The following is a 57,671-nucleotide window of genomic DNA, read 5'->3' on the forward strand; positions in this document are numbered from 1 at the left end:
CTTTGCACAAGCGATTATACAAAGGCGTATGACAAAAGCCTGCTACAGCGGAAGCGTCTACACCCTCCCGCTGCTCTGCTGAAAGAATCTTGCGCTCCACTAACCGCTCAAGCAGCAATGCTATATGTTCAGCCGTCGTTCCTTCTTCAATCGGCAGATGCTGCATAACCAAATGAAAAGCCGTTCCCCGTTCCGCAGCAGTCATCTTGCGAGCAGACATGAATCTTGGGCGACGTAATTGAAAGGTAGATGGCCCCCTAACATTCGGAAGCTGGCCATCCTCCTCCGACCACCCTTCTGCTTCATGCCGTTCTTGCGAATCATCAGGTGAAGACACCGATGAGTAAGGCATTGAGCTCGCAAGCTGAATTTGATTTTTCATGGCCGTAATGGAAGTCTTTGCCGCGACCTGTGAAGCCGCTATATCCTTGTACTGCCAAGATAATATACGGGCAACTTGGTCAGACGTCTCATTTTCGGTCAATTCAACCTTTTCACCGTCTAAAACAGTATTCCAAAGCTGTCCCTCGCTTGGGTTCGAATCATGCTTCTCTTCAACCTGACGGGTAAAAGTAACCGCAGGCACGATACGACACACCCATTGCCGCATAGGATCAGCAACTTCACTTGCTAGGACAGCCGCTGGTCCTAACCAATCTAAGTACTTGCTCGCCGCCGCCACAGCATAAGGAGGGAGTCCCTTATCAGCCATTGCCGCGGTTTCACACCATTGCTCCCATTGCTTGCTGGCATCCTTGCTTGTTCCTACTAGATACAGCTTCTCTTTAGGGCGTGTAAGCGCCACATAGAGCACCCGCATCTCCTCTGCCAGCATCTCTGCCGCAAGCTTTCGACGGATCGCTAGCTGAGGCAACGTCGGATAAGTGACACGAGTGTCAGCTTCCAGCATTCTTGGACCAAAGCCAAGCTTCTTGTGCTTTAGGAAAGCTCCATTTAAATCTCTTCGATTAAAATTCCTGCCAAGTCCTGCCGCAAAAACAATCGGAAACTCAAGCCCCTTGCTTCTATGAATGGATACGATACGTACGAGGTTCTCACTCTCTCCGAGTGCGCGCGCTGCACCTAAGTCAGCCCCGGTATCTCGCATCCTCCCCAGAAAGCGTAGAAACCGGAATAAGCCTCTGAATCGAGAGGACTGCTCATACTGGACTGCACGATTAACAAGAGCCCGCAAATTGGCTTGCCGCTGCCCTCCGCCCGGTAGCCCGCCTACATAGTCATAATAGCCCGTTTCACGGTACAGCATCCAAAGCAGATCACCTAATGGTTCTCTTCTTGCAAAGTCTCTCCATTCATCCAGCTTGCGAACGAATGCTGCGAGAGCCTGATGCAGTCCTTCTCCATACACATTGTGTCCATCTTCGTCTATAGCATCGTCTCCCGATCTGGAGGCAGCTTGAACAGCTTCCCAGAACGAGCCATTTCGTCTAGCCAGACGTATTTGGGCTAATTGCTCAGCCGTAAAGCCTGCTATTGGCGACCTTAGTACACCTGCTAGAGGAATATCCTGATGAGGATTATCAATTATTGAAAGCAAGCTTAAAAGAATATCCACCTCAGTAGCGGCAAAATAACCCGTCGCTAAATCAGCATAAGCAGGAATGCCTGCAGCCTTCAGCTCGTCTATGAAAGCAGGAGCTAGCGCTGTTACCGCACGCAACAAAATAACGATGTCTCTATATTGCACTGGTCGATACAGCTTCGATTTGCCATCATAGACTGCGAATCGCTGCTGGTCATCACCATCTGCTACCATCAGCTTACGTATTTCCTCGGCAATGCATCTCGCCTCTAGCTGTGCCGCTTCTACGTCCTCTGTTTCCTCCGTTATCCCCTCGGTCGTGGACGCCCCACTTTCACCAGCTTCAGTGCCTGCCCCCTCAGCAGCAGGCCCCTGGGAGCTATTTTCGGATTTCACTGCTGCTGAGTCCAACAAAATCAATTCTACACGGTATGGATTTGACTTATCCGCATCAGGGTAGCCTTCCCCATAGATGAGCTCAGCTCGTTCATCGTAATTCATTTCCCCTACAGGCTCATGCATAATAAGCTGGAACACATGATTAACCGCGTTGACGATTTCCCGGCGACTTCGGAAATTTTTGGCCAAATCAATGCGTAATCCATCGGGATCGCTTGCGAACGTTTCGGAGCCTGAATCAGTAGAAGCATTACCCTCCTCCGAAAATAGCGAAGTAAAGGCTTCATAGGTTTTGTATTTGTTTAGGAACAGACCTGGCTCCGCCAACCGAAACCGGTAAATGCTCTGTTTAACATCGCCAACCATAAATACATTGCCTGGCTCTTTTCTAGCAATAAGGGCAACAATAGCTTCCTGAACCTCGTTCGTATCCTGGTATTCATCCAAATAAATTTCTGAGAATCGATCGCGGAAATTGAGCGCTGCCAATGAGGGTACGCTTTGCTCCGGCGTCGAAGAAGCATCACGCAAAATACGCAACGCATAGTGCTCCAGATCCCCGAAATCTAATAAGCCCTTCGCCCGCTTTGCTTGCTCGTAGCGTTCACCAAATTGTACAGCCAGCTCAGCCAGCTGTTCCATTGCAGGAGCTAGTGAATGGAGCTCTGCAGCATATTGCTCCGGAGAGCGAACGAGCCACTCCTCAGATAGCCTTCCTGCGGCTTTCTTCGCGGCATCTCTCAAACCTTTAACTCGCTCAATTAAGCTAACGTCATACTCATCACCTTTACAGGCTTTTAACCGTCCGAAAGAGATGTCCGCAGCAGCGGCTTGCCAATCCTCCCACGTCCCTTGGTAAAATGCCTCAGCGACTCTTTCAAGACCGTCAATATCGGCAAATAAAGTATCGATATACGGCTCCGGGCCACCAGGCTCATGAGCTATTCGCAAGGCGCCTCTTAACATGTGCAGCGCTCCTTGCAGCAATAAAACAGCATCATCACGCAAGCTTTTGACCCATAATGAGTGAAGTAGCGTATCTGCTTGAGCTTCCTCAAACTGACTTGCCATCTGCTGTAGCCAATATTCAGGCCAAGGGTGACTTCCAGCAAATTCATGCAGCTCCAACACAAGGCGGTGGAGTGGCTCATCGCTTCTCTCCCCACCGAACCGGTCAGCAAGTGACGACAGCGGTCCTAACTCCCCTTCGCTCTCATAGCGTTGCTCAAACAGCTCATCAAGTGTATCCATGCGTAGAAGCTCCGCTTCCGTTACATTCGCCATTCGAAAGCCGGGGTCTAGCTCGATAAGTGGGGCATAACGTTCTACTATTTCTAAGCAAAAGGAATGTAACGTCGTCACAAATGCTCTTGGAAGCAAAGCAATCTGCCGGCGCAAATGTCGGGAATCCGGATTTTTCTCCAGCGCCTCCTCCAGAGCGTGCCGAATTCTTTCCTTCATCTCAGCTGCAGCTGCCTTTGTGAAGGTAGCTACGAGCATAGCATCTACATCCAATGGCCGATTCTCATCCGCTATTCTTGATATCATTCTCTCAACGAGCACCGCTGTTTTACCAGAACCAGCTGCTGCTGCTACAAGCAGGTTAGAACCATCTGCGTTAATGGCCGCCCATTGCTCATCCGTCCAACGACTATTTTCTGGCTTAATAGGCCATTCTCTCATCTGTTTCAATAAGGCTCCCTCCCTTGCGCTTCGTTCGCGAGCCGCTGCCATAATTCCTCCCGGCTTCCGGGCTTATGTAGTGACTGATAGGCGTTACCTTCAACCTGGCTATCAAAATGGCAAACAGGTCGGAAATCACAATACGTGCATGGACTACGTTTATCAAGCCGATACGGTGTAATAGCAACGTCCCCATCAATAATTCGTTTGCCAATTCTGCGAATTTGCGAGCGTACTGACCCTCTCAGCACCTCCCATTCACTCTGGTTCGCAACTTGCGATCGCGCCGAGAAGGTACCATCCTTCTTGAATTCCACAGGCACGACCGCTGATTTGTTAGCTTGATTCAGAGATTCGTCCATTAGCTTAACGGATTCTCCATCCGATAATAACAAGCCTTGCATTCTATATTCACGGAACAAAGCATTTTTGGCTTCGTCCTTAGGCATTCCGTTAGGTGTAAGCAGTAGCGGGTTTTGCACGTGAAAATATAGCACTCCCACAGGCTTGGCAGGCTGCCCAAGCCAATGCGGCGCATGAGAAACGACGACATCCAAATAGGTCAGCATTTGCAAGGATAAGCCGTGAGCAACCTCATCAAGTCTCAGTTTCATTGCGCTAGACTTGTAATCCATAATTCTCAAGAGCAGACCTGATGAGGACTGCGCCGCGTCAACTCGGTCGATCTTACCTGCAATGTCCATCCAGCGACCTCCGTCCAATTCGAACGACAATGCTGGTAGCAGGCCTTGCGGACCAAAGCTCATCTCGAGCCCGACTGGCTTAAAAGCAGACAATGCAGCATGCTCACCCAGAATGGTGGAAGCTTGCATCACAATGTCACGAAGCTTGCGCGCCATAACCTGATGCCGGTTTGAGGACAATAAGATCTGTGATTGAACGCGAGGTAACAGCTTGTCTACTGCTGCAGCGGCTTCTATTTGCCAGCGTAAGGCATCCATCCCCGCTTGTCCTTCTGCGAATAGCTTCTCCGTTGTCTGACGAAGAGCAGCATGAAACAGCTGACCGATATCTGGAGAATCAACCCGAAATAGACGACGCTCCTGCAGCTTTAAGCCATGCACGGCAAAATGCTGGAATGGACATGCGATAAAACGTTCCATCCGGGATACGCTGGCCAAGAGCCTGTCCCCATAAAGCAACCGACTTGTTTCCGGCGCAAGAGGCTTTTCTTCATTCGTATAATTCAAGGATGAAATAAGAGAGCTCAGCCGATGCTTCCAGCCCTCCTGCTCCCTGAGCCAGTTATAGACGGACCACCAACCAGCGGTAAGTGTTTCCCCTTGTCTCCAGCTTCTTAATCTAGTTAGCAGGTGAGTAATTGCTCTTCCCGGATGTACAGCAAAATCAAGCTGCTCAGCATCCGATTGCGTCTCTTGGGGCTCAGCTGCAATTTTCTGAACGGGGATGCCGGGAAACCTTTTCTTTAATTTCCCTATCCACTCCGACGGAAGCAAGCCTTGCCCCTCCTCATCGGCTAACGGATAGCTAACCCACAGGTGACGGGATGCAGTCGTCAAGGTTAAATAAGCCAAGAAGGATTCGTCTAACAACCGTCTTCTCGAGTCCGGAGCCATGGACAGTCCCGTCACCGCCAGTTGGTCCCTCTCTTCTTCCGCGAGCAATCCATTTTCTGAAATACGCATCGGGAGCACGCCATCATTAACGCCCAGCAAATAAACGACCTGAACGCGATCAGAGCGAGTTCTCTCAGGGCTTCCAATCAAGACACTATCTAATGACGGAGGAACGGCGCCTAGCTTGAGCTCCTCTAAGCCAGAGTCAACCATTCCAGCAAACAGAGGCAAATCTGGGGATTGTTCACCCATTAGCTCCACTAGCTGGTCTAATAAATGAATGACCCCATCCCATAAAGGACGATGAACCGCCATTTTACCTGGCTTACCGTCGGAGCTGTCCTCTCTACTCCAGCTTTCGAGCTTATCCGCAGCACCTGTATCCTCAAGAAAATAATATAAGCTTTCACAAAGCTCTCTTGTAGAGCCCGCTGAATTCATTCTTTCCTCCAAGGAAAGCAATGGCTTTAACAGTGCGTCCCGAACCTCTAGCAGCTCTTTCATCGTCTCCTCGGCACGACTAGAGACTCCTTCTTCCTCCAAATCTCCTCGATACAACGAAAACCAAGCTTGGGGGGACTTCCAACGCCATCCATCAATACCCGCCGCTAAAGTGTAATTTTCCAATCGGTCGATTTCATCGCGGGTAATTAGCCTGTCAGGTGTACCAAGTAAATCTGTCTTCGCACAGCGAAATACAGCTTCCGCTTTCCAGCCGCCGGTTACGCACTCTAGAGCTGAACGGATAAACTCAACAAAAGGGTGGTGAGAGACAGATTTTTTCCCATCAAGATAATAAGGGATACCATAGTCTCCGAAAACGGCAGCTAACAAATCTCCGTAATCCTCTATACGTCGAATGAATAAGGCCATGTCCCGCCAGCGGCTTCCTTCTTCCCTAACTCGGCGCAGCATATCTCTGGCAACGGCTTCAGCCTCTGCCCTACGATTGACTGCTGCATGCAATGAAAGTCCACACAGAGGATGCTCAGGCTGCAAAAGCATTTCATCCCCGTTCCATTGTCTACGGTTGCTCCAATTTTGTTCAAGAAAAGCTAGCATTGGATTGTCCTTGAAGCGTGGAAGCACTTCTGGATTAAGGACGAGGGGCGCTTCTAGCTTTACTCCAGCCAACTGAGCTATTTCGCACAATTGAGCTGAGGTTTCTGCTGTCGGATGAAATACATCTAACTCGTCTGGTCGCTCTCCCGCTCCATAAGGCTGATCTAAACATAGAGTGACGGACACTTTGTCCGCCTTCTTAACAAGAGCTTCTATAACAGCATATTCGTTAGGGGTATAGCCATGAAAGCCATCCAACCATATTTCTGATCCTTTCAAGAAGGAGGAGCTCTCTGCGCCTTTAGCCAACCAGCCCAGCATATCTTCCCCATCTAGCCAATGACCGACGAGCTGCTGCTCCATCTCGGAGTAAATCATAGAAAGATCATGCAGCTTGTCCGCTAAAAGCGATGTCTTCTTATGACGCTCAGCCTGATTCGCTGCAGCCACCGCCTGCTCTGAAAGCTTGGCACTGCTTATGCCGTAACGCTTCATCTCGGTTAGAAGGTCATTAATGCGAGAAATAAGTCCTGTCTCTGCCTTGCCACCACGAAATAAACGTAAGCTTTCTCTACGAGCTTCCAGCACTTTATGTAAAAGCATCGCTTTACCGTTGTCATGAATCGGGATGACTGCTGATCCACCCGTCTCTTGCATAATCCGAAAGGCAAGCCTGCGAAAGCTCAGTACCTGCGCCCTCATGAATCCATTAAGTCCAGGAGTCGTTACCATGGCATACTCGGCTTGGAACGTTGCCTGTTCTGGGACAAGTAAAATCAAGGGTGCACCTTGTGAATCCTGCAGCAGCTTGCCCCGTATTTCGTCCAAGCAATATGTTGTTTTTCCGCTTCCGGAACGTCCCGTAATAAGCCGAAGTGACATTTAATAAACCTCCATCTAGCTCCGAACAGCTAATCTCATATGACATTCATTGTACCACAATCACCGAAAGGCGCACAGGCGTTCGCTCGCAATATAAAGAACACACCCCCTTCTTATAGGTGATGTGTTCTTTATATTAATTAACGGTTATGCATCGTTTATGAAATATTCATATACCATTTGCTGCCGTCATCATATTTAAATATAGCTGCGTCTGTCCAAAGCTCAATATAGCTTACATGCTTCCAGCGACGGCGAAATTCAAGATCACCCTTCATATCCTGCATACGGTTGTTGAACCTGCTCCGGCTGCTAAGTGCTTTAGCCCTATTTTCTAATGGAACAGCACGTTTCCCGAATAATATAACCTCATGCACCATATAAAACCCTCCCGTTCCGTGCCTCTATTTATTAAGATAATCTAGAGACGTTAGAAATGTTCCCGAAACGAGTTAAATCCATTCTTCTTTTCGCTAACATTTTCTTAACAATATACATTGACCGTATTAAAGCTCCTTGCGACTACGCACTTCAAAAATACCAAATTTCAAGTAATGACCTTCCTCGACCCCAGCAAGCTGAGGATGATCCTTCCCTGCTCCCCGCCACTCGATCCGTCTGATGATCTTGCCCGCATCCTTCGCTGCTTCTTGGATTGTTTCCAGAAAAAGCTCAGGCCGAACATGATACGAGCAGCTTGCTGTTACAAGATAACCGCCTTCGTTAAGCAGCTTCATCGCCTGTAAATTAATATCCTTGTAGCCACGACAAGCACCTTCAACAGCCCGTTTCGTTTTCGCAAATGCAGGAGGATCTAGAATTATAACATCCCAAGTCCTACCCTCAGAAGCAAGCGGCTTGGAGGTATCTACTTTAATACCAGAAATTTTGGCATTCGCTCTCGTCTGACGTTCATCACGTCCCGCTACCTGCTGACGTAAATATTCAAATGCGTCGGCCGCAACAAACTCAACGCGATCCGTGAAGCCGTTTATTTCCACATTATGACGGGCCGTTACTAAAGCATGCTCAGAAATGTCGAGACAGGTAACTTTCTTCGCGCCGTAATCGCACGCATGCAGAGTGAAGCTGCCCGTGTGGGCGAAGCATTCTAGCACAGTTGCCCCATCCCAATAAGGGAAGGTGACTGTACTTCCCTTCTCGTTGACTGGAATCGTTTGACTAACCCCGTCATCCGACACTTGAGTCACAAGCTTAATGCCGCTCCGGCTACCCCAGCCCTTTACTAATGGCTTGATGGACGCACGATTCTCACGCTGATCGAAGAAATAGCCGGTTTTTTGCCCAGCTTCAATATCAACCTGCACCTTCAAGCCATTTTCCACGATCTCGACATGTCTTGGGCATTCCCCATACAACACACCAGTTCTCTCTTCCAAGCCTTCCAATGTACGAACTCCCACATCACTTCTTTCATAGATGCCACGAGGAGCAAAAACCTCTATCAAAGCAGCAAGCCAGGCTTCCTTCGCAATCTCCATTCCAAGCGTAAGTACCTGTACAACCAATATGTCGTTAAAACGGTCAACAACTAAGCCTGGCAAGAAATCCGCTTCTCCGTATACAAGGCGGCATGAGGTTTCTTCACCAAGGAATCGAGAACGGTGTGCACGTGCCCTCTCAAAACGATTGTGGAAGAATGAAGTATCCATAGCTTCCAGCGCTCCATAAGCAACGATGCGAACTGTAATCTGAGAAGCAGGATTCCAATAGCCCGTTCCGAGTAGCTGCCCTCGATGATCCTTTACCTCAACTAGCTGTCCCGGTGTCGGTTCACCTTCTGTCTTAGCAATTTCATTAGCAAAAATCCACGGATGACCTTCCTCCAAACGGGGGCGCCGTCCTTTATTTAACCAAACCGATGCTTGAATGCTCACTACTACCCACTCCTTATTCAATCATAAACTTGTCCTTGCTTTGCATAGTCTTATTGTGAGGTGTGTCCTTATGATATTAAACTTTATTATTCCATCATTGCTAGGTTTTGCACTGCTGCTATCTGGCATGAAGGTCATGGAAATCTCTCTTCAGCGTTGGGCAGGCCATAGACTGTCCACTTGGATTTCTCGTTCAACCTCGACGCCCCTTCGGGGCTTTGCAGTTGGCACGACCGCTTCAGCATTGCTCCAGAGCAGCACAGCGGTAACTGTCCTCACAATCGGCTTCGTCAATGCTGGCTGGCTTTCCTTCTCCCAAAGCTTTGGCATTATTTTAGGGACGAATGTAGGAACTTGCTTAACGACTGAGCTCATGAGCCTTCAGCTCCACCAACTTGGCCTTCCCATTCTCATCATTGCCTCTATAGTATGGACAATTACATACATTCAGAATGAGCTGAGAACACCTTCGGCTGCTCCTCGTTGGGGAGTTTCCTTACGTTATGTATCTGTAGCGCTTGCAGGCTTCGGGTTACTACTAATCGGCTTTAAGCTACTTCAAGGAATGGGTCCTTCATTGCAGGAAAATGATACCTTCGACACCCTTATGCGACTCACTAACAACAATTGGCTATGGGGGATCATCGGTGGCGCTGTACTAACTGCACTCGTCCACTCCAGTGCTGCTGTAATTGCCATGTGTATGGGACTAGCAGCCACCGGTGCAATTACCCCTGAAGCTGGCATCGCTATCGTTCTAGGGGCGAATATTGGCACCTGCTTCACGGGATTGGTCGCCTCTCTAAGCGGTGGCTCTGGTGGTCGCTTTGTCGCCTTATCGCAGCTTGCCCTTAACATAAGTGGCGCATTGTTGTTTTATCCCTTAATTGGGCTCCTGCACACGGCAGCAGCCTCTATTTCTCCCGATGATCCTTCGGCCCAGATCGCACATGCTCAGACACTTTTTAATGTCATTTGTTCTCTAATTGCTTTACCTATAGCATACTTGCCTATCTGGCGCTCATCAAATCCGCATGCAACTTAATTGCAAAATGATATTGGTTAGCCTATACGATTTCAACTCCGAGCTTATCATAGGCAAGCCGGAATACCTCATCGTTGTTATCATAGCCGGAATCCTGCTGCAGCTTCCATGCTGTCAATGGCTCGTACCATGCTACATTTGATATTTCCTCAACCTGCGCTTTGAGTGGATCGTCACCAGCCTCAACTAAATAATAGTGAACTTCCTTCTGAACCGTACCTAGCTGAGCATGCTCATATACGTATGTAATAATGTTCAAAGGAGCAGCGAGAGTTCCTGTAACACCCGTTTCCTCTTGAATTTCCCTCAATGCAGTTTGCTCTATTGTTTCTCCCGGCTCCATCTTCCCCTTGGCCAAAGTCATTCGACCGAAACGATCCTCAATAAGCTGGATTTCTAGCTGACTATCAAGCCGACGAAACACGACGCCACCTGCAGAAATTTCAATGTTCATTCCAACAATCCCCCCTATGATTCTCCCATTATAAAAAGATCTCATCTCAGACAGGAGGTATGGGTGCCTTCCTGCCCTTTCGATGAAATCTTAATTAATTGCTATGCTTGCATTGCTAATTCGTGATTGTCTGACTCCAACACCTCAAGAAGCTCCCCTTGGCATTCATTAACTCCGGAGTCCGTAATACGGACGCGGCAGAGCTTACCATGCAACGATGAATCACCTTTAAGAACGACTTGAAGATAGTTGTCCGTATAACCCGATATTAAGCCCTTTTCTTCCATGCCTTTTGCTGCCCGTTCAGGAATAATATCAAGCACCTTGCCTACCCAATCGCGGGCATAGGCGGCTTGCATCTTCTCAGACAAGTCGATAAGCTGGTGCACACGCTCATTCTTCACTTCATCGTCTACCTGCTCGTCCATACGCGCCGCAGGAGTTCCCGTCCGTTTGGAATAAGGGAACACGTGCATTTCAGCAAATTTCAACGACTCCATAAAACGGAAGCCATTCTCGAATTGCTCCTGTGTTTCTCCTGGAAAGCCAACGATCACATCTGTCGTAATTGCTACTCCTGGCATAGCTTCGTGGATTAAACGAATTTTCTCTGCGAATTCTGCCGTCGTGTATTTACGGCGCATTCTCTTCAAAATATCGTCGTCTCCCGCTTGAAGAGGAATATGGAGATGGCGGCACATCTTAGGTGAGCTGTTAAGAATGGCAATCATTTTCTCATCGATCTGGCTCGCTTCGATAGAGCTAATACGAATCCGTTCCAAGCCTTCGATCTTATCGAGGTCGGCAAGTAAATTTGCTAAGCGGTAGTTTTCCAAGTCGTCACCGTATCCACCAGTGTGAATACCTGTGAGCACAATTTCCTTGTACCCGGAGCTAACAAGCTGCTTAGCCTGCTCAATAACGCTTTCCGGCTGGCGGCTACGTGAAAGCCCACGAGACCAAGGAATAATGCAGAAAGTACAGAAGTTGTTGCAGCCCTCTTGGATTTTGAGGAATGCACGTGTATGCTCAGCGAAATCCGGTACATCAAGCTCCTCGAATTCCCGAGTCTTCATAATATTACGAACAGCGTTAACCGGCTTGCGGTCATTGTGAATGTCTGTAATAAAAGTCATCAGCTTCTCGCGATCCTGAGTTCCAATAACGAGATCGACACCTGGAATAGCAAGAATTTCTGCAGGTGATGTTTGCGCATAACAGCCAGTGACCGCAATGATAGCATCCGGATTTCTACGGACCGCACGACGAATAATTTGCCGACTTTTTTTGTCGCCTGTATTTGTCACCGTACACGTATTAATTAAATAAACATCTGCCGTCTGCTCGAAGTCCACCTGCTCGTAGCCTTCGTTTTTGAATAGTTGCCAGATTGCCTCGGTATCATAAAAGTTGACTTTACAGCCAAGTGTATAAAATGCCACGTTCGGCATCTTAGATTCCTCCCAACTCTCCGGACTCGTAAGCGAGACAGGCAAGCGCGAACAACGCTGCCGTCTCCGTCCGTAATATTCGTTTTCCCAAACCAATTAAATGTGCGTTAGTGGCAGTGGCAGCGTCCGCTTCCTGTGGAGCAAAGCCACCTTCTGGTCCGATTACGACCAATACTCGCGGGGCCTCAGCTAAAGATGAGCTACGATACTTTGCAAGTACATCACGTAGCCCAGCACCAGATCGACCTTCCTCCTCATAGCAGAACAAGATAAGGTCATACTCTGAGAACTGCTTGAGTAAAGATTTCCAAGTACTGACTGCATGTATTTGCGGAATAACGCTACGATGGCTTTGCTCGGCAGCTTCCTTAGCAATCTTACGCCAGCGCTCCAGTCGCTTTACTTCCTTGCGCTCGTCGTATTGGACAACAGTACGCTGCGATACGAATGGCTGGAAAGCCACAGCCCCCGCTTCCGTCCCCTTCTGAATGACAATCTCTAGCTTATCCCCTTTGGGTAAGCTTTGCGCAATTGTCACCTTCCAGGCCATCTCCGCATGAGTCTCTAATACTTCTGTTATATCCGCTTGCACATTATCTTTATCAATTGATACGATCTTTGCTAATACGTCGCGACCTAATCCATTGCAAGCAATGAAGAAATCACCAGGTTTAGATCTCATGACGGCGGCCAAATGCCGGGCGTCTTCGCCATCCAGCTTTACGGAGGTTTCCCCCATTTGCGTTTCAGGCACAAAATAACGCTGCATGTCTAACAGCCTCCTGCTTAGCTTCCATCCTTCATCATACCGTGTTCTGGCTCGTTTCGCTACCGAACTTTACTTTCAATGTTAAACCCGATAGAACATACTTCCTCCAGCTGAGGAAAATATGCTGTCCAATAGCCAGCCCATTCCTTCCATAATAGGTCCTCGCAAATCCATTAAGGGTCCTATCGTAATAGCACGCAAAGGCGGGATAAATATGATAAGAAGAAAAATAAAGGTCGTCCATTGCGCCATTTCCTGTATTTTTATTCTTATTCTGATAGGTAGAAATTCCTCAAGGATTCTATATCCATCTAAAGGTGGCATAGGAATTAGATTAAATAACAATAAGGACAAATTAATTTTAACCCAATACGATATAAAGATAAGCATTTGTGAGGAAATATTATCGATTACATTGAAAGAATGCAATAGATCCATAACAAATAAAATAAGAAAAGCAAGGATCAGGTTGCTGATAGGTCCAGCAGCAGATACAAGAATATTCATTAAACGTGGGTTTTTAAATCTACTGCGACGGACTGGCACTGGCTTAGCCCAGCCAAAACCGGCCAATAGTAGAAACAACATCCCAATTAAATCTAAATGCGCCATCGGATTAAGAGTGACTCGCCCTTCCTTGTAGGCTGTATCGTCACCGAACTTCCATGCTGTCCAAGCATGAGCGAACTCATGTACACTAAAGGCAACAAGCATGACGAGAAGGATTACAGGAATATCCTCTATAGGAAACCAAAAAAAGCTCACTCGCCATCCCCCTTCGGTTTACCAGCAACAAACGCCACCCACTCTTCTTGCCTTAACACATCAACAATCTCAAAACCTGCTGCTAGCAAGCCAGCTTGCACAACCATTTCTTTGTTCTTATAAATGCCAGAGGTAATATAAATTCCGCCAGGCTTAAGTACTTTCATTACATCCGCTAGGAAAAGTAATATAATTTCAGCGAGAATATTAGCCACAACCAGGTCAACAGGAGGTGTGACTTCTGCATTATTCTCTTTCTCATGCAGAACACCTAACAGATCGCTTAGTCTTACTTCAACGTCATCGTCGTATCCATTCAGTGTGATATTTTCTTTCGCACAGGTTACCGCAACGGGGTCTAGATCGAGCGCCAGCACCTTCGAGGCTCCTAGCTTCATTGCTCCTATAGCAAGTACACCAGAACCTGTACCGACGTCTATGATCTGCTCTCCACCAGAGATGGCGTTGTCCAGTGCTTTCAAACAAAGCGCAGTTGTGGGATGCGTCCCTGTTCCGAAAGCCATACCAGGATCAAGCTCAATGACCAACTCGTCTGCCTTAGGAGTATATTCCTCCCAAGTTGGTTTAATGGTCAATCGCTCCGTTATTGCAATTGGCTTGAAATATTGCTTCCAAGCATCCGCCCAATCATCCTGATGAACGTCACCAATCTCAATCTGATACTCTCCTGCGTCATACCCATATTCCGGCAGCCCACGCAACAGATCATCCAATTCAGCAACCAAGGGCTCCATTAACGTATCTTCTGAGAAATAGGCTTTGAATACTGCATATCCTGGCCTAATGTCATTCAAAGGCGTATCGTATAATTGACCAAAAGAAGTATCTCTCGGTTTATCCTCCGACCAAGCTTCTTCTACAGAAACGCCACCTGCTCCAAGCTCCGTTAGATAATGAGTAACCATTTCCTGAGACGACTCCGTCGCCAGAACCGTAATTTCATGCCAGCGCAAAACATTTCCTCCCCTTATACGATGAATTTGCGCGAAACCTCTATATTGGTATTCCGTCGCTACCTAACATTCATCTTTTCAGCCTTCTGGCTGCTCAATGATTTTCATTATACACGTACTGTTTTGCAGGAGCAAAAAACGATGGAACACTTTAACCTGGGAGCACTATAGCCACTATCCCCTTCATTCAGATCCATCGATTTTACTGAGCGAAGGGAATAATGAGCATACACATTCTGAATACTTCAGAAAAATGTAAAAAGGCGCATCACCAGAAACAGTGACACGCCCTCTTCGTTTATATGATCTCGCCACCCGCTTGCAGGATGACAGATCTAGCCTGATCTGTGGCTAAGCCAGGAACACTAGCGGATAAAGTAAATGCAGCTTCAGGGCTACCTAACGAAATGGAACCCTCTAACGCAGTAGCTGTTAAGCCATCTATACTTTGCAGAGCATCCGCCTCTGTAGTTTCTATCTGGCCACTGTAAGGACCAATCTTCTCCAATCGAAAACAGTCGCTTCGGAGTGAGGATAACTTACGAATAGCTGATTCTGCCTGATCCTGGGTTGCGAATTTAGCTTGTAGGGGCTGCATATCCAATTGTGTCACTCTCCTTCAGATACAGTAGCCCGCTGATCAGCCGCTTCCGCACGTTGCTGCGCTTCCTTATCTTCCTCGTCCGCAAGCTCCTCTGCGAACTCTACATCCTCTGCTGATGCTACTGGTAATTTCTTATGATTGTCTGTCATTAATCATTTCTCCTTCTCATCTTTAATCATGACTCACCGCAAAAGCAATGATTTACATATATTGCACCTTCAGTTGCAAGCTTATACAAAATAAAACCGCCCAGGAAAAATCCTGGACGGTTTTATTAAATATAATTAATCACCTAATATGGCGCGTTTCATGCGTTCGAAGATCGACTTACTTTGCTCATGCGTAGATTCTCCGCTTTTGGAAGCAAAATCGCGCAGCAGGTCACGCTGATCCTCACTCAATTGAGTTGGAGTTACAATTGTCACCTTAACCTGCTGATCCCCTTGCCCGTAACCGCGAAGCTTTGGAACTCCTTTTCCCTTCAAACGGAAATAGGTTCCGGTCTGAGTGCCCGCAGGCACCTTCAGCTTCACCTTCTCCGTCAAGGTAGGAATTTCAATTTCATCACCTAAAGCTGCTTGAGTAAAGGTGAGTGGAATCTCGCAATAAACATCGTCACCCTCACGCTCGAAGAACTCATGAGATTTTACTCTTAGAACGATATATAAATCACCCGAGGGGCCGCCACGAACTCCGCCTTCCCCTTCTCCAGTTACCCGGAGCTGTGCGCCTTCATCGACACCAGCAGGAATTTTAACGTGTATTTTGCGTTGCTTCTTAACTTGGCCGTTACCATAGCAGGTTGGGCATTTTTCCTTAATGATAGTTCCACGACCAGAGCATGAAGAGCATGCACGGCGGTTAACAACACGACCAAAAGGAGTATTCTGAGCTACTTCCTGTTGACCTGAGCCTCGGCAAACCGAGCAAGTTTCCGGTTTCGAGCCTGGCTTAGCACCATTACCATGACACGTATCACAAGACTCCGTCCGAGGAATAGTAATATCGGTTTCTTTACCGAATATCGCTTCCTTGAACTCGATCGTCATCGTATATTGAAGATCGTTACCTCTTTGTGGAGCATTCGGGTCTCTCCGACCGCCTCCGCCGCCAAAGAACATATCAAAGATGTCTCCGAAGCCACCACCGTTAAAATCTGCTCCGCCGCCACCGAATCCAGCATTCGGGTCTTGGTGGCCGAATTGGTCATAACGGGACCGCTGCTGATCATCACTTAGCACATCGTAAGCTTCCTTGACTTCCTTAAACTTCGTTTCAGCATCCGGTGCTTTATTAACATCTGGATGATATTGACGTGCCAGCTTGCGATAGGCTTTCTTCACTTCCTCGGGGGAGGCGTCCTTCTGCAGCTCAAGCACATCATAAAAGTCTTTTTTGTTTGCCACTTCTCCACCTCCTCATGAAGGAAAGTCAAAGTGATTCCGCCCAAGGGAGGAAATCAACTTTGACTTTCGATTTATTTCAACAAATCTTAGTTCTTCTTCTCTTCATCTACTACTTCGTAATCTGCGTCAACTACATTTTCTCTGGCAGGACCCGCATTTTCTCCGCCTTCAGTAGCGCCGCCTTGCCCATCTTGAGCTTGCTGTGCAGCTTGCTCATAAAGCTTAACGGAAAGCTGTTGAACAATTTCCGTCAATTCGTCGGTTGCTGTTTTGATCTCATCAAGATTATCGCTAGCTAGCGCTGTAGTCAACTTTTCTTTAGCAGCATTAGCTTTCTCGATTTCGCCAGCATCGACTTTATCGCCAAGATCCTTAATTGTTTTGTCCACGCTGTAGATCAATTGATCTCCGCCGTTTTTCGCTTCTACGAGCTCGCGGCGTGCTTTATCTTCCTCAGCATGCAATTCAGCCTCTTGCTGCATACGATCAATCTCTTCCTTGCTCAAGCCGCCAGAGGATGTAATCGTAATTTTTTGGCTCTTACCTGTTCCTTTGTCAAGCGCGGATACGTTAACGATACCGTTCGCATCGATATCGAAAGTAACCTCGATTTGAGGCACGCCGCGAGGAGCAGCTGGAATATCATTAAGAATAAAACGTCCCAATGTTTTGTTGTCTTTTGCCATCGCCCGCTCACCTTGCAGGACGTGGATTTCAACTTGTGTTTGCATATCTGCATAAGTGGAATACACTTGAGATTTGCTTGTAGGGATCGTTGTGTTGCGATCAATCATTTTCGTCAATACGCCACCAGCTGTTTCGATACCGAGGGACAATGGTGTAACGTCAAGCAAGACAACATCTTTAACCTCGCCTGTTAGAACGCCTGCTTGAACAGCTGCTCCCAGAGCAACTACCTCATCCGGATTAACGCCTTTATGAGGGTCTTGACCAGTAAGCTTCTTAATGGCTTCCTGAACGGCAGGAATACGCGTAGAACCACCAACCAAAACGATCTTGTCGATTTCAGAAGCTTTAAGTCCGGAATCAGTCAAGGCTTGACGAGTAGGTCCGATTGTACGCTCTACTAATGTAGCCGTCAATTCATCAAATTTGGCACGTGTAAGGTTAAGCTCCAAATGCTGAGGAACGCCATCTACAACAGTAATGAACGGCAAGGAAATGGTTGTCGTAAGAACGCCGGACAATTCTTTCTTAGCTTTTTCAGCGGCATCCTTAAGACGTTGCACAGCTGCTTTGTCCTTCAACAAATCGATGCCATGCTCCTTCTTAAATTCACCAGAAAGCCATTCAACAACGAGTTGGTCGAAGTCATCGCCACCGAGGTGATTGTCTCCGCTAGTTGCTTTTACTTCAAAGAATCCATCGCCAAGCTCAAGGATACTAACGTCAAAAGTACCGCCACCTAAGTCGAATACTAGAATCGTTTGATCTTCTTGCTTCTCGAAACCATAAGCTAATGCTGCTGCTGTTGGTTCGTTAACAATACGAAGAACTTCTAAACCAGCGATATTACCGGCATCCTTAGTCGCTTGACGCTGGCTATCGTTAAAATAGGCAGGAACTGTAATTACAGCTTGCGTTACAGTCTGACCTAAGTATGCTTCAGCATCAGCTTTAAGTTTTTGCAAAATGATAGCAGAAATTTCAGGAGAAGAATAAGCTTTTCCTTCGATTGTTTCCTTGTGAGTTGTTCCCATATGACGCTTGATTGAGCTTACAGTACGGTCTGGGTTTGTGATAGCTTGACGCTTAGCTGTTTCACCAACAACACGCTCGCCATCTTTCTTGAAGCCTACGACCGAAGGGGTCGTACGGTTTCCTTCCGCGTTAGGGATTACGACTGCTTCGCCGCCTTCCATTACTGCCACACAAGAGTTTGTTGTACCTAAGTCGATACCAATTACTTTACTCATAACTGTATGTTCCTCCTTTATATAAGTACGATATTTAAATAGTTGTAATTATCCGCTAACCTTAACCATCGCAGGACGGATTACTTTGTCCTTCAACCAATACCCTTGCTGGATAACTTCAACAACGATACCTTCTTCGTATTCTTCGCTCTCCACCTGCATAATAGCTTGGTGATGTTCTGGATCAAACGGCTGACCAATTGATTCCATCGGCTTCAAGCCTTCCGCTTCAAGCACTTGGGAAAGCTGACGATAAATCATATCCACGCCCTTGGCAAAAGATTCGCCCTCCGCTACCTCAGTACCCGCCGATAACGCCCGTTGGAAATTATCCAGAACAGGAAGTAATTGACCGATCACCTTTAAGGATGCGTATTGCGTTAATTCTTCTTTCTCCTTTACAGTACGCCGACGGAAATTATCGAAATCCGCTTGCGCCCGTAAATAACGGCTATGATTATCATCCACCTGACGCTGCAGCTCGGCTACGACAGCATTCTCAGCTCCGTTAACCTCTGCCGAATGTTCCACCTCTTCAGAAGAAGTCTCATTCACTTCAGATCCATTTGCTTGTTCTTCCAAAATTTCCTCTTGCTGCTCGTTCATGATTTCTTGCTCCTTCGTCTCTTTCTTACTCATTCAGCATTCACCTCCTTACCATGACACCCTTTAATAGGGCTATGCAAAGCCTTACTTATACCAACGGGACATCAATAAGGCAATATCCTTGGATAAATAGTTCAGTAGATTAATTACTTTGCCGTACTCCATACGCGTCGGTCCGAGTATTCCTATCGTTCCAAGCGATTGTCCTTCATAAGAATACGTAGCCGTAATTAAGCTGCATTGATTAATGGCTTCCATTGCGTTTTCTGTACCAATCTTAACTTGAATTCCACCATTAGGATTAGATTGAAACAATTGCATTAGCAGCTGTGTTTCTTCAAGCATCCCTAAAATACTTTTCGCTTTGTCGACATCCTTGAATTCAGGCTGAGTAAGCATGTTGGATGCCCCACTCAGAAAAACCTTTGGCTCCTGCTCTTCGGTAATAGTCTTCTCAAGTAAAGTAAGAATGTCCTCACAATGATCAATATAGCGGCTTAATTCCTTGGCAATTTCACTGTGTAGCACAGATTTAACTCGGTAGAAGGGTACTCCAGTAAGCTTCTCATTAAGCAGGTTGACGATTTTACTCATGTCATCCATCGATATTCCGTCTGGAATGGAAATTGTCCTGTGCTCAACATGTCCGGTATTAGCCACGATAATTGCTACCGCAGAAACATCATTAATCGGAATGAGTTGAAAATGCTTTAATGTAGTACTAAACATCTCCGGTCCGAGCACTATCGATGTATAGTTGGTCAATTGCGACAATATAGTCGACGCATGGCCAATTACACCTTCCCAATGATTCATCTTCTCTGCGAAAAAAGTACGTAGCTTCCTGACGTCCTGATCTCCGGCGCCGTCCAATGTAACAAGATGATCTACATAATAACGGTAGCCTTTAATGGATGGAATGCGCCCTGCAGAGGTGTGAGGCTGCTCAAGCAAGCCCAGCTCCTCCAAGTCCGCCATCTCGTTGCGAATTGTAGCCGGACTAAAGGTTACGTCTCCGCGCTTGGAAATGCTGCGGGAACCAACCGGCTCCGCGGAACGGATATAATCATCGACGATTGCACTTAAAATCATTCGCTGGCGTTCACTCAGCATCCGAGACTCCTCCTTAAGTAGCTTACCCACCATTTCGTTAGCACTCCATATGAGTGAGTGCTAATGGCTAATACAAAAATACCAAACCGATCCGGTCGTGTCAAGGACGTTCCGGTTAGATTTGGCTTGTTCAATCAGATTTGGGCGAAACTTAAATTTTCATTTCCTTGTGGTACTTCTATAAGCCTCACTACGGCGATTTCATCGCAGCAGTGCTGTTTCGGGCAATTAACGCAATCCGTCCACACTTTTTCCGGAAAAATTTCTTTTTCTACGATATGAAAGCCGTTTTTCTGAAAAAAAGCAGCTTCATAGGTGAGAGCCATAACTTTAGGAATTCCGAGCACTCTGGCTTCTTCTATTAAAGCATCAACGAGCCGACTGCCAACTCCTTGCCCCTTGTATCCATCCACGATACCCAGCGAGCGAATTTCCACTAAATCAACGCCTAGACGGCAAAGTGAACCACAGCCGATAAGACGATCTCCGTCCTGCGCAACGATGAAGGTATCTATATTTCGGGTCAACGCTTCGCGAGAACGCGGGAGCATAATACCATTAGCGGCATAACCCTGTATAAGTTCGAATAACGCTTCAACATCCTGCGGCAACGCTTTGCGGCAGATGACCGACATATAAATCCCTTCTCTCATGCAACAATAATGTATGAATAAATATACAACAAAACGAATGAACTCTCAATAGTCAATTGTTTAATGTACGTTGATCGTTATTATTTTATTAAATTTAAAGCAAAAAACCCGCCCCAAGGCAGACGCTAAGCATCGCCAAGAGCGGATCTTTATTAATTGGACCTATACGAAAGCTCCAAATACATCATTGCCGAATAATATGCCTTTTGCAGTTAAGCGATAACCCGCAGGCTGCTCCACCTTCTCAAGCAGACCCTGACTACACATTTTCGATAAAGCAGCTCCAAAAGTCGCTTCAAGATTTGCCCCAACAAATTGACGGCCAAAGCTTTCTTGAGTGACTCCCTCCTGCAAACGTAAGCCAACCATCATAAAATCACCCATCGCTTCTTCAATGCTTACAGCATTCTCTTCCAATCTCGGAAGCTTCTTGTTCGCCGAATCGATGTAGGGCTGTACGCCTTTAATATTAATATGTCGCATGCCAAGCGCGTAACCATGTGCACCTGCCCCAAGGCCATAGTAAGGCTCATTGTGCCAATAGGTCCTATTATGCTGGCTCTCATAGCCTGGCTTCGCAAAGTTGCTGATCTCGTAGTGCCGATATCCCGCCGCTCCCAAACGCTCCATAAGATGCTCATACATAGCAAGCTCATCATCCTCTTCAGGGAGAGGGAGCTCATCACGCTGGTACAAGCGGTGAAACAACGTATTCTCCTCCACCTTTAATCCGTACAGGGAGTAATGAGGCAGATCTAGCTCAAGTGCTTTCGTTACGCTGTCCTTTAGCTGCTGTAGAGTTTGATTTGGCAAGCCAAACATGAGATCAATGGACAGGTTAGTGAAGCCCGCTTCCTTAGCATTCGCTATGCTCTGTATAACATCTTGGGCGGCATGAATTCTACCAATAGTGGCTAACAGACCATCATCAAAGGTTTGCGCACCGAAGCTAATCCGATTAACGCCACCTTCCTTCATCGCCCGTAGCTTCTCCAAGTCCGTCGTTCCCGGGTTCGCTTCCATTGTGAACTCTACATTTTCTGCGAGGGGAAAGTATTTCTTCACAGATTGAAGAAATCTGGTCATCTGAGGTGGTGTAAGCACAGTTGGTGTTCCGCCTCCTACAAATACGGTGTCAATTACCGTTGGAGGCAGCTCCTCTACCGTCAGCTTCATCTCATTCTCCAATGCATCCAAATAAGCATCTATAGGCTGACCAGCAGCTACGTAAGAGTTAAAGTCACAGTAAAAGCACTTGTTCGTGCAAAAAGGGATATGAATATAAAGCGCCCGTGGAGTCCACTGATGAACTGGGGGTGCTGATTTTACTGTTTTCGCTAAATCGCTCAATGCCTTATTCACCTCCAAAAGAGAATAGCGAGCCAGAAACTCAGCCCGCTATTCTATAATTAAACTTATCAATCGCTATCGAGTTTAAGCACTGCCATGAATGCCTCTTGCGGTACTTCAACATTACCGACCTGCTTCATCCGTTTCTTACCTTCTTTTTGCTTATCAAGCAGCTTTCTCTTACGAGAAATATCTCCGCCATAGCATTTTGCCAGAACGTTCTTACGCATGGCCTTAATCGATTCACGGGAAACGATCTTCTGCCCAATGGCCGCTTGAATAGGCACCTCAAACATTTGGCGCGGGATAAGCTCTTTAAGCTTCTCACAAATAATTCTGCCACGAGCATAAGCTCTGTCCTTATGCACGATGAAGGAAAGCGCATCAACCTTCTCCGCATTAAGCAAAATATCCATCTTAACGAGACTAGATTGACGATACCCTGTTAATTCATAATCGAAGGAAGCATAGCCCTTCGTGCTTGACTTCAACTGATCGAAGAAGTCATAGACGATTTCTGCCAATGGCATGTTATATTTCAAGGTTACACGATTAGTGTCCAAGTATTGCATGTCTATGAACTCTCCACGTTTGCCCTGACACAATTCCATAATCGCCCCTACGAATTCATTCGGTACGATTATAGATGCCTTAACGTAAGGCTCTTCAACATGCTCTAGCTTACCCGCTTCAGGATAATCCGCAGGATTGGAAATTTCCAAAACTTCACCATTCGTTAAGGTTACCCTATAAATAACGCTTGGCGCCGTAGTAATAAGGGGGATATTGAACTCGCGTTCAATTCGCTCCTGAATGATCTCCATATGAAGCATACCTAGAAATCCGCAACGATAGCCGAAGCCTAACGCTTGCGAGGATTCTGGCTCGTAACGAAGCGAAGCATCGTTAAGCTCAAGCTTCTCTAGTGCATCCCGCAAATCGTTGTAATCAGTCGTTTCGATCGGGTACAATCCGCAGAACACCATTGGATTAACTCGGCGGTAGCCTGGAAGGGCTTCTGCCGTTGGGTTCTTCATATCCGTAATGGTATCCCCTACACGAGTATCCTTAACATTCCTTATCGAAGCGCATACGAATCCAACATCTCCTGGTCCAAGCTCCAAAACGGAAGTTGGACGAGGCATAAAGGTGCCAACTTCAACAACATCGAAGTTTGCTCCAGTAGCCATGAATTTCATGCGGGTTCCCGCTTTAATCGTTCCGTCAATAATCCGGATGTAGCAGATAACCCCTTTGTAGGGATCATAATGGGAATCAAAAATAAGCGCTTTAAGCGGCTTATTACGATCACCCTGAGGTGCAGGGATCTTTTTTACAACCTGCTCTAATATTTCTTTAATACCAATACCATTCTTTGCCGAAGCTAAAACGGAGTCGCTCGTATCGAGACCAATAACATCCTCGACTTCCTTCTTAACCCTCTCCGGATCAGCGCTTGGAAGATCGATTTTGTTAATGACCGGAACAATTTCCAAGTTATTTTCTAACGCAAGGTACACGTTAGCTAGCGTTTGAGCTTCAATACCTTGAGCAGCATCGACGACCAATAAAGCGCCTTCGCAAGCAGCCAAGCTGCGTGAAACCTCATACGTGAAATCTACGTGGCCCGGCGTATCGATCAGATGAAGCATGTAGGTTTCCCCATCATCCGCTTTATAAAGCAGACGAACAGCTTGCAGCTTAATCGTAATTCCGCGCTCCCGTTCGAGGTCCATAGAATCTAGAACCTGCTCCTGCATCTCGCGGGAGGTAAGCGTCCCCGTATATTCCAGAATGCGATCGGCCAATGTTGATTTGCCGTGGTCGATATGCGCGATAATACAAAAATTGCGAATGTGGCTTTGTTTAAAAGTGATTTCTGCCATTACAATAAGTACCTCCAGCCGGTTCCATGCGTCAAATGACGATCACTTCATTATAACAGCGTATACTCATGGCATCAATGAGTCTGCCCTTCAATCTTCCGCAGGCTTCTGAATGGACAGCCCCTCAACATGTCTTTTGCCCATCAAACGGCGCTTCTTACGGTTTTCTACAGAATCGAACACGATATCCATATCGTAATCTTCCCCTGGATAAAGATGCTTCTTGTCGATATATTTGCGAATTCTCTTATGGTTAATCGACAGCTTCTCCTTCTGGACCTGAATAATCATATTCCCACTTTCATTAGGCAGACGGTAGACAATTCCTGATTTTTTCAAGTAAGGGATAAATACGAGATCACCGATGGACCAGATGATTGGAGGCTCTTGATTAGAATTGACCGATTTCGCCTTGGGCTTCAGGGAAGATGGTGATCCTGCCCTCACTGACTTGCTTGATTCCTCTCGTATGGCAGGAATGTTAGCTCCAGCTGCAGCTCCACTACCTGACTTCAAGCTATTAGCAATCATCCTTGCCCGTTCTACGATGTCCGGAGATATTCCTAGCTTGGCTGCGATTACGAATGCGTAGCTATTTCCTGCCTCTCCCATATCTAACCGATATAACGGACTGAGCGTTTCCTCATCGAACGCCATTCTGGCATTCTGGAAGCCTGCTGTCTTGCGTGCATATTCCTTGATTTCGTTAAAATGAGTTGTCGCCATAATGACAGCCCCTCTCCGATAAAGCTCCTCCAGCACAGCAATAGAAAGTCCAACCCCTTCTCCAGGATCTGTACCCGTTGCCAGCTCGTCAAGCAATACTAGAGCAGACGACCTCACATGCGCCAGTATATCAATGACATTACGAAGGTGAGAAGAAAACGTGCTAAGCGACGAATCCAAGCTTTGGTCGTCCCCAATGTCTACTTCTACGGAACGGAAAATAGCTAGACGACTTCCTTCCGCAGCTGGAATAAGCAAGCCGGACTGTGCCATGAGTGTTAATAATCCAACGGTTTTTAGAGCTACCGTCTTCCCTCCTGTATTCGGTCCAGTAATGAGCAATGCTCGATAACCATCCCCTAACTGAATATTCAAAGGCACAGGCTGTGAGGCCAACAAGGGATGCCGGGCTTCACGCAAGTCAATAATCCTATCTTCGTTTAATTCAGGTGCAATACCCCTTATTGCCAGTCCCCACTTGGCTTTGGCGAATAAGAAGTCATAGTGACCGACTGTCTCCAAGCTAATCGACAGCTCGTAGGAATACTTCTCTACTTCAGCTGACAGCAGAGCCAATATTTGCGTTTCCTCCCGTGATTCCTCTGCCCTTAAGGCACTTAAATCCATTTGCAATCCAGCCACCTCTGACGGCTCGACGAATACCGTTTGTCCGCTTGATGATTCATCCAGTACAGTACCCGGTACTCTTCGACGATACTCCTTCTTAATGGGAAGCACATATCTTCCAGAACGCTGGCTAACTAACCTCTCTTGCAAAGAATCAGAATACCGTGAAAGCAGGGTTTCAAGCCTCTTCTGCAGCCGTTCCTCAGCAGTCCGGATTTTTTTGCGGATTTTATGCAGCTCTGTGCTTGCCGAGTCCACAATTCGCCCTCGGTCTATACATTCGGTAATAGCCTCTCGCAATGGTTTCAGATCAAACATCGAGGTTCCGTAAGCTGCAACTATTGGAGCATCCGCTTTTTTAGAAATCATGTAGCTCCGCAACTGCTCGCAGCTACGGGCAAACTGGGCAATATACTCAAAATCCTTCTCTTCCATAATGTAGCCCGTACCAAGAAGGCCCATTATCGTTTCCATGCCTTCGAGTGAGGGCAGCGGTGGATGTCCGCCCTTAGCTAACAATTGACTTGCCTCATACGTCTCCGCCAGCCTGTGTGTTATTAACTCACGATCCTGTATAGGCTGAAGCTTCTCAATACTTCTCCGGCCTATATAAGTTACTGCGTAATCCATAAGGTTTTCGATAACTCGGTTGTATTCCAATTTATTAAGTGAATGCTGTCTCAAGGGTATTACCTCCTGTTTAATAAAAAATAAAATCTATTCTTTTTTACGCACAACAAAAACAGGCCACAAGCGCGCCATCGGCGCAAGCTCGCAGCCTGTCGATTCATTTCGTAAGAGTAGCGCAAATAAGCGATCACATCCGTTTATTTGCACAAAAAAACCGCACCCTGAATGAGCGCGGCTGATCTCCCCGAAATATCTTCGTAAGGGGCGGTCTTGACCGGTTCTTCACTGGTTATCAGTGCCGCGAGTGAGCATTACGGAATAAACCATCCTACAGACGGTTTCTACCCTTGCCTATTCGCGACTTATAGATAATTCAGTTCAGAACCAATACCAACATCAAAATTTCCCCTTAGAACGTAATTGATTTCATTATAGAAGAGGTGATCAGCCATCGTCAAGCCTGATCATCCCAGTACTTTATCGAAAATCGAAACCACTATTCGGATTCCAGTTCGAGATAAGTCGTGCAGCACCTCCCCGGTTTTGCCTGAAACCCTATCCACAAGGGGTTCACGGTCATTCCGGGGAATGCTGAACTCTTCGTCATCCCAGTAATAAGGCATATCCTCCGCAGATTGCTGTGTTTTAGAAGTAGGGGCATTGTTGCGCTTCCCTGTCCCAGCTGCTGGGAGCGTCCAATCCCCTTCAGAACCAGCTTGATCTTCAATACTGAGCGGTGCATTTTTCAGCGGGCCATGTACATCTGCAATTCCTTTGGAAGACAGCTCCATTCCATATAAAATCGCAAAGCCCACGATTGCCGCAAAAATAAGTAGCTTAAATGAATCCCGACGCATGTTAGTTCCCTCCTCTTGTTTACTTTTTGGCCATTACTTTGACAGCTTTCTCATTGTCCCAATACAAATCAGCAATAACCTTGGCGAGTATATCTGCGGTGCGATAACATTCCTGTAACGTATTGTCGACGCCACCTATTTCAATCAGTACACTGTCCGGCGCAACCGACTGGTTATATTCCCCATTGCCATTTGCCGCTGTCTTCCCCCATACGCCTCGGGATAACCCCGGGTACTTCTTTTCTACTTGCTCGTGAATTTGATTAGCGAATGCTTCGTTTTCCCGCCAGTTTGGATTACGATGCCCTATGATGAAGTACACCTGAGCGTAATCTTTATTTTTAATCGTAGCTGTCGTTTTCTTTCTCCGCTGAGAATCTCGATGAATGTCAAAGAAAAATTGTAATTGCTTGTTTGCCGCTAAAGCCTTCTGAACAGTTTGCAACGAATATTTATACGAATAATTCCAATTATAGCCCTCAACTGTAGTAGGATAATCCTTCGAAGAGTGACTGCTCCCTATACCGAGCGATTCCAACTGATCAGCAAGACGCTTACCAACAAGCGTAACGTTAATAGTATTTGAAGTTGGGTCCTTCATATTCGACTTGAGCTCAGGATAAAACGATTCACGATTGTGGGAGTGATAGACAAATACAACCTTTTTGCCTCCAGTTGATTGCCCTCCCGTTTTCTCCGGCACAGACTCATTGTGCGGAGTAGGCTCCGGAGATGCCGTTTGTTCTGGTGGACTATTTTTTCCACCTTGCTCTGTAATCTTACCTGGATCAATCTCTCCGTTACCGTCCTCAGGATGCTGTCCGTCCCCTTCAAGTGGACCGTGATCCTCTGGTGCTTCAGGTCCGCCAGATCCAGGACGAAGAAGAACGGATTGGTCCCTTTCCATACCTGGCATTTCCAATGCAAGCATGCTTTTGGGATCATCCGGATTCATATCGGTCATAAACCGCAGCAAGAAAGCTGCTACGCGGCTTGTCTGAAGAGGGGAACCTTCCTTCGCTTCCATCTGTGGAAGCTCCATGCTCAACAAAGATTGAAAAAAGTGTCCTGACAAGGAAGCAGCGAAGCCCTTCATAGATTGGACGGGAGACACTGCCAAAGATTGTTGCACCATTCCTCCCAAGCCTAGTAAAACGAACAACACCATAGAGCACACACTTAAGATAAAATACGCACGTCCGGTAATTAGTATTCTCCGCCACTTGGCTTGTATTAGCGGCCAATTCACGGAAACGATAATACGTTTCATACTCACCCTCCCCGGGGCCTCGAGCAAACGGAGGCTCCTTCTCTCATTTTCTAAAGGTATCCCATCATATGAGAGAATCGAGAATGATAGAACACCATTCAGAGGTTAATAGAGTCTGAGGTTAGAAATGTAAAAAAGCCAACCTCCCTAGGGAAGCTGGCTGCTTAGTCTAATGGGTATATGCTGCAACGTTGTCTGTATCTACTGCTTCGTGAAGCGCGGCGTTTAGGCCACTCGCAATAACATTCGCGATATCCTCCATAAACTTGTCAATTTCCTTCGGAGTGACAAGAAGATCGTGACCAAGCGGATTCAGCACCTCTTTAACAAGCTCTAACCGCTCATTTTCCTCCATTTTGCCAAAAACGCCAAACAACGGATCTGTATTCGGAGTATGCTTCTTCATATGCTCAAATACCATATCCATCGTATTATTAACGATCGTCGATGCGTAAACCACGGTCGGAACTCCTATACCGATGCAGGGGACACCCAATATTTCTTTCGTAAGACCTTTACGCTTATTACCGATGCCTGAGCCGGGATGAATGCCCGTATCGGCAATCTGAATGGTCGTATTTACTCTATCTAATGACTTGGCTGCCAATGCATCGACGGCAATAACAAGATCCGGCTTAGCTCTCTCCACAATCCCTTGTACAATATCACTTGATTCAATCCCTGTTGTCCCTAGAACACCAGGTGCTACTGCACTAACCGGTCGATAGCCTGGACTAACCTGATCCGGCATAAGCTCGAAATAATGACGAGTTACCATAATATTTTCTACGACAATTGGTCCAAGAGCGTCTGGGGTAACGTTCCAATTTCCCAAACCCACTATTAGCACACTGCTTGTCTTATTAATTCCAATCCGTTTGAGAAATGCTTCGAATTCCCGAGCGAACGAAGTGGCAACCTTATCCTGGAGTGTCGTATCTCCCTCACGTAGCTCTGGCACCTCTAAAGTAACATAGTGGCCTATCATCTTCCCGATCTGCTGAGCCCCTTGCTCGTCTTTAATCTCCATACGTGATATCGTAATACCATCCGCACTTTCAGACTCAGACCATACTCCGGGTACTTGTCCATTTTGCTGCCCCTGTGTCGCCATTTCCTGCGCTTCTAGCGCAAGATCAGTACGTACGTTATACTTAGATAAATCTGCATTCATCATGTGAAATAAAACCCCTTTCGTTTGTGCAATATGGTGGGATATCAGCTTGCTTTTTACCCCCTTGCATGATAGAATATTACAAGTTGTGTGGAGAAATACTTCTGTTTTTGCTGGAGGTGAAAAGAATGCCAAACATCAAATCCGCTATTAAACGTACTAAAACGAACGAAGCACGTCGTCAACGTAATGCTTCGGGCAAGTCCGCTCTACGTTCAGCTGTTAAAACTGCTGATGTTGCGGTCCTTGGAACAGACGTAAACGCTGCTAAAGCGGCTTACGGCGCGGCTCAGAAGAAGTTGGACAAAGCGGCAACAAAAGGGCTCATTCACAAAAATGCAGCTGCTCGCAAAAAGTCCCGTCTGGCCAAAAAACTCAACGCATTGTCCGCGCAAGCTTAAGTCTTGTGCCTGACGCATATGCGGCTGACCTGCCCCTCATAAGGCAGCAGCCAGGAAAAAGCCATCCCTTGTAGGGTTCCTACATAGGATGGCTTTTTTTGATGAATTTCATTTTTAAAAATCTAAAGGTTTTCGAAGCCTCGTAGAAGAATGATTCCATAGGAGGGTTTTTATTTTCAGAAATGGACAAAGTCCATCACATAATGGCGTCAGTGTTTTTGAAGCTTGCTGATCTGCGAAGAGCTTAATCCTGTCAGTTCTTCGATTATCTCTGGGTTAAGTCCTTTTTCAAGCATTTTTAGAGCGATTTCTTGTTTACTCTCTTGTATGCCTTCTTCTTTACCTTTCAATAGCCCTTCCTGCAACCCTTCCTCTTTGCCTTTTTTCTCCCATGAGGTCATCCATTCCATCAGCTTCTCCTCCTCGTGCGGATATATTCGTTCTATATTTTCCTGTAGTTGAATGTTTTCAGCAGGGGTTAATTGCAGATAAGTTTCGAAAAATACCGTGAGTATCCTCATTCGTGCCGGATCCAATTGCATCTTCATCATCATACGTAGAAATTCAAGCTTCACCATCACTCGTTCACTCTTATTATATCCCATGCTACTCAAGAGCGCAGCGGCAACAGGGTTATCTTTATCAAGAAATTCCCGCCAATTGTGCTTACTTAATTGTACCGTAAAATAACGAAATGTCATCACACTTAGAAAAGGAAAATGCCAACTAAAATTGTCAGGCTCTTGTGCTTCACGTTCATGGTTAAAAATCGCAATCGGCAAAATACGCCGGCGATATTTCTCGTAGAGCTTACTAGAATACAGAAACATTCGCTCAGAAAAATTAATTTGGTAATAAGACTGCGGCTCCAAATGTACAATTATCAATGCCTTATCCGTATCACCCATACCTCCCCGATTACCGACTTCCTCTTCCAACAGCCTAGTCTCAATAAGAACATCCACCCTTCCTGTTGCGCCTCCCATCACATCCGTGAACAATTCCTCAGAAAGAAAAGTTACATGTGAAAAATCGATAAACGAGCAAGCTTTCGGAAAAAATAGCTCCATGAACTCTTTGAAGAAGATTTGAAGCAGTTCTTTGAATAAACGATCGTGATCAATACTCATATTCGTTTCTCCCTCCAATTGCAGCTGAAGATATGTACCATAAAACACAAAACGCCACCCGTTTCTCCATGTAGGAGAACGAGTGGCGTGTGCTTCACGTCCGAGCTGTTATTCGCTGATATCGTACCATGAATATAGGGTACCGTCTATAAAAGAGTTAAGTCGTGCCCGAACTATTTCTAGCTTGCTCCAGACGAGCCTGTCTTCAGTAAAAAAAGCTCAAGTCCTATTGTTTTTTCAATACGACCGGTTTTCATCGCATAGTCTAGATCAGCAAGATCGGAAAGCATCGTCGCCAGACGTTCCTGGCTGAATTTGCGCGCCTGCTCGGCTGTAATTTTGACTGCATATGGGTGAAGCCCTATCTGTGTGGCCATTTGTTGAGGAGTGTAGCCTTGACTTCCAAGCTCCTTAACATAAAGCATGTTACGGAACTGACGTACAAGGAGCGCCATCAGCTTAATCGGCTCCTCACGTTGCTTAAGCAAATCATAATAAAGCGTAATGGCGGCCGCAGTTCTGAGCGCAGCTAATTCCTCTGTTAATTTGAATACATTTTGCTCGGTTGCCATCGGCACGAGCTCTTGAACAGATTGTGCAGTTACTGTCCCTCCCTGACCCGCATGCAAGCAAAGCTTATCCGCCTCCGCAGCCAATGCATGCAAATCCGTACCCACCCGACGCAGAAGCTCCTCTGCAGCTGAGCTGCCCATTGTACGACCTTGATTGCTTGCACGCTTATTCAGCCATTGCAGCAGCTCTTCAGACTGCAATGGCGTGAACGCAATGATGGAATCATTTGTTTTAGCGGTTTTGACAAGCTTCTTACGTTCATCCAGCTTTTCGTGACCCACTAGGAAAATAAGAATAGTCGTTTCGGATGGCTGCCCCATATAAGTAAGCAGTCTCTCTGGATGATGTTCGATACGACTGGATTCTTTTCCCGAGGCGAACAATACACTATCCCTGACGAGTATAACTTTGCTTGGCACAAGAAACGGAAGAGTTTCTGCTTCTTCTATAATGACATCAAGTGATGTTTCACCAGTATCAAAACGAACGATAGCCATTTCCCGGTGGTCAGGTTCAACTACCTGCTCCAGCAATCGCTCTATAAATTCATTCATCAAATAAGATTCTGTTCCGTAGCAGACGTATATCGGGGATATGCTGCCTTGCTTAATTAAACGAAAAGCTTGTTTAGCGTCCATGTTAAAATCCCCCAACCCTATGTAGACATTGTAGTTTGTTTCATTGTACAACAAACAACAAAGAGATCACACCTTTAGGAAGATGTAATCCCTTTGCGCTCGGACATCTATATCAACGTTCGCCGGCCGGCCCATGGTGCCGTGCGCGAACGACCGCTACGTCGCCCGAAGACGAACGTCAACTCCATCTGTACACTATATGCAACAGCTCGCAAATGGTGAGGATAGGTTAGCGTGATGTTTCTTTAACATTAATTGTATCAAACTGCCACTGGGTTTGATTTCCGTTGGCATCCGTGAAAGTGAAATAAAGAATCGTGCTATCCTCATTCCAGTTCAGAAAGCTTATCTTACCCTCACGAGCCTCGGAATTAAACACCTGGCTATCATCAGCAGTATTGTACACCTGATACGTTCCTGCTCCTTCAACCGCAACAGCTCTCCACTTCTCATCTGGTGAAAACGATAGTGCGGCTGGGATGGACATCAGCATTGAAGGTTCCTTAGGAATATCCGCTTTAGGAATATCTGCCTTAGGGTTCTCAGTTAAAATCGCTCCAAATTGATCCTTAGCATTGAGCCCTTGTTTACCCATATCCGTAGAATCTTTTTCCTGCGGTGCGGTTAAACTTGGCTCAACTTTGCTTACCGAAGATTTATCTGGCACAGTAGACTTGTCATCAAATTGCTCCAATGCCATCGATCTGGAAGCTGATTCCTTGTTGGTTTCAATTTCTGCTCCCTTCATCCTAGACATCGAGTCTGATAATAAACCTGCTTCATTCCCAGAAGAAGAAGCTACAGAAGAAAATGGGGATGGTGCAGCGGCTTCATTATGACTGCCACTCCCACCTGAAATCCATTGGCTTGGATTGCTAAATATCAATAGCCCCGCAACTACGCCAGCAGCGACCACACCCGATATTTTACCAAATAAATGCCGAGACGGACGATGTGACCTTGCAGAAGAAGGCTTATCGTTTGAGCTATCCTCATTAAGTCGGGAATCACTTGTCGAATCTGCAGCATGAAGTCGTTCCAATTCGGGAAGTATGGCATCTACAAGACTGAACTTGGGTACTACCCGCGGCAGCTGCTCCAATTCATTGGACAGCCTTTGCAGCCTTGTTAGCATGGCGGCGCAATCCGGGCATTGACCAACATGATCCATCATGAGCGACGTTTCTTGTTGATCTAAATCACTATCAATGTGACGCTGCATGAGTTCCATCACCTCTTGGCAAATCATCCCCGGACACCACCTTTCTGATAGTCATGAAGAAGAATCTGTAATTGTTGCCGGGCTCTAAATAAGTACGATTTAACAGTATTAAGTGGCAAATTCAAAGAGTCGGCAATTTCATTGTACGAAAAATCCTGCAAATACCGGAGCACGACAACCGTTCGATGATGCTCTGGGAGCTTGCCGATCGCTTCACGTATTTCCTCGGCAGCGTATGCGGAAAGAACCTCGGTTTCAACATTATCCCCCGCATGGAAAACCATATCGTGCTCATCGATGGATACGGAAGGCTTTTTGCGCCGAAATTTGTCAATACATATGTTTGTTACAATTCGTTGTACCCAGGTGCGAAATTGAGCTTTTTCCTCGTAAGAATCAATTTTTGTATAAATACGGATGAGTGCATCCTGAGATGCATCCAGGGCATCTTGCTCGTTATTTAATAAATAATAAGCCGTACGATATACTTGATTCTCAATTTCGCGGAGTAGCGTAACGAGAGCTTCCCGGTCGCCCGCTTGTGCGGCTTTGATCAGAGCCGGCTCCACCACAGAAGATCCTCCTCCCCTGCACCTTCACAGACGTTAGTGTCTGAATAAAGGTTGCAATCCCCCCTAGGGAATTTCAGGTAATTTTATCTTTAATACTTTCAGTCTAGCAAAAATGTACGAAAAGGCATAATGTTTTATCTTGGATATATGAAACCGAATGGCACCTTATACCGTCTAATAGGTTGGAATTAAATGATCATACATTCATTCTTTCACTTGCGCAACATTCTTCTTTCCATTGCTCCATTCGGGCGAACTAAATATTGAATTTCCCCATTTAAATCTGTACGAAAAATGTTTGTACCCGAAGCCGTTAAACGTTCCATAACTGCTGGATAAGGGTGACCATAGCTATTGTTAAGTCCGACCGAAATAATCGTATCCTGTGGGTTCCAGTAGTCTACCCACTCGTTAGTCGTAGACGTTTTACTACCGTGATGTCCTGCCTTTAATACATCTACCCGCCGCACTGTCGTCGCGTTCAGGTTATTTTTAATTAATTCAGCTTCAACGATTTCCCGTTCTCCCTCAGCCTCCAAATCTCCAGAAAGCAGGAAGCTTCTCCCGTATACAGTAACAAGTAAAACAACGCTGCGGGCATTCTGATTGCCCCAAAGCATAATATCATTCGTCGATCCCGCCTGTGCAACTGTAGGATACAAAACTTTTATTTTAGTTGATGAGTCTATCTCCCACTCCATTGGTTCATGAACGGAATAAATAGAGGTGTTTTTGTTCAGTGCTAGTTGAAATAATGATAGAACTACCGGCGAGTTCTTTATCGTCCCATTAAACAATAGCGTACGAATAGGAATATTTTCAATAACCGCCTTTGCGCCCCCAATATGATCAGCATCTAAGTGAGTCAAAACTAAAGCATCCAGCTTGCCGATTCCACGCTTGTTCAACAACGGAACAAGTAATTTGCGCCCCACCTCATAAGGATCGCTGCGGTTTTTCCATTCTTCATTTTTCTTCCGGAAGCTGATCGTACCACCTGTATCTATTAAGACAAGCTTGCCTTGCCCAGTACGAATCAGGATACTATCCCCTTGGCCGACATTAATAAAAGAAACGGTCGCATTGCGATTCAACCATGCAGGCTGATATCCCCATAGCAGCCAAGCTGCAACAATGACTGCAATCCCCGCACCTTTAAGAGCCTTTGTCAGCTTACTCGTGCTTTGCCACCCGACAGATTCAATTATTAAAGGCACGGTGTCCTGTTCCTTTGTATGCTCCACCACTCCTACTTTCGTGTGCTTCTTCCACCATTCCCGTTCCTTCACTGAGGCTAATCTTCTTTTTAACAATTTTATTCCCAAGCCCATGAGCAAATATGCAATGACAATCCACATTAAGGAAACTTGCTGCCATGCCGTTCTCAAACCAAGATAACCATTCAACCATTCCACTAAAAAGAAGGTCAAATTGTTACCTGCTGTAGCTAGCTTAGCCGGAATAATTCCTAATGGAAGCCAAATGCTACCCAATGCGATAGATGCCATCCCAAGCGGCAAAACGATAAGGCTAATAAAAGGAACAAGCACAAAGTTCGCCGGCAAGGACATCAAATTAAAAGTGTGAAAATAATAAGCCGTAAGCGGAAAAGAAACCACTTGTGCAGTCAATGTAACAGCTACCGGTCCTCGGAGCCATTTCCATGGAATGGGCAAAGATGCGGTTACCGTAGGAACGAAAAGAATTAAGCCAGCCGTCACAATAAAAGAAAGCTGAAAGCCAATTTCTTCAATAAGTGAGGGATTCCATATTAGCATGATTAATGCTGCTGCAAGCAATAGGTGTAACCCATCCTTCAATGCATGACGACGTGCTAACCAAAGCGCAATCATAGCCATTAAGCAAGCTCTAACGGCCGAAGGAGAGCCTCCGGTAATCATCATGTAAAACGGTAACATAGCGATTGTCACATCTAATGTTCGTTCCCGTGTCATTTTTAACAATGCGCCAAGCTGCAACAGGAGGTATACAACAACACCTACATGAAGCCCAGAAATGGCCAATATATGTGTAAGCCCAAGCCTAGCAAAATAATCGAATTGTTCAGGATCAAGGTCTGAGCGAATACCGACAACAAGACCCTTCATGTAACCCGAATCACCAGTAGGATATAGGCGATCCATCAACCCTCCAATCAAATCCCTCATCCGATCAAGCTCTCTCATTGGTTTAATTGTAAGCGGGACAGGCTTATCCAAGAGAGAAACGCTATCCGTACCTTTAATTGACATCTGCCAGTAGATGCCATGCTTATTCAAAAACTCTCGATAATCGAACGCTCCGAAATTACCCGTTTGATCTGGAAGCTCCATATTCCCAGTCAGTCGGACCCAATCTCCTTGGTGCCAGCTTGCTGCGACCTCCTGCTGTGCCTGTTCAATTAACTTGATTCTGACTATTACTGTATCTGTCAATTTCTCCATTTTGTCAGTGGCTGCAAGTTGCATCCCATATGCCTTAAGCTTAAATGTAGCCAAGTCGCCATCCACTTCAATTACCGAGCTTATATAGCCTTCTAGAATAGCTTCTGCTCCTATAGTAGCGTCCATATTCTCAATATCCGTTGTTTTGTGAAGCTCCACCCATTGCCGTTCAGCGCTAGCTAATATCAATGCTAGTATACAAACGAGCGCAAGCCTCGGACTTAATTTACCCGCTGCACCAAGGCCTACGAGAAGAAGGATTAGAGCACCTAGCACTAGGATAGCACGCAGTCCCTGACATAAAGACAATATAGAAACTCCCGCTATCCAGCAGCATGAAACTGCAGCGAGGGGCCTTCTGTTCATATATCCCGCACCTCTCTCCAACATACGACAAAGAAAAGAACCCCTTCACCGACATCATATCGGTAAAGAGGTTCTTCCTCTAGCTACGTATTCTTATCCTATTTCAATGCGACTAAGATCCATCCTGCACTTCTGTATCCGCTGGAGGAACATAATTGTCTAGCTGCCTGAATAGCAAGCCTCTTTGCTCCATAAGGGAGGTTACTTTGCCATCATCCTTGGAATAGGGCCTATAATATACAATCTCCACAATGCCGCTGTTAGCAAGCATATTCGCGCAAGTCCAGCAAGGCTGATCTGTCACATACACGACTGAGCCCTCGCGATCCACACGGTCTGTGAAAAGCAGAAGATTCTGTTCAGCATGAATAGTACGGATACACCTTTGCTTCTTAATCATCTCAGTCGAGGCTGAGCCAGCTATCGCCGGCTCAAATTCCTCTACAATCATACAACCGGCTTCTGAGCAGTCCTGCACGCCCATTGGCGCCCCGTTGTATGCCGTACCAAGAAGCTTCTTCCCTTGCACGAGCACTGTCCCTACATGACGACGGGGACAGCGAGAGCGCGTAGAAACCATAAAAGCAATGTCCATAAAATACGTATCCCAGTCTTTACGCAGGGATGTCATTTGTTACAACCTCCGCCTACGCTAACAGTGCCGATTAATTCTGGCTTGCAGCGAATGCTTGATCTAGATCATTAAGGATATCCTTAATACCTTCTGTTCCAACGGATAAACGAATCATTCCCGGCTGAACGCCAGCTGAGATCTGTTCCGACTCGCTAAGCTGCTGATGCGTCGTGCTCGCTGGGTGAATAATTAATGATTTGGAATCGCCAACGTTTGCCAAATGTGAGAATAGCTTAACGGAGTTGATAACCTTTTTACCCGCTTCAATACCGCCTTTAATTCCAAACGTCAGGATTGCTCCTTGTCCATTAGGCAAATAACGTTGACCTAACTCATAGGAAGGGTGGCTTTCCAGACCGGCATAGCTAACCCATTCTACTGCAGGGTGAGTCTCAAGGAACTTAGCAACAGCTAATGCATTGCTGCTGTGACGTTCCATGCGAAGGTGAAGGGTTTCCAAGCCCTGTAAGAACATAAAGGAGTTAAATGGAGCAAGTGCTGCACCCATATCGCGAAGAAGCTGAACGCGCATTTTGATAATATACGCAACTGGTCCAACTGCATCTGTATAAACAACACCGTTGTAGCTTGGATCTGGCTCAGTTAGGCCAGGGAATTTGCCGCTAGCTTTCCAATCGAACTTTCCGCCATCAACGACGATACCACCGATAGAAGTACCATGACCGCCAATAAACTTCGTTGCCGAGTGAAGAACAATATCCGCACCGTGCTCCAATGGACGGCATAGGAACGGAGTTGCAAATGTGCTGTCGATGATAAGCGGAATTCCATTGTCATGAGCGACTGCTGCAACAGCTGCGATATCGAGGATGTCGCCTTTAGGATTACCAATTGTTTCTGCAAAAACCGCTTTAGTTTTCGGTGTAATGGCTTTGCGGAAATTTTCAGGATCTGAAGGATCAACGAACTTCACAGTAATACCTAGCTTAGCTAAAGTAATCGAGAACAGATTATAAGTACCGCCATACAGACTTGCTGCAGAAACGATCTCATCTCCTGCGCCCGCAATATTAAGGATGGAGTATGTAATAGCTGCTTGACCGGAGCCAACTGCAAGCGCTGCTGCGCCACCCTCCAAAGCTGCTACGCGTTGTTCAAATACATCTGAAGTTGGGTTCATAATACGAGTATAGATATTTCCAAACTCTTTAAGTCCAAACAAGTTAGCGGCGTGATCAGTGTCACGGAATCCGTAAGATGTTGTTTGATAAATAGGAACAGCACGCGACATTGTCGTTGGATCGATCTGTTGTCCAGCATGTACAGCAAGGGTTTCTAATGAGTAATCGTTACTAATTTTAATCAGCCTCCTGATAGGTAAATAAATGAATTCCTTTTCATTTTCTCACATTTTTGCTGAATGTAAAAGTCATGATGGATTTTGTTTTTAATTCGATTTTTGTATTTTAATAAATGCGGACATTTTGTCAAAAACTTTCGGCCCAATTCCTTTCACTTCAAGCAGCTGCTCCTTCCGACTAAAACCATTAAGCTTCTCTCGATATGCAATAATAGCCTTTGCCTTGGATGGTCCGATTCCTGGCAAAGTTTCCAGCTGGGATTGGTTCGCTTGGTTTATATCCAGCAGATTAGAGCTTGTTTGCGATACTTCAGCTGCCGGTTGTCCATTAGAGATTGGAGCTGCTGGTGCTTCAGCTTCCGTTGTGCCCTCTGCAGCAGGCTTCAGTAATTCCTGACCTGGCTGACTGGCTGAAGGCGCAGCTTCCTTCACAGGCTCGGCATCCTTTTTAACAACCTCCTCCTTCACTACAGAGTCCCTTTCAGGCGAAGCTTTTGACTCCGAGGATAAGCTCTCTACTGCTGCCCTTAAAGGCTGGTTCACGGTTGTCCACTCAGGCATAGCCGCTTTCGTTGAACCGTGAAATAATGCGTAAACTAGAAGTCCTCCTCCTGTTATTAGTAATGCTGTGACCAAATAACTCTTTGTACTTGGAAATACTTTTTTGATTTTGTCTATAATCATCTCTGATTCCTCCTGTATCTTTTGGCTTTTCAAAATTAAAACGGTATGACGACCAAGCAATGGTTCATATAATGGGGGAAGTAGATTAATGGCTTGGGAGGGACAATGGATGAAAATCGGCTTTATCGGTGCGGGCAGCATGGGAAGCTTATTAGTGGGTGCCTTCATACGCGCAGGAGCAATACGCCCGGACGATATTACTGTCAGCTCCCGAACGTCTTCAAAGTTATCCAGCCTTGCAGAACAGTATCCTGGTCTACAAATTGCTAGCAATAACAAGCAAACGGCAAGCTGGGCTGACTATTTATTTTTGTGTATAAAGCCAATGGACTTCCACAAGGTGCTCAACGAAATATCACCTGTTCTTAAGTCAAACCAAATTGTAATTTCCATTACTAGTCCTGTAAAAATTGCTTCTCTTGAAGAGCTCATTCCTAGTAAAATTGCTAAAATCATACCAAGCGTAGTCAACGCCGTCGGAAGCGGTGCCTCCTTATTTATGTGGGGAACACGATTAACTACAGAGGATAAGACGGCATTGTGGGAATTGTTCTCTACTATTAGCAAGCCCATAGAAATATTGGAGGAAGAAGTTCGAGTCGCATCCGATTTGTCTAGCTGTGGCCCTGCCTTCCTTGCTAATCTCTTAGAGCAATTTATCGAAGCTGCTGTGGTGTCCACAGGAATGGAAAGGGAGACAGCGACAGCACTAGCCTGTGAAATGATGCTAGGAACGGCAAGGCTTATGGTGGAGTATCCCTGCTCCCCAGAAGAGCTACAGGCAAGGGTGTCCGTACCTGGAGGCATAACCGCAGTTGCTTTAGAGGTGCTGCAAAACTCCACTCAAGGCGCGTTCTTGCAGGTGCTCCACACCACACACGAAAAATTCGCGGAGGACCTGGACCGGGTCGATTCCTCCTTGTTCCCAAGAGAGTGCATATAGGCGGCGAATGCCACCTATGTGCACTCTGGACATGCGCGTTTCGGATAATTACGTTTCTCCTATGTATATTCCATCCTTCAGCTAAAAAATAAGCAAGCACCTTCGCAGCGGACAGGCCCCCTTTTAGCATCTCAAGCATCCCCACTCCTCCTCTTCCATTAACAATTTCAAAATAGGTTTAAAAGAACAAAACGCCGCCCGCTCCAAATATGGAGACAAGCGACGTGTTCTTCACGCAGCGAAATATGAAGTTAACTAAGTTTATTTTTAGTTAGCAACGATGTTAACTAGCTTACCTTTAACCGCAATAATTTTGCGGATTGTCTTGCCCTTGATAAGCTCCTTCACCTTCTCAGATTCGAGCGCAAGTGCTTGCATGCCCGCTTCGTCGAGGTCAGCAGGAATCTTCAGACGGTCTGCTATTTTGCCAGTGACCTGAACGACGATCTCAACCTCGGAATCGACCGTAAGAGCTACATCGAACTGAGGCCATGCGACGTAAGACACAGAACCCTCGAAGCCTAGCTTCTCCCACAGCTCTTCCGCGATATGTGGCGCAAGCGGCGACAGCATTTGAACCAAATGCACCATCGCTTCCTTCGGCAAGGTTTCCGCTTTGTAAGCTTCATTAACAAATATCATCATTTGGCTAATGGCTGTGTTGAATCGCAATGCCTCATAATCCTCGCCAACCTTTTTAAGGCTCTTATGCCATGTACGACGGAATGCATCATCGCCTGCAACATCCTGAATTTTGCTATTCAGGCTGCCGCTATCGTCAACGAACAATCTCCATACACGGGAAAGGAAACGATATACGCCTTCTACTCCGTTCGTATTCCATGGCTTCGTTGCTTCCAAAGGTCCCATGAACATTTCGTATACACGAAGTGTATCTGCGCCGAACTCTCCTACGATATCGTCCGGATTAATAACGTTTCCACGGGATTTGGACATTTTTTCATTGTTCATGCCTAAGATCATGCCTTGGTTAACAAGCTTGTGGAAAGGCTCCTTCGTATTCACGACGCCGATATCATATAGAACCTTGTGCCAGAACCGAGCATAGAGCAAATGAAGCACCGCATGCTCAGCACCACCAATATATAAGTCAACCGGCAGCCACTCACGCTGCTTCTCTGCTGAACAAATTTCTTCCGTATTATGGGGATCGATAAAGCGCAAATAGTACCAGCAGCTTCCCGCCCATTGTGGCATCGTATTCGTTTCCCGACGCGCAGGACGACCGTTACGAGGATCTATTACATTAACCCAATCCGTAACATTAGCTAACGGAGACTCTCCCGTACCTGAAGGTTGAATGGCTTCTACGTCAGGCAGCAACAGCGGAAGATCCTCCTCCGGAATTGTATCCATCGTGCCATCCTCATAGTGCAATACTGGGATAGGCTCACCCCAATAACGTTGGCGGCTAAACAACCAGTCACGTAAGCGGTAGGTGACCTTACCTTTTCCTTTACCATCTTTCTCCAAGCGTGCGATCATCGTAGCTATCGCTTCTACTGTTCCAAGCCCGTTCAAGAAGTCGGAATTGACCAGCTTGCCATCACCTGTGTAAGCTGCTTCAGTAACATTGCCGCCTTCAACAACTTCAATTATTGGCAAGTCAAACTTCTTGGCGAACTCCCAATCCCGCTCATCGTGTGCTGGCACAGCCATAATTGCACCGGTACCATATCCACCAAGCACATAGTCTGCAATCCAGATCGGAACCTTTGCACCATTCACCGGATTAATAGCATAAGCACCAGTGAAAACTCCGCTCTTGTCCTTTGCCAAATCGGTGCGCTCTAGATCGCTTTTGCGAGAAGCCTGATCTACATAGGCCTCAACAGCGGACTTCTGATCAGCGGAAGCAATAACGCCCACCAATTCATGCTCCGGCGCAAGAACGCAATAAGTAGCACCGAATAAAGTATCCGGACGGGTTGTGAACACCGTTAATGCCGCTTCATGCCCGTCAATAGCGAACTCAACCTCAGCCCCAGTAGACTTGCCGATCCAGTTGCGCTGCATATCCTTAATGCTTTCCGACCAGTCCAGCTCTTCCAAGTCCTCAAGCAATCTTTCTGCGTATTCCGTAATCTTAAGCATCCACTGACGCATCGGTCTGCGAATAACAGGATGGTTCCCTCGCTCGCTTAAGCCGTCAATAACTTCCTCATTAGCAAGCACCGTGCCAAGGGCAGGACACCAGTTAACTGGCACTTCAGCAACATATGCTAGGCCCTTCTTGTACAGCTGGATAAAAATCCACTGTGTCCATTTATAATAATCCGGATCCGTCGTGCTTATTTCCCGATCCCAATCGTAAGAAAAACCAAGAGATTTAATCTGACGACGGAAATTATCGATGTTTTCTACCGTAATTTCCCGAGGATGACGACCTGTTTGCAGCGCATACTGCTCAGCAGGCAATCCGAATGCATCCCAGCCCATCGGGTGTAAGACGTTATATCCCTTCATACGCTTGTAGCGGCTTACGATATCCGTTGCTGTATAGCCTTCTGGGTGACCTACATGTAAGCCCGCCCCTGACGGATAAGGAAACATATCTAAAGCATAAAACTTAGGCTTCCCTGCTTCTTCCTTCGTACGGAATGTTTCGTTCTCATCCCAGAATTTCTGCCACTTTGGTTCGATCTTAAGCGGCTGATAGCCTTGCACGTTTTCTTGCGACATGTGAATTAACTCCCTTAGGTTCATATCAACTTATTCTCAGCTGAGCTGGTATACAAACAAAAAACTCCCGCCCCTAGCGTTGTCGCTAGGGACGAGAGGATTATTTCCCGTGGTACCACCCTAGTTGACGGCTATCCTGCTTGGATGTCCGCCCACTTGTGCCTCGTAACGAGAGGTGAACGCCTAACCTATTCGAATCGCCGCAATACAGGCAAATCCGATCAGCTCGGAGGCTCCAAGGTAAGTTCATTGTCTACGCTAACCGGCTTGCACCTACCGCCGGCTCTCTGGATAACGTGTAACAACTACTGCTCCTTATCACAGCCAAAGTATGCCATGATTATAGCCAAAATACGCAAATGATGTCAAGCAGAGCACAAATGACAGCTAACCGCATTTGACAACTCAGTCTATCGCGTAGATATTCCTTTCCAGAATAAATCAACAATTGCAATGGATAGCTCATGACCAGAATAGGCTGTCTCTCCGATATGCTCCCTATTCCCAATCATCATAAGCGCACTAAATGCGTGAGATAACAGCATCGGATTACCCTCTACGATAAGCCCCTCATCCATTCCCTGACGGAAGGATGCAGCTAACACTTCATGAATCGAATGCTCCGCCTTGCGGATATCATCCCGTTGCTCCTCTGTGAGAGATGGCATAGCTTCACGCATTAGGCTCTCGAATTCCACGTGTGTTTTTGACATTTTGGCGATAGCAATATGCTCCAGCCTTGTCCGGATATCGTCGTGAGAATTAATTATTCTAAGAGTAACCAAAGAAATTCGCTTCATCATCTCCGTCACAGATGCGGTGAAGAGGACCGCTTTATTCGTAAAATAATAATATACGGAAGCCTTAGTTACTCCTGCTCGTTCAGCGATCATATTAATGGATACAGGCTCATATCCTAGCTCCATGAATAAGGACGAGGCTGTATTCAACACTTTATCGCGCATCGAGGGCTGATCCGCACCGTTCTTAGGTCTGCCTGGAGATCGTTTAGAATGCGGTGTCGTCATATGAATCCCCACCTTGTTCGTTTATACAAAATCATATTGCATAATTAACCTTCCGGTATATATAATTAAATTCAACATTATTATTATCCGATTATATCTTAAACGCTTCATGCTTTCATCGAAATATTATTGTAGGAGGGCACATTCTACTATGCATGAAAATCGAGGCTTAACCAAATGGGTTGCTGGGAAAAGAAGCAAGTGGGTCACTTTAATCGTGTGGATACTTGCTGCTGGATTGCTAAGCGCTCTACTTCCGTCCGTCAAAAAGGAAGAAATTAATAATGCTCCTAATCTAAAAAGCTCCAAACCATCTGTTCAAGCTGATGTTATTTCTGAGCGTGAGTTTCCTAGCGGCTCTGATATCCCAGCCTTGCTCGTGTGGCATAGAGCAGGAGGATTGACCGACTCCGATCTTACTAAAGTTCAGGAGCTTACTGGGCAGCTTTCTGAGTCTCCTGCTCCCTATCAGACGTCAATTCCACCCTTGCATCAATTGCCGCTAGCAGCCATTAAAGCTGAGCTATCCAAAGATGGAAGCACGCTTGTTACACCTGTTTTTTTCGGAAAGCAGGATGACGTTGATCAATTAAAAGAAGGTATAACCCAAATTAAAAAAAGAATTGGTGAGCTGTTCGGAAAGGATCCTTTCGCCGTTTCTAAAGATTCTTCCGATCAGCTAAGCGTCCGGGTAACTGGGCCTGTTGGCATTCAAATCGACGCTACGGGTTTATTCAAGAACGCCGATGTATCTTTACTGGTGGGAACCGTTTTACTTGTGCTAATTCTCTTATTGCTCATCTATCGTTCACCCATATTAGCATTTCTTCCACTCGTCGCTGTTGGATTTGCATATGGAGTCATCAATCCTATTCTCGGTTGGATGGCACATGAAGGCTGGATCGTCGTTGATGCGCAAGCTATTTCCATTATGACTGTCCTATTATTCGGAGCCGGAACTGACTACTGCTTGTTCCTTATTTCCCGCTTCCGTCAGCTGTTGAAGGTGGAGAGGGACAGAGGTAAAGCTTTACTTGGGGCAATAACTGGCTCCTCTGGGGCTATCGCTATGAGCGGATTAACAGTCGTTCTTGCTCTGCTCGCTTTGTTGGTAGCTGAATACGGTGCGTATCACCGGTTTGCTGCTCCCTTCAGCATCGCCATTTTTATTATGGGAATTGCAAGCCTGACTCTCGTTCCCGCTTTGTTAGCTATTATCGGTCGCGCTTCCTTTTACCCCTTCGTTCCTAGAACTCCAGAAATGCAGCAGGAGCGTGCAAAGAAGAAAGGGAAGTCCACCTCTATTGTCACAAACAAACAGCCACGCAATTGGGTAGGCCGAACGGTTGTAAGCAAGCCATGGTTAATTGTTACCATCAGTATCGTCGTACTGGGTGGACTCGCGGTCTTTACCACTCAGATTAAATTCACCTACGATATCATGTCCTCGTTCCCTAAAACTATGGAATCCCGTGAAGGCTTCGCTACAATTGGAGAAAAGTTTTCTCCTGGCGAGCTCGCGCCTGCTAAAGTCATTATCGACACACAAGGAAAATCAGTTGCACTAGGTGAAGCGCTCGCTTCTCTACCTTTTATCAGTGAGGTGTCCGAACCACAAAAAGGTCAGCACAACGCCCAGATCGTCGCTTACGATGTGCAATTCAATGTAAACCCTTATTCACTGGAAGCTCTGAAGCACATCCCTGATCTGCATACTGCCGCTGAGCAAGCCTTAGTCGCAGCAGGTGTATCCAGTCCAGATGATCGTACATGGGTAGCCGGACAAACCGCAGAGCAGTATGATACGAAAATAACAGGCGAACGCGACACGAAGCTTATCATTCCACTCGTCATCGGACTGATTACCTTACTACTTCTCGTATACTTACGTTCAATTGTAGCTACCCTCTATCTCGTCCTGACGGTTATTCTTTCTTATTTCTCAGCGCTCGGACTCGGATGGCTAATCGTTCATTATGTATTTGGTGCGGATGCTATTCAAGGCTCGATTCCGCTCTATTCCTTTGTGTTCTTAGTTGCTTTAGGTGAAGACTACAATATTTTCATGATCTCAAGTATTTGGCAAAAAAGAAAGCATATGCCCCTTAAACAGGCGATTAAAGAAGGTGTAGGCGAAACAGGGGCTGTCATCACTTCCGCGGGGCTCATTCTGGCTGGAACCTTTGCCGTGCTTGCAACTCTTCCAATCCAGGTTCTCGTTCAATTCGGGGTAATAACGGCTATTGGAGTATTGCTTGATACATTCGTTGTACGACCATTTTTAGTGCCTGCCATCACTCTGCTTCTGGGTCGCTGGTCATTCTGGCCTGGCAAGTTTGAAGAGGTTAAGGAACCTGTTCGTGTGGTAAAATAGTAACTAGATTAAAGGGGCTGGCCGGGAGATTTTGAACTCCGGCTAGCCCCTTTTCTATATTCTATCGTTCGATTATTTGATCTCTATGCGGACCGACGGATATACAGGAAACTTTAACACCAATAGACGACTCAACAAAATTAACGTATTGCTGTGCAGCCTCGGGTAGATCTTCGAACGTTCTGACATTTGAAATATCACTTTTCCAACCTGGTAAACTTTGCAGAACAGGCTTTGCGTGATCCAGATCAGAAGTCATTGGGAAATCATCAGTAACGATTCCTCCATTGAGCTCGTAGGCAACGCACACTGGGATTTCATACAAGTAACCGAGGACATCAAGATTGGTCAAAGCAACTGTAGTAGCTCCTTGCAATTTACAGCCGTAACGGGTCGCTACGACATCGAACCATCCCATCCGTCTGGGACGGCCCGTTGTTGCTCCGTACTCTCCCGCATCTCCGCCTCGCCGGCGAAGCTCATCCGCTTCCCTATTATCCAGCTCGGAGACAAAAGGGCCCGCACCGACGCACGATGAATAAGCCTTAACCACTGCCATTACATTCGTAATCGCATACGGTGGAAGCCCGGCACCAACCGCCGCAAATCCAGACAATGTCGATGATGATGTAGTGAATGGATAAATGCCATGATCAGGATCGCGAAGCGCTCCGAGTTGACCCTCCAGCAATATCGCCTCACCTTTTGCATATGCGCTATGCAGGAGTTTCGTGGTATCACAGACAAAGGGCTTTAGCTTTTTTCCCAATTCTATTAAATTCGGCAAAAGTTCGTTCACTTGAATTGGCTGCTTACCGTATAGGTGTACGAGTAAGACGTTCTTAATGGCGAGCAATCGTTCAATCCGGCTACTCAGCCGTTTAACATCGTATAAATCCGCCACCTGAATACCCAGCTTAGCGTATTTGTCAGCATAGAATGGCGCAATCCCCCGTCTCGTAGAGCCGAATCCGCTTGCTCCAAGCCTATCCTCTTCCAACTCATCGAACAGTCGATGTATAGGCAATACGATCTGTGCTCTCTCCGAGATCTTGATTTGAGGTTCCGGTACGCCCCTAGCTAACAAAGTCTCCCGTTCTCGCAGCAGCTCATCCGCATCTAAAGCAACTCCCGGGCCAATGACGTTAATGACACTAGGATTGAATACACCAGAAGGTAGCATGTGTAAAGAGAATTTTCCATAGTCGTTAATGATCGTATGTCCTGCGTTACTTCCTCCTTGATACCTTACTACGTAAGCTGAGTTTGCCGCATGAATATCTGCCATCTTGCCCTTTCCTTCGTCTCCCCAATTCGCTCCAACGATCGCCATTACTGTCAATTTCCCAGCCTCCTATTTCGTTATTGTTCTATAAGGCTTATTATAAATCTACAGCATCACATTAGAATAATTGATATTACTAATATCAGATATAAGGAGAGATAATGACTTTGGACATTAATATGGAGTGGTACCGCGTCTTTTATTGGACAGCTAAGACAGGGAGCCTAACTAGAGCAGCCGAGCGGCTTCATATTACGCAACCAGCAGTGAGCCATACTCTCAAGCAGCTCGAAGGCAAGCTTGGTGGTCAGCTATTTTTTTGCACCTCAAAGGGAGTTGTACTTACGACGGAAGGCGATGTTCTATTCAACCATGTGGAGCAAGCGTTCAGCTTCATGGAAATCGGAGAAAAGAGAATTGCTGAGATGCATAACTTGAATAGCGGGGAAATCAATATCGGCGCGAGTGACACGTTATGTAAGTACTTTCTGTTGCCCTACTTGGAAAAATTCCATATTGATCATCCCGGTGTCCGAATCAGAGTAACTAATCGAACATCGCCTGAGACGATAGCATTGCTTAAGGAAGGAAAAATAGACTTTGGTATCGTTAACCTGCCTATATCGGATCCGAAAGTAAGCTTCCGTGAAAGCTCCTCACTACAAGAATGTCTCGTTGCAGGGCAAGCTTATGCATCGTTAGCTAACTCTCCCTTGACCTTTGAAGCTATTACTTCGTTTCCACTGCTAATGTTAGAGCAAGGGGGAAGCACACGCCGATTTCTTGACGAGTATGCCTCGTCGATGAACATTAAGCTTTTGCCGGAATTTGAACTCGGCAGCATTGACCTTCTCGTTCAATTTGCTCGTAGCGGTTTTGGGCTTGCATTTGTTGCTCGCGAGCATGTGTTTGAAGAATTATCAACGGAAAAGCTAATTGAAATTCCATTGGAGCCAGCTCTTCCCGCGCGTCACATTGGAATCGCGACACATCGTGGCACCCCTCTCTCAGCCGCATCGAGGCGGTTTCTTGAGATGCTTCCGTGAGTACCGATTTTCATTCGCACAAGTACGTATTTTCTGGAATCTACAGCGCGAGCAATTACAGCCTGCTCCAGAAGAAAAAGTGGACACTCTACATCAAAACTTGATCATCTCCTCCACCCGTGCTCCATTGGGACCTGTTGTTCTATTATTTCGAGTTACTCACTCCAATCAGGCCTCCGCTGGGACTCGTTGCTCGAAAATTTCGAGTAACTCTCTCCTATCGCGCCTTCACTGGGACTCGTTGCTCGAAAATTTCGTGTAGCTCCCTCCATTCGCGCCTCCACTGGGACCTGTTGTTCGATAATTTCGAGTACCTCAATCCAATTGGACCTCTGCTAGGACCTGTTGTTCGATAATTTCGAGTACCTCTCTCCAATCGTGCCTTCGCTGGGACTTATTACTCGAAAATTTAGTGTAGCTCTCTCCAACCGCGCCTCCGCTGGGACACGTTGCTCGATAATTTCGAGTAGCTCTCTCTATTCGGACCTCCACTGGAACCTGTTGTTCGATAATTTCGAGTAACTCTCTCCAATTGGACCTCTGCTGGGACCTGTTGTTCGATAATTTCGAGTACCTCAATCCAATCGTGCCTTCGCTGGGACCTGTTGCTCGAAAGTTTCGAGTAATTCTCTCCAATCAGGCCTCCACTGGGACCTGTTGCTCGAAATTTTCGAGTAACTCTCTCCAATCGTACCTCCGCTGGGACTCGTTACTCGAAAATTTCGTTTAGCTCTCTCCATAATTTCGTGCAACTCCCACTAATCAGCCTCCTGAGCGGACGGGATATTGAATAAACGGAGACAAATCAGCACGAGCTTACTTGCCGCTAGAATTGCGGCTATCCACCTGTGGCTTCCTTGAGCATCTGCTCTTGCTCATCTACATAGGCCTCATTTGCTCATCTACATAGGCTTCATTTGCTCATCTGCATGCAGCTTACTTGCTCATCTAGACACGCCTTAATTACGCATCTACCTGCTCATATCTCCTTACACCCCTACAGCTTAAGCGCCGCGCCCCCGAACACAAATAAGGCGCCCCCTGACGGGGACGCCCATTATTCATTATTATTCCGGCTTACGTGCGACGTAGAATAATCGTTCCGATTCCTCGTTCGGCTTGTCCCAAGTGAAATCGGCACAATGATGCAGAATTTCAAATCCCACCGCCGTAAGCTGCTGAGAGATCCACGATGGATCATAAGCTCTCTGTACATGTGACTCTTCAAATCGGCTATACAGCGAGCGACCGCTGCCACTACCCGAAGTGAACTCCTCCTGAATGAAAAACGTAAGCGAATGCTCGATTTCCATACGATCCGTGTCGTATTCACATGTCCATAAGTAAGCTACGTCCTTCTCATCATAGACGAAAGGCTGATCTTCCGCATAACGCTCCAATTGCTTCGGCGAATGAACATCGAATAAGAACAATCCAACAGGCGCTAAACCTGCGTAGGTTTGCCGTATCGCCGCCGTTACGTCCTCGGGCTCAGTTAGGTAGTTCAAGCAATCACAGAAGCTTATAACAGCATCTACAGGCTGAGGAAGCTCCCAGTCTCGCATATCCTGCTGTAGCCAGCGAATCGTACCTGCTTCTTCCCGGTAGCCACGCCCCGGCGGTTCATCCCACTTGCTGCGAGCGACAGATAGCATCTCAGACGATAAATCAATGCCGAAAACACTAAAGCCTGACCGGGCAAGTGGAATTGACATGTTGCCTGTTCCGCAGCCAAGATCAACAACCGTCTTCGGTATGCCATATTTACTCCAGCACTGACGGGCAAAGCTCATCCATTCGGAATACGGCATTTCTTCCATCAAACGGTCATAGACGGCAGAAAATTGTCGGTATGTTCGCATGGTAGTCTCCCTAGTCTATATCATTAAACTAATTGCTATCATCTTCGGATTGCGAGTCTGGCTTGTCCGCTTGCTGAGCTTCAACAAGATGCGTCCAATTACCCTTTTGCGTGATAAGACCTTCCTTCATCAGCTTACCTAACGCTCTCTTAAACGCAGATTTGCTCAATTGAAATCTGCGCTGGATATCATCTGCGCTTGTCTGATCGGAATATGGCATAGCTCCGCCTGGACGCTCTTTAATAAACGCAAGTATCCGATCAGCATCTTCAAGTCGACCCGTTTCCTTACTGGCGCGAACGCTTAAGGAAACCCGACCATCCTCACGAACTTGCGTAACCCGGGCATTGAACTTCTGACCAATACGCAGCGGATGGATCATAGAGCCTTCATGTATGTAGCCTAGTGCACCGAACCCGACCACTCCGCCATCAATGAGCGTGAATACACCATCACGATAAACGTCAGTTACCCAGCCCTCTCGCCATTCATGCAGCCAAGAGGTTGGAGCTCTGAATATATGTGGTGCAAAATCGTCGATCTTGGCAAGACGTGCAAGCATACGCCCTTCTTTGTCTTGCTTCATAACGACGAACAGCTCATCCCCAGTTTGCGGCCAGACATTTTTACGCTCTAACGGAAATTGCTTTAGTGGCAACAGCAACTGTCTTCCAATTCCCATCTCTAGGAAAAATCCAAAATGCGGATGAAAATCCGCAACCTTAAGCCTCGCCATCTCACCTAACACGAGCAATGGCTTACGCAAGGTTGCCGTTATGCGCTCCTTATCATCATGAAACAGAAATACCTCAATCTCCGTACCAACCTGTGGTCTATCTCCGATAACTTCGCCGTAAGGAAGAAGAACTTCCGGCCCTTCTTCCGCTCCGAAACCGAGAAACCAGCCATGAGGAGATACCTCCCGACGAACCCACAGCTCTTGTAAGGTTCCGGCTGTCAGATTCATACCGTTTCAACTGCCTTTGCATCGGACCATAGACGTTCCAGATGATAATACTCCCGCTCATCGCGATGGAATACGTGGGCAACGACATCTCCCATATCCACTAGCACCCAACGTGCCGTGTCAACGCCTTCCATACGCACCTTCTTGCCGCTTAACTCTGCGCTCTTGCGGATCTCAGATGCGATTGATAACACCTGTGTATCCGAATTTCCGTGACAAATAACAAAATAATCCGCGATCAGTGATATTCCTTGTAAGTTCAAGGCAACGACATCGTGTGCTTTTTTCTCTTCTGCTGCGTTAAGCACCGCTTTCAATAATTGTTCTGAGCTTCCTGCCATGTCTCAGCCTCCGTTTTCTATATCTTTATTTGATTGTTGTTGTTTTAACTGCATTATAAGATCGTTTCGTGTTAATACGGTTAATGGAAAAATACGTTTCCCACGTTCGATCAACACTTCAATGGTCGAACCAAAAGCTGTAATTAAAGCTTCTTCCATACTATGTTTAGCGAGTTCGCGAATCTTACTCACCCCAGGGAAATCTCTGCCCGGCTCTATATAATCCGCTAAACAAACGATTTTGTCCAGCTTCGTCATGTTTTCCCGCCCAGAAGTATGGTAACGAATCGCATCAAGAACCTCTTCATCCGTTATACCATGCTCAGACTGTACTGCCCATGCCCCTACATGCGAATGCCACAGCTCTTTATCATAAATGAGAAGATCCTGCGGTAAATTCTGCTCACGAATGATGATTTCCATCCGATCAATCGCCCAGGCTTTGGAGTAATCATGCAATAGAGCAGCTAGCTCGGCCTTGACCGGGTCACCACCATAACGCTTTGCAAGCTTGATAGCCGACCCGACAACACCAAGTGTATGCTTCCATCTCTTCTCAGGCATTTGCTGCCGTGTAGCTTCCCTTAAAACTTCAAGATTCATATAAGTGACCCCTTACAATGAAATCAATTACCGTCTCAGGGAGCATGTAACGGATGGAGCGCCCTTCTTTAACCCGTCGCCTAATGTCGGTGGAGGAAATGCCCATTGGAGGCATTGACGCTCTTAGCAGTCGTCGTCTAATGAAGACCGGAAGCATAGTATCATCAGCGGGCTGATCCGGTCGTTCTAAGCCGATAAAAGACAGCCGTTCGGCAAGCTCATTAATTTTCCGCCAATTAGGCAAGTCTTTTACCATATCGGATCCGACTATCCAATAGAACATAATATCGGGATACTGCTCCTGCAGAGCAGTAACTGTATCAATTGTGTACGAAGTGCCTTCGCGCTGCAATTCGATATCTTCTACCCGGAAAGCGGGATTAGTCGCAATGGCTTCCTCCAGCATTTGGCGGCGATTGTCACTGCTCTCTCCAGGCTGGGGCTTATGAGGGGGAGACAAGGTCGGAATAAACCATACTTCATCAAGCTTGGCTGCTTCACAGGCCGCTTGCGCTGCAAGCAGATGGCCGTTGTGAACTGGATCAAACGTTCCTCCGAGCAAACCAACTTTACGCATAATCTCACGCCCTTTCGTTACTTAGAGCGACGTGGTAGCACGATCTGTTTGTGATCTTTGGATTCTTTGTAGAGAACGATTGTTTTGCCGATAACCTGAGCAAGCTCGGAGCCAGATTGTTCTGCCAGCTCAGCACCGATTTCGCGAGGATCGTCGGAGCAATTCGTCAATACTGATACTTTGATCAGCTCACGTACTTCAATGGCTTCCACAATATGACGAATAAGATGGTCATTCGTACCGCCTTTACCCACTTGGAAAATTGGGGTTAGGTGATGAGCAAGCGACCTAAGATGACGTTTTTGTTTTCCTGTTAACATATAATTTCCTGCTTTCTATTGTGAAAATTGCCCTAAACTTCTGAATTACCTAGTTAGTTCAATCCGTTCTATTTTATCGATAGAGACTCCATAACTACTGCGCGCATCTCTTCAACGGGGGCTGGTTGGCCAGTCCAATATTCGAAAGCATAGGCCCCCTGATAGATGAACATGCCTAAACCTCCATGAATACGACAGCCCTGCAACTCAGCCTGCTTAAGAAACTCGGTTTTAAGTGGATTGTAGATCAAGTCACTGGCGACCGATCCAATCCTAAGCCAAGATGGATCGAGCGGCACCTTCTCAATGTTAGGAGACATGCCTACTGAAGTCGTATTGATAACAACGTCCGCTTGCTTACAAGCTTCTTGAAGATCGCTCCATGGGATTGAAGTTACCTTACCAGCTAGGGAAAAGGAAGCCGCAAGCTCCGATGCTTTGGATTCCGTGCGATTAGCAATAATGATCGCAGCCGGGTTTTCCTGAGCTAAAGCCCATATTATTCCCCTAGCCGCACCTCCCGCACCTAACACGATAATTGTTTTGCCGGTTAGGCTTGGCTCAATCTCTTCCTTCAAGGAACGCACGTATCCGATGCCGTCTGTGTTGTAGCCAACTAGACGACCATTTTCATTAACGATTGTATTTACTGCACCTGCAGCCTTTGCGCCTTCGCTTAATTCATCGAGAAGCGCCATTACTTCGATCTTGTGCGGGATCGTTACGTTTAATCCTCTGAATCCTAAGCCACGAACGCCTGCAATGGCTTGCTCCAATTGATTTGGCGCAACATGGAAAGCGGCATAAGCGCAGTTAATGCCCTTTTCCTTGAAAGCCCTGTTAAGCATAATTGGAGATTTGGAATGTCGAATAGGGTCTCCGATGACCCCAAATAATACGGTATTACTATCCATCAAAGTACGTACTCCCCACCCGTAGCGGCTTATTATTATAGGATGCTTTCCCTTAGCATCACTTTAACTCCACGCGGAGCATGTACATCAACTGTTGCTCCTGTTTTACCATTTGTCTGGATCCAGCCGATTCCTGAAATAAACACATCCTGCTTAGAATTTGGCGGGATTCTTAAACGATGCCTTGTCCATGGCGGGATACTGTCTAGATCTTCTAAGCTAGGCGGAGTCAACATGACACCACGATGCTGTTCATACAATTCATCAGCGCGCTCCAGCTTCGTACGATGAATAGGCACTCCGCTAGATAAGTATGCAGTGAATGATTGACGTTCACCTTCTACAAAATCAAACCGCGCTAATGAGCCGAAAAATAATGTCTGCTTTTCATTCAACTGATAGGTTAGCGGTTTAAGAGGCTTATCCGGAAGCAGGGCAGCCAAATCCTTGCGGGGAATAAGCTCCGACATCCGCCAAGAATAGACGATACCCGGCGTATCTATGATGCTTTTACCATCATCAAGAGGAATATGAACCGCATCAAGCGTTGTTCCTGGATATCGGGAAACGGTAAGCTCGCGTTTCAAATCGCTATAGTCCGAAATTAGACGGTTAATCAAAGTGCTTTTGCCGACATTAGTTGCACCGACAACATAGACATCCCGATTCTGCCGATAAGTATTGACCGCCTCAACTACCCGATCAAAACCAATATTGCGGCGCGCACTGCATAACACCACATCGACAATTTTCAAGCCTTCTTCACTTGCCTGCTTCTGAACCCAGTTGCGCAGTCGATTCCAGTTCGTGACCGGCGGGAACAGATCAATCTTATTTACAACAAGCAACACCGGGTTGTTGCCGACAAAACGCTGCAAGCCTGAAATTATGCTGCCTTGAAAATCGAATAGGTCAACAATATGAACAACTAAACTGTTTGTTGAAGAGATCCCTCCAAGCAGCTTAAGAAACTCATCTTGATCTACTGTAACAGAAGAAGCTTCACTATAATGCTTAATCCTGAAGCAGCGCTGACAGATTGCTTCTTCTTTATCTTGAGATGAAACAGGCACGAAACCCGGCTTCTTAGGATCTTCGCTATGCAGCGGAATTCCACAGCCCGCGCATCGAGGAGGTCTGATTGTATCTTGAGTCATATTAGTGTCCTCCCTTTTCTGGCCAAAGTCCTTTTTTGCGCAACCGGGCTAGTGCAATCTTCTCAATTCTGCGATTGATCTGTGTTGCCCAGCCTTCCTCACGAGGTGCAATTGGCGTAACTAAAATGGTATGCAGACCCGCGCGTCGTCCACCAAGAACGTCCGTTAGCATCTGATCGCCCACGACGACAGCTTGCTCATTAGACAGCTCCATTAGCTTTGCAGCTTTGTGAAACGAAGCACCTGCTGGCTTACGGGCCGATGGAATAAATGGAATACCTAATGGCTCCGCGAATTTAGACACACGGGTACTATTGTTATTCGAAAGAATGACAACTTTGAAGCCTTGGTCTTTAACTAAATCCAGCCATCCAACCAATTCAGGGGTGGCAAGCGGGGTTTTGGCACTTACCAAGGTATTATCGAGATCCGTAATAATGCCCCGAACTCCACGGGCCTTTAATTCATCCAAATCAATATCAAATACGGTATTAACGATTTGATCAGGAATTAAACGCTTGAACATCTTTAACAAAAACTCCTGTCTGTTAATGGCTATACTTCATCAAAATATACCATACCCCACCCGATCAAGTAAAACGACTTCCTCTTTCCAATTAAAATGGAAGCCTTCAGCACACCTCTTTCGTACATAGAAAAGAGAAAGCCCTGTTACTAAAGGCCTTCTCTTTTCACTTCCTTATTAACAAATTAAGGAATAAATATAACTCATAAAGTTTTACGTATTTGAGCTACAGTTTCGTTAAATTCTTGCAGCAGCTGAGGATTCCCCGAGTCAGAACCATATCTAGCTTTCTCGAAGGTAGATAAAGCTCTATCAAATTCGCTTCGCAATGAAGAAAACTTATCTCCCCAACTAGTAAAGGTTTCGCGGATAGTCTCATGCTCTTCTCTTCTAAAGCCTTGACGATGAAGATACGATAGCAGTCTCTCCATTTCACGCACGACCCTCTGATTAGGCGTATTGCCTCGGTTTCGAATGCGGCTCCATAGCTGCTGTGCGCGTCTGCTCCGATATCCAATAAATACGAAGCCAACAATAATAAGTACAACACAGATCGCACCAACAGGGACCAACCAATCTTTGTTGCGTTCCGCTACCCCAACTTCAGCAGGAGCAGTCGATTCCGCAACATCAGTATCTGGCTGCACTGTTTCACCTTCAGACAAAAGCTGAGGAACTGCAAAGCCAGATGTAGGCTCGAATGGAATCCACCCATAGCCTTCAAAATACACCTCTGCCCATGAATGCGCATCTGCATTCCGAACCGTGTACGTGCCTGCGCCAGCAACATCAGGAATGTTATAAGGTCTACCGGAGCGTTCACGCTCCATTGCGGCGGGATCATAACCTGTCGCATAACCTTTGACCCATCGTGTTGGCAATCCAATCGAACGTGCCATTACTACGAATGATGTGGAGAAATAATCGCAATAGCCTTCTTGTACTTCAAATAAAAATCCATCTACAAAATCGCCATTTGTGCGATTTGTTAGCTTCGTAAGGTCTGGAGTATTCGTATACGTAAAAGTTCCTTTAAGATATTTCTCTAGCTTCCTAGCACGATCGTAATCGTTTGTCTCACTAGCAGTTTGTTCCTTAGCTAAATCGCTTACGCGCTTAGGCAAGGAATCCGGTAGCTGTAGATATGGAGTCAGATCTATACTGCTCTCTGACGAAGGAGCAGACTTACGAATAGCATCCTCATCCAGAACAGTAACCTCAGATACGACAGAATAGGACTGTACACGTGAAGGCTTGCTCCATCGCAGCTCCCATTCTTCTGGGTCCCACTGCAAACCGGCATTGTTGTCGCTTTTGAGTGTGGATACGGAAGAGACAGGTCCCGCTGCGAACAGTACTGGAATTTTATCCTTACGAAGCACAGTAACGTTCTGAACGACCTCTAACGTCTTTACCCCTTTAGCACGCGGAGGATCTAACGGTAGAGCATCTTTATTGCCGAATACCGAAGAAATCAATGTTGGATTTTTGAGATCAGTCCATCCCTTGCCCGTGTAGACTGCTTTCGTTTCGCCACGCCAGTAGCTACGCTGTGTTGTCGTAATCGTCATAATGGGAGAGTAATCAAATTCAAAGCCCCCGCCGATTTTCCGATCATCCCTGCTGTAGCCAGAAAGAGACGAGCCCTTAGTCACTCCAGAGCTACTTGATTTCTGTG

The 57,671-nt window shown here is 46.4% G+C and carries 48 protein-coding genes and 1 other annotated feature (2 of these 49 running past the window's edge); of the genes, 5 read left to right on the forward strand and 43 right to left on the reverse strand.

Translation table 11 applies throughout. From position 1 onward, the window contains the following. The 4 genes from addA to KCTCHS21_RS20330 all read right to left on the reverse strand — a co-directional run. A protein-coding gene (addA, locus tag KCTCHS21_RS20315; RefSeq protein ID WP_130616614.1) for a helicase-exonuclease AddAB subunit AddA crosses the window boundary here: on the reverse strand, window positions 1-3,625 show its 5' portion. 320 nt of this gene lie to the left of the window's left edge; 3,625 of the gene's 3,945 nt are visible here — the first part of the coding sequence; the start codon lies at window positions 3,623-3,625; its stop codon lies off the left edge, out of view. A gap of 5 nt (window positions 3,626-3,630) precedes the next feature. Further along, window positions 3,631-7,167, reverse strand: a complete 3,537-nt coding sequence (gene addB / locus KCTCHS21_RS20320; protein WP_130612562.1) for a helicase-exonuclease AddAB subunit AddB — start codon at window positions 7,165-7,167, stop codon at window positions 3,631-3,633. Between the two features lie 158 nt (window positions 7,168-7,325). Continuing rightward, complete coding sequence (locus KCTCHS21_RS20325) at window positions 7,326-7,547, reverse strand: hypothetical protein (protein WP_130612565.1); 222 nt, start codon at window positions 7,545-7,547, stop codon at window positions 7,326-7,328. Window positions 7,548-7,673: 126 nt separating this feature from the next. Next, the gene (locus KCTCHS21_RS20330) at window positions 7,674-9,065 is read right to left on the reverse strand and encodes a class I SAM-dependent rRNA methyltransferase (protein ID WP_232057903.1); all 1,392 of its coding nucleotides are present in this window, start codon (window positions 9,063-9,065) and stop codon (window positions 7,674-7,676) included. A 70-nt stretch (window positions 9,066-9,135) separates the two neighbouring features. On the opposite strand from KCTCHS21_RS20330, the gene KCTCHS21_RS20335 reads away from it, so the two are divergent. Then, a complete protein-coding gene (locus tag KCTCHS21_RS20335) occupies window positions 9,136-10,110 on the forward strand; it encodes a Na/Pi cotransporter family protein (RefSeq protein WP_130612567.1) in 975 nt (324 codons plus the stop codon). 22 nt (window positions 10,111-10,132) lie between these two features. Here the strand turns inward: KCTCHS21_RS20335 and KCTCHS21_RS20340 are convergent, their stop codons facing one another. From KCTCHS21_RS20340 to gpr, 18 genes are all read right to left on the reverse strand, one after another. Next, window positions 10,133-10,564 (reverse strand): NUDIX hydrolase, encoded by a 432-nt coding sequence (locus KCTCHS21_RS20340; RefSeq protein ID WP_179952627.1) that lies wholly within the window; start codon window positions 10,562-10,564, stop codon window positions 10,133-10,135. Window positions 10,565-10,665: 101 nt separating this feature from the next. Then, window positions 10,666-12,015 carry a tRNA (N(6)-L-threonylcarbamoyladenosine(37)-C(2))-methylthiotransferase MtaB gene (gene mtaB, locus KCTCHS21_RS20345; protein WP_130612570.1) on the reverse strand — a complete coding sequence of 450 codons (1,350 nt, stop codon included), beginning with the start codon at window positions 12,013-12,015 and terminating at the stop codon, window positions 10,666-10,668. Window position 12,016: 1 nt separating this feature from the next. Continuing rightward, a complete protein-coding gene (locus KCTCHS21_RS20350) occupies window positions 12,017-12,784 on the reverse strand; it encodes a 16S rRNA (uracil(1498)-N(3))-methyltransferase (protein ID WP_130612573.1) in 768 nt (255 codons plus the stop codon). A gap of 81 nt (window positions 12,785-12,865) precedes the next feature. After that, window positions 12,866-13,549 (reverse strand): site-2 protease family protein, encoded by a 684-nt coding sequence (locus tag KCTCHS21_RS20355; RefSeq protein ID WP_232057904.1) that lies wholly within the window; start codon window positions 13,547-13,549, stop codon window positions 12,866-12,868. After that, entirely contained in the window at window positions 13,546-14,523 is a 978-nt protein-coding gene (gene prmA / locus KCTCHS21_RS20360; RefSeq protein ID WP_130612576.1) for a 50S ribosomal protein L11 methyltransferase, read from the reverse strand. Before prmA ends, KCTCHS21_RS20355 begins: the two co-directional genes overlap by 4 nt. Window positions 14,524-14,821: 298 nt before the next feature. Further along, a complete protein-coding gene (locus KCTCHS21_RS20365; RefSeq protein WP_130612579.1) occupies window positions 14,822-15,127 on the reverse strand; it encodes a hypothetical protein in 306 nt (101 codons plus the stop codon). A gap of 5 nt (window positions 15,128-15,132) precedes the next feature. After that, a complete protein-coding gene (locus KCTCHS21_RS20370) occupies window positions 15,133-15,276 on the reverse strand; it encodes a YfhD family protein (protein WP_130612582.1) in 144 nt (47 codons plus the stop codon). Window positions 15,277-15,411: 135 nt separating this feature from the next. Next, window positions 15,412-16,533 (reverse strand): molecular chaperone DnaJ, encoded by a 1,122-nt coding sequence (dnaJ, locus tag KCTCHS21_RS20375; RefSeq protein ID WP_130612585.1) that lies wholly within the window; start codon window positions 16,531-16,533, stop codon window positions 15,412-15,414. A gap of 86 nt (window positions 16,534-16,619) precedes the next feature. Then, on the reverse strand, window positions 16,620-18,470 hold the full coding sequence (gene dnaK, locus KCTCHS21_RS20380) for a molecular chaperone DnaK (RefSeq protein WP_130612589.1): 1,851 nt from the start codon (window positions 18,468-18,470) through the stop codon (window positions 16,620-16,622). Between the two features lie 48 nt (window positions 18,471-18,518). After that, window positions 18,519-19,109 carry a nucleotide exchange factor GrpE gene (grpE, locus tag KCTCHS21_RS20385; RefSeq protein ID WP_130612593.1) on the reverse strand — a complete coding sequence of 197 codons (591 nt, stop codon included), beginning with the start codon at window positions 19,107-19,109 and terminating at the stop codon, window positions 18,519-18,521. Window positions 19,110-19,160: 51 nt separating this feature from the next. Further along, window positions 19,161-20,189 (reverse strand): heat-inducible transcriptional repressor HrcA, encoded by a 1,029-nt coding sequence (hrcA, locus tag KCTCHS21_RS20390; RefSeq protein ID WP_130612596.1) that lies wholly within the window; start codon window positions 20,187-20,189, stop codon window positions 19,161-19,163. A 134-nt stretch (window positions 20,190-20,323) separates the two neighbouring features. Then, window positions 20,324-20,824 (reverse strand): N-acetyltransferase, encoded by a 501-nt coding sequence (locus tag KCTCHS21_RS20395; protein ID WP_130612599.1) that lies wholly within the window; start codon window positions 20,822-20,824, stop codon window positions 20,324-20,326. Window positions 20,825-21,004: 180 nt separating this feature from the next. Beyond that, window positions 21,005-22,192 carry a radical SAM family heme chaperone HemW gene (gene hemW, locus KCTCHS21_RS20400; RefSeq protein WP_130612602.1) on the reverse strand — a complete coding sequence of 396 codons (1,188 nt, stop codon included), beginning with the start codon at window positions 22,190-22,192 and terminating at the stop codon, window positions 21,005-21,007. Window positions 22,193-22,260: 68 nt separating this feature from the next. Next, entirely contained in the window at window positions 22,261-24,078 is a 1,818-nt protein-coding gene (gene lepA, locus KCTCHS21_RS20405; protein WP_130612605.1) for a translation elongation factor 4, read from the reverse strand. Window positions 24,079-24,168: 90 nt separating this feature from the next. After that, window positions 24,169-26,115, reverse strand: a complete 1,947-nt coding sequence (locus KCTCHS21_RS20410) for an endonuclease MutS2 (protein ID WP_130612608.1) — start codon at window positions 26,113-26,115, stop codon at window positions 24,169-24,171. 410 nt (window positions 26,116-26,525) lie between these two features. Next, complete coding sequence (locus KCTCHS21_RS20415; RefSeq protein ID WP_130612611.1) at window positions 26,526-26,918, reverse strand: hypothetical protein; 393 nt, start codon at window positions 26,916-26,918, stop codon at window positions 26,526-26,528. Window positions 26,919-26,937: 19 nt separating this feature from the next. Further along, entirely contained in the window at window positions 26,938-28,188 is a 1,251-nt protein-coding gene (spoIIP, locus tag KCTCHS21_RS20420) for a stage II sporulation protein P (protein ID WP_130612614.1), read from the reverse strand. A 169-nt stretch (window positions 28,189-28,357) separates the two neighbouring features. Continuing rightward, the gene (gene gpr, locus KCTCHS21_RS20425; RefSeq protein WP_130616618.1) at window positions 28,358-29,362 is read right to left on the reverse strand and encodes a GPR endopeptidase; all 1,005 of its coding nucleotides are present in this window, start codon (window positions 29,360-29,362) and stop codon (window positions 28,358-28,360) included. 128 nt (window positions 29,363-29,490) lie between these two features. Here gpr and rpsT point away from each other — a divergent pair, with 128 nt between their 5' ends. Then, window positions 29,491-29,763, forward strand: a complete 273-nt coding sequence (gene rpsT, locus KCTCHS21_RS20430) for a 30S ribosomal protein S20 (RefSeq protein WP_130612617.1) — start codon at window positions 29,491-29,493, stop codon at window positions 29,761-29,763. Window positions 29,764-29,972: 209 nt separating this feature from the next. On the opposite strand, the gene KCTCHS21_RS20435 is transcribed toward rpsT, so the two are convergent. The 8 genes from KCTCHS21_RS20435 to KCTCHS21_RS20470 all read right to left on the reverse strand — a co-directional run bounded on the left by KCTCHS21_RS20435 (window position 29,973) and on the right by KCTCHS21_RS20470 (window position 39,347). Beyond that, the gene (locus KCTCHS21_RS20435) at window positions 29,973-30,893 is read right to left on the reverse strand and encodes an Rpn/YhgA-type helix-turn-helix domain-containing protein (RefSeq protein ID WP_130612620.1); all 921 of its coding nucleotides are present in this window, start codon (window positions 30,891-30,893) and stop codon (window positions 29,973-29,975) included. Window positions 30,894-31,072: 179 nt separating this feature from the next. Continuing rightward, window positions 31,073-32,104 (reverse strand): DNA polymerase III subunit delta, encoded by a 1,032-nt coding sequence (holA, locus tag KCTCHS21_RS20440; RefSeq protein WP_130612623.1) that lies wholly within the window; start codon window positions 32,102-32,104, stop codon window positions 31,073-31,075. A 229-nt stretch (window positions 32,105-32,333) separates the two neighbouring features. Next, entirely contained in the window at window positions 32,334-33,353 is a 1,020-nt protein-coding gene (locus tag KCTCHS21_RS20445; protein ID WP_130612626.1) for an anti-sigma factor family protein, read from the reverse strand. Continuing rightward, window positions 33,350-33,898, reverse strand: coding sequence for an RNA polymerase sigma factor (locus KCTCHS21_RS20450; protein ID WP_130612629.1), 549 nt, complete (start codon window positions 33,896-33,898; stop codon window positions 33,350-33,352). Before KCTCHS21_RS20450 ends, KCTCHS21_RS20445 begins: the two co-directional genes overlap by 4 nt. Before the next feature lie 212 nt (window positions 33,899-34,110). Then, entirely contained in the window at window positions 34,111-36,651 is a 2,541-nt protein-coding gene (locus KCTCHS21_RS20455; protein WP_157994085.1) for a DNA internalization-related competence protein ComEC/Rec2, read from the reverse strand. A 169-nt stretch (window positions 36,652-36,820) separates the two neighbouring features. Further along, window positions 36,821-37,339 (reverse strand): deoxycytidylate deaminase, encoded by a 519-nt coding sequence (locus KCTCHS21_RS20460; RefSeq protein WP_130612635.1) that lies wholly within the window; start codon window positions 37,337-37,339, stop codon window positions 36,821-36,823. A gap of 34 nt (window positions 37,340-37,373) precedes the next feature. Continuing rightward, on the reverse strand, window positions 37,374-38,666 hold the full coding sequence (locus KCTCHS21_RS20465) for a homocysteine synthase (protein WP_408621815.1): 1,293 nt from the start codon (window positions 38,664-38,666) through the stop codon (window positions 37,374-37,376). 84 nt (window positions 38,667-38,750) lie between these two features. Then, window positions 38,751-39,347 (reverse strand): ComEA family DNA-binding protein, encoded by a 597-nt coding sequence (locus KCTCHS21_RS20470; protein ID WP_130612641.1) that lies wholly within the window; start codon window positions 39,345-39,347, stop codon window positions 38,751-38,753. A gap of 109 nt (window positions 39,348-39,456) precedes the next feature. Between KCTCHS21_RS20470 and comER the strand changes: the two genes are divergently transcribed. Continuing rightward, window positions 39,457-40,290: a late competence protein ComER gene (comER, locus tag KCTCHS21_RS20475; protein ID WP_130612644.1), complete on the forward strand. Its 834-nt coding sequence runs from the start codon at window positions 39,457-39,459 to the stop codon at window positions 40,288-40,290. 267 nt (window positions 40,291-40,557) lie between these two features. Here the strand turns inward: comER and leuS are convergent, their stop codons facing one another. Next, on the reverse strand, window positions 40,558-42,993 hold the full coding sequence (gene leuS, locus KCTCHS21_RS20480; RefSeq protein WP_130612647.1) for a leucine--tRNA ligase: 2,436 nt from the start codon (window positions 42,991-42,993) through the stop codon (window positions 40,558-40,560). A gap of 84 nt (window positions 42,994-43,077) precedes the next feature. Then, window positions 43,078-43,324, reverse strand: a binding site (T-box leader). A gap of 79 nt (window positions 43,325-43,403) precedes the next feature. After that, window positions 43,404-44,021, reverse strand: coding sequence for a TetR/AcrR family transcriptional regulator (locus tag KCTCHS21_RS20485; protein ID WP_130612649.1), 618 nt, complete (start codon window positions 44,019-44,021; stop codon window positions 43,404-43,406). A 151-nt stretch (window positions 44,022-44,172) separates the two neighbouring features. On the opposite strand from KCTCHS21_RS20485, the gene KCTCHS21_RS20490 reads away from it, so the two are divergent. Then, on the forward strand, window positions 44,173-46,395 hold the full coding sequence (locus KCTCHS21_RS20490; protein WP_130612652.1) for an MMPL family transporter: 2,223 nt from the start codon (window positions 44,173-44,175) through the stop codon (window positions 46,393-46,395). A 61-nt stretch (window positions 46,396-46,456) separates the two neighbouring features. On the opposite strand, the gene KCTCHS21_RS20495 is transcribed toward KCTCHS21_RS20490, so the two are convergent. Next, window positions 46,457-47,737: an adenylosuccinate synthase gene (locus tag KCTCHS21_RS20495; RefSeq protein WP_130612655.1), complete on the reverse strand. Its 1,281-nt coding sequence runs from the start codon at window positions 47,735-47,737 to the stop codon at window positions 46,457-46,459. 104 nt (window positions 47,738-47,841) lie between these two features. Between KCTCHS21_RS20495 and KCTCHS21_RS20500 the strand changes: the two genes are divergently transcribed. Beyond that, window positions 47,842-48,726, forward strand: a complete 885-nt coding sequence (locus KCTCHS21_RS20500; protein WP_408621726.1) for a LysR family transcriptional regulator — start codon at window positions 47,842-47,844, stop codon at window positions 48,724-48,726. Window positions 48,727-49,793: 1,067 nt separating this feature from the next. Here KCTCHS21_RS20500 and KCTCHS21_RS20505 read toward each other — a convergent pair. The 10 genes from KCTCHS21_RS20505 to KCTCHS21_RS20550 form a co-directional block, all read right to left on the reverse strand. Beyond that, window positions 49,794-50,588, reverse strand: coding sequence for a class I SAM-dependent DNA methyltransferase (locus tag KCTCHS21_RS20505; protein WP_130612661.1), 795 nt, complete (start codon window positions 50,586-50,588; stop codon window positions 49,794-49,796). Window positions 50,589-50,616: 28 nt separating this feature from the next. After that, window positions 50,617-51,555 carry a CvfB family protein gene (locus tag KCTCHS21_RS20510; protein WP_130612664.1) on the reverse strand — a complete coding sequence of 313 codons (939 nt, stop codon included), beginning with the start codon at window positions 51,553-51,555 and terminating at the stop codon, window positions 50,617-50,619. Next, entirely contained in the window at window positions 51,552-51,896 is a 345-nt protein-coding gene (gene rsfS / locus KCTCHS21_RS20515) for a ribosome silencing factor (RefSeq protein ID WP_130612666.1), read from the reverse strand. The genes KCTCHS21_RS20510 and rsfS overlap by 4 nt, the downstream gene beginning before the upstream one ends. Before the next feature lie 3 nt (window positions 51,897-51,899). Then, a complete protein-coding gene (yqeK, locus tag KCTCHS21_RS20520; protein ID WP_130612670.1) occupies window positions 51,900-52,499 on the reverse strand; it encodes a bis(5'-nucleosyl)-tetraphosphatase (symmetrical) YqeK in 600 nt (199 codons plus the stop codon). Further along, complete coding sequence (locus KCTCHS21_RS20525) at window positions 52,489-53,076, reverse strand: nicotinate-nucleotide adenylyltransferase (RefSeq protein ID WP_130612673.1); 588 nt, start codon at window positions 53,074-53,076, stop codon at window positions 52,489-52,491. Before KCTCHS21_RS20525 ends, yqeK begins: the two co-directional genes overlap by 11 nt. 17 nt (window positions 53,077-53,093) lie before the next feature. Beyond that, entirely contained in the window at window positions 53,094-53,396 is a 303-nt protein-coding gene (yhbY, locus tag KCTCHS21_RS20530; RefSeq protein WP_130612676.1) for a ribosome assembly RNA-binding protein YhbY, read from the reverse strand. Between the two features lie 68 nt (window positions 53,397-53,464). Next, a complete protein-coding gene (aroE, locus tag KCTCHS21_RS20535) occupies window positions 53,465-54,310 on the reverse strand; it encodes a shikimate dehydrogenase (RefSeq protein ID WP_130616619.1) in 846 nt (281 codons plus the stop codon). A gap of 35 nt (window positions 54,311-54,345) precedes the next feature. Then, window positions 54,346-55,467: a ribosome biogenesis GTPase YqeH gene (gene yqeH / locus KCTCHS21_RS20540; RefSeq protein ID WP_130612679.1), complete on the reverse strand. Its 1,122-nt coding sequence runs from the start codon at window positions 55,465-55,467 to the stop codon at window positions 54,346-54,348. A gap of 1 nt (window position 55,468) precedes the next feature. Then, complete coding sequence (locus tag KCTCHS21_RS20545) at window positions 55,469-55,993, reverse strand: YqeG family HAD IIIA-type phosphatase (RefSeq protein WP_130612682.1); 525 nt, start codon at window positions 55,991-55,993, stop codon at window positions 55,469-55,471. 203 nt (window positions 55,994-56,196) lie between these two features. Then, a protein-coding gene (locus tag KCTCHS21_RS20550) for a DUF4129 domain-containing transglutaminase family protein (protein WP_162309354.1) crosses the window boundary here: on the reverse strand, window positions 56,197-57,671 show its 3' portion. Its footprint extends 748 nt past the window's final position; 1,475 of the gene's 2,223 nt are visible here — the last part of the coding sequence; its start codon lies beyond the right edge, outside the window — the gene reads right to left on this strand; its stop codon occupies window positions 56,197-56,199.

Origin of the sequence: Cohnella abietis (assembly GCF_004295585.1) — a bacterium.
GTDB classification, from domain to species: domain Bacteria; phylum Bacillota; class Bacilli; order Paenibacillales; family Paenibacillaceae; genus Cohnella; species Cohnella abietis.

Excerpts from the sequence above, each read along its gene's own strand:
- KCTCHS21_RS20340 (WP_179952627.1), bottom strand. The coding sequence starts at position 10,564 with ATGAACATTGAAATTTCTGCAGGTGGCGTCGTGTTTCGTCGGCTTGAT.
- addB (WP_130612562.1), bottom strand. The coding sequence starts at position 7,167 with ATGTCACTTCGGCTTATTACGGGACGTTCCGGAAGCGGAAAAACAACA.
- KCTCHS21_RS20510 (WP_130612664.1), bottom strand. The coding sequence starts at position 51,555 with ATGAATCTGACAGCCGGAACCTTACAAGAGCTGTGGGTTCGTCGGGAG.
- rpsT (WP_130612617.1), top strand. The coding sequence starts at position 29,491 with ATGCCAAACATCAAATCCGCTATTAAACGTACTAAAACGAACGAAGCA.
- KCTCHS21_RS20460 (WP_130612635.1), bottom strand. The coding sequence starts at position 37,339 with ATGACATCCCTGCGTAAAGACTGGGATACGTATTTTATGGACATTGCT.
- yhbY (WP_130612676.1), bottom strand. The coding sequence starts at position 53,396 with ATGTTAACAGGAAAACAAAAACGTCATCTTAGGTCGCTTGCTCATCAC.
- leuS (WP_130612647.1), bottom strand. The coding sequence starts at position 42,993 with ATGTCGCAAGAAAACGTGCAAGGCTATCAGCCGCTTAAGATCGAACCA.
- KCTCHS21_RS20505 (WP_130612661.1), bottom strand. The coding sequence starts at position 50,588 with ATGCGAACATACCGACAATTTTCTGCCGTCTATGACCGTTTGATGGAA.
- hrcA (WP_130612596.1), bottom strand. The coding sequence starts at position 20,189 with ATGCTGAGTGAACGCCAGCGAATGATTTTAAGTGCAATCGTCGATGAT.
- KCTCHS21_RS20500 (WP_408621726.1), top strand. The coding sequence starts at position 47,842 with ATGACTTTGGACATTAATATGGAGTGGTACCGCGTCTTTTATTGGACA.
- KCTCHS21_RS20525 (WP_130612673.1), bottom strand. The coding sequence starts at position 53,076 with ATGCGTAAAGTTGGTTTGCTCGGAGGAACGTTTGATCCAGTTCACAAC.
- holA (WP_130612623.1), bottom strand. The coding sequence starts at position 32,104 with ATGGACGCTAAACAAGCTTTTCGTTTAATTAAGCAAGGCAGCATATCC.
- KCTCHS21_RS20545 (WP_130612682.1), bottom strand. The coding sequence starts at position 55,993 with ATGTTCAAGCGTTTAATTCCTGATCAAATCGTTAATACCGTATTTGAT.
- rsfS (WP_130612666.1), bottom strand. The coding sequence starts at position 51,896 with ATGGCAGGAAGCTCAGAACAATTATTGAAAGCGGTGCTTAACGCAGCA.
- gpr (WP_130616618.1), bottom strand. The coding sequence starts at position 29,362 with ATGAATGCAGATTTATCTAAGTATAACGTACGTACTGATCTTGCGCTA.
- KCTCHS21_RS20350 (WP_130612573.1), bottom strand. The coding sequence starts at position 12,784 with ATGCAGCGTTATTTTGTGCCTGAAACGCAAATGGGGGAAACCTCCGTA.
- grpE (WP_130612593.1), bottom strand. The coding sequence starts at position 19,109 with ATGAGTAAGAAAGAGACGAAGGAGCAAGAAATCATGAACGAGCAGCAA.
- KCTCHS21_RS20485 (WP_130612649.1), bottom strand. The coding sequence starts at position 44,021 with ATGACGACACCGCATTCTAAACGATCTCCAGGCAGACCTAAGAACGGT.
- comER (WP_130612644.1), top strand. The coding sequence starts at position 39,457 with ATGAAAATCGGCTTTATCGGTGCGGGCAGCATGGGAAGCTTATTAGTG.
- lepA (WP_130612605.1), bottom strand. The coding sequence starts at position 24,078 with ATGGCAGAAATCACTTTTAAACAAAGCCACATTCGCAATTTTTGTATT.
- dnaK (WP_130612589.1), bottom strand. The coding sequence starts at position 18,470 with ATGAGTAAAGTAATTGGTATCGACTTAGGTACAACAAACTCTTGTGTG.
- KCTCHS21_RS20435 (WP_130612620.1), bottom strand. The coding sequence starts at position 30,893 with ATGAGTATTGATCACGATCGTTTATTCAAAGAACTGCTTCAAATCTTC.
- KCTCHS21_RS20370 (WP_130612582.1), bottom strand. The coding sequence starts at position 15,276 with ATGACAGACAATCATAAGAAATTACCAGTAGCATCAGCAGAGGATGTA.
- KCTCHS21_RS20490 (WP_130612652.1), top strand. The coding sequence starts at position 44,173 with ATGCATGAAAATCGAGGCTTAACCAAATGGGTTGCTGGGAAAAGAAGC.
- KCTCHS21_RS20325 (WP_130612565.1), bottom strand. The coding sequence starts at position 7,547 with ATGGTGCATGAGGTTATATTATTCGGGAAACGTGCTGTTCCATTAGAA.
- KCTCHS21_RS20395 (WP_130612599.1), bottom strand. The coding sequence starts at position 20,824 with ATGTCGGTCATCTGCCGCAAAGCGTTGCCGCAGGATGTTGAAGCGTTA.
- mtaB (WP_130612570.1), bottom strand. The coding sequence starts at position 12,015 with ATGCCGAACGTGGCATTTTATACACTTGGCTGTAAAGTCAACTTTTAT.
- KCTCHS21_RS20335 (WP_130612567.1), top strand. The coding sequence starts at position 9,136 with ATGATATTAAACTTTATTATTCCATCATTGCTAGGTTTTGCACTGCTG.
- yqeK (WP_130612670.1), bottom strand. The coding sequence starts at position 52,499 with ATGAATCTTGAAGTTTTAAGGGAAGCTACACGGCAGCAAATGCCTGAG.
- spoIIP (WP_130612614.1), bottom strand. The coding sequence starts at position 28,188 with ATGAAACGTATTATCGTTTCCGTGAATTGGCCGCTAATACAAGCCAAG.
- KCTCHS21_RS20445 (WP_130612626.1), bottom strand. The coding sequence starts at position 33,353 with ATGATTTGCCAAGAGGTGATGGAACTCATGCAGCGTCACATTGATAGT.
- KCTCHS21_RS20470 (WP_130612641.1), bottom strand. The coding sequence starts at position 39,347 with ATGATTATAGACAAAATCAAAAAAGTATTTCCAAGTACAAAGAGTTAT.
- aroE (WP_130616619.1), bottom strand. The coding sequence starts at position 54,310 with ATGGATAGTAATACCGTATTATTTGGGGTCATCGGAGACCCTATTCGA.
- KCTCHS21_RS20415 (WP_130612611.1), bottom strand. The coding sequence starts at position 26,918 with ATGCGTCGGGATTCATTTAAGCTACTTATTTTTGCGGCAATCGTGGGC.
- yqeH (WP_130612679.1), bottom strand. The coding sequence starts at position 55,467 with ATGACTCAAGATACAATCAGACCTCCTCGATGCGCGGGCTGTGGAATT.